We start from the raw sequence: 57,671 nt of genomic DNA, 5'->3' as shown, positions 1-57,671 counted from the left end.
TTAGCCAGCACGGCTTGTTTTATGAGTGGACTACGTAAGATCGAAACCCATGTTGATGGCATCCAACAAGAAGCATGGCGACCGAAGTTTGTCTATCATTACATACAGAATAATTTCATTGAACCTGACTTTGTGATGGATATTACCCCATTTTGGAAAACCAAAATTGACAGCATTTTGGCGTTCCAATCGCAGTTCTATGACCCTGACAGTAAGGAGCCTGCCAGCTTTATTTCCGATCCTGATTTTTTGCCTTTCATCGAAGCCAGGGCCCGGGAGTTTGGACATAAGATACTGGTCAAATATGGGGAAGGATTTACGGTAGAGCGGATGATTGGAACGGACAATTTATTTGATCTAATGTGATCAGGGTGCTAACCTACTTATTTCCCATTGCCCGTTTACAAGTTCATATTTGATTCTATCATGTAGCCTGCTAGGTCTTCCCTGCCAGAATTCCAGGGTATGAGGAACCAATCTATATCCGCCCCAATGGGGTGGCCGGGTGATGGGGGTGGAAGTAAACTCTTTTTCCAATTCAATCTTTTTAAGATTCAGTTCTTCACGGGATTTGATTTTTTGGCTCTGTGCAGATACCCAAGCCCCGATCTGGGAACCTAACGGTCTGGAGAAAAAGTAAGTGTCAGACTCTTCGTCTGTTACTAGTTCCACACTTCCTCTCACCCGTACCTGGCGTTCCAGTTCTGGCCAGAAAAAAGTAAGCGATGCTTTATTGTTGTTTGCGAGTTCATTGCCTTTTTCACTTTCGTAATTGGTAAAAAAAACAAATCCGTTATCTACTCCCTTGAGTAGTATGATTCTGGCATTTGGGCTGCCATCCATCCCAACTGTCGATAGGGTCATGGCATTCACTTCCAAAACCTCCCCTGTCAATGCCTCGCTGAACCATACCTCAAATTGGGCAAGGGGATCAGGCTTTACATCACTGATATCCAGTGTCTTAATGGTGTAGTCTTTACGTATGGCTGAGATATCCATAGGTGGTTTGTAAATGAAATTATCTTTTAGATAAAATTACCATTGGCATTGCATTTAAAAAATTATAATCTATATTTTTCAATAATTTAGAATTGAGAGAAGAATGAGTATTAAAGCACAACGTAATCCTAAACCCGGCGATCTTTTAATTTCCGAGCCATTTCTCCAAGACGAGAATTTTGTGCGTTCGGTGGTATTGCTCTGCGAGCATTCTGAAGAAGGTAGCTTTGGTTTGATTATCAACAAACCCTCTATCCTTAAACTTGGGGAACTTGTAGAGGCATTGGATTTTCTGGATAAAGAAGTGTTTGTGGGGGGGCCAGTGGAGCAGAATACGTTACACTTTATATATTTTGGTCAAAAATCCCTGGAAGGAAGCATTCCACTTGGCAAAAACATTTGGTGGGGGGGAGATTTCAATTCGCTGGTGTCGAAGCTTAAACTAGGGCTTTTTGACCCGGATTCAATCAGGTTTTTCCTTGGGTACAGTGGCTGGGGAACTGATCAACTGGACGATGAATTATCTGATGAGATATGGATCATATGTAAAGATCACCTGGGGGAGAAAACCTTTGATTTTTCACCGGAACAACTCTGGAAAGACCTGCTGAAGAATATGGGAGGAGAATTTAAAGTGATAGCAAATTATCCGCTAGATCCAAGATTAAATTAGGCAAAATCCCTACTTTTGCTCATATTGCCTCTTAATAGTAGTGTTTTTATGACTGAGAAAAGTAATGATCCGTCCGAAAAGGACAAGGTGACCCAAGCCTCAAATTCTGAAAAGGTAAAGGGTATAGACAAAAAAGAAAATTCTGAAGCACAGGATGAATCCTCGAAAGTTCAACCTGATGATTCCGTGCATGTCAAAGATTCTGGGGAAGATCAAAATCTCCCTCCTGACGAGAAGGCAGACCCTGTCGATCCAAATAAGCTTACTGATGAATCTGATGATGAAAGCAGTGCCGTAGAGGAAGCCACAGCATCGAAAATTCCAGAATCGCCGACAAATAAGGATGAGGATACACGGAAAAAAACCGATGAGGAAGAATTGACTGAAGTCCATGATAGGTCTTCAGACGATTCTGATGCGGATGAATCAGAAGGAGAAGAAGATGACCATGATCATGAGGAAACAATTGACACCAGCTCTCTTTCCAAGATCGAACTCCTCACCCTGCTTAAAAGTAAAGTCAAGCAAGGGAATTTAAGCCGGATTGACAAACTGGTGCATGAAATTAAGGCTGCTTTTGATGAATACACCAAAAAGGAAAAAGAGGAGGCACTGGATCGGTTTAAAGCGGAAGGGGGAGTAGAGGACGATTTTGATTTTAGGCCTAGTGATGAAGAAAAGGAATTCAATACCTATTATTACGAATATAGAAACCAGCTCAGCTCACTCCGCAAGGAGGCTGAAAGAAAAAAAGAGGCCAATCTAGCGGCTAAAACAGAACTGCTCAATAAACTACGTGAGTTGGTTGATGGTGAGGAGACCACGCTTAGTATGGCTACGATCAAGTCGCTACAGGAAGAGTGGAAAAGCATAGGTCAGGTACCTTCATCTCAAAACAGAAGTCTTTGGGCTAGCTATAATGCGCTGATGGATCGCTTTTATGACAATAGAAGTATCTATTTTGAGCTTAAAGAGCTTGATAGAAAGAAAAATCTTGAAAGCAAATTAGAGTTGGTGGAAAAGGCCAAAGCACTGAAGGATGTCAAGGACCTCAAAGATGCCATCAAATCCTTAAATGAACTTCATGAAGAATTCAAGCATATAGGGCCTGTTCCCAGAGAAGAACAAGAGGAACTATGGCAAAAATTCAAAGGAGCTTCTGATGCTGTATATGAGCGTAGAAAGGACTTCTATGATGGCCAAAAGGAGGTGTTCAAAGAAAACCAAAAACAGAAAGAAGCACTGATTGAAGTCTTAAAGCCGTTTTCTGAATTTTCAGCTGACAGAATCCGGGATTGGAACACCAAAACAAAAGAAATCCTCGAAATTCAGAAAAGCTGGGAAAAGATAGGCCCCGTACCTAGGGAATCCGGTAAGGAAATCAATAAGACATTCTGGGCATCATTCAAGCAATTTTTCCATAATAAGAATTTATTCTTCAAGGAACTGGATGAAGTCAGATTACAGAACCAGGCCAAAGCTGAGGAATTGATCACCAAAGCGGAAGAGTTAAAAGACAGTACTGATTGGCAGAACACCAGCAATGCTCTGGTAAGACTCCAGCAAGATTGGAAAAAACTGGGACCAACTCCGGAGAAGAGCAGAGACAGTCTTTATAAGCGCTTTAAGCTTGCTTGCGATACTTTCTTTGATAATAGAAGAGAGTCTAACAAAACTTCAAACGCGGAGTTTGAAGATAACCTAAAGAGAAAACAGACGGTTTGCCAGCAGATCGCAAAGGCTGCTTCCGATGGGGAAGTTTCAGAAGAGGAATTGAGCAAGTTGGTAGGAGAGTTCAACGATATAGGTTTTGTACCTAGAAAAGCGATGAAGGAAATCCAGGTTCAATTCAAGACAGTAGTGGACCAATATCTGGAAAAATTAGATCCGGAAGGTTCTGGAAGGGAAGACTTCCTTTTTAGACTAAACTTGAACAGACTCCAGTCGGATCCCAATGCAGTAAAGACCTTAAATAAGAAAGAACACGGTATCAGAAAGCAGATTTCCGATTTGGAGAACAATATTACCCTTTGGAAAAATAACCTGGAGTTCTTCGCTGCATCCAGAACAGCGGATAAATTGAAAGACCAGTTTGATCTGAAGATCCAAAAAGCAGAAGAGGAGATCGAAAAGCTGAAGAGTAAGCTGTCTATTTTGAGAGAATTTTAAATTTTTCTCACTCAGAATTAGAGAGATAGAATTTTTCTTTTCCGGGGGTTTGGAGCAAATAAAGTGAACGGCTATATTTGCATCACAATAACGAAATAAGCCTCCTTAGCTCAGCTGGTAGAGCAACTGACTTGTAATCAGTAGGTCATTGGTTCGATCCCGATAGGAGGCTCATAGTTATTAAGCACTTAGCGTAAATATTCGCTAAGTGCTTTTTTCATTTGCACACAAAATGAGATCAGTCTGAATCCATGGATTCTCATGGATCAGTCCTAAAAGTTGGGGGAATTGACTGAATCGATTTTCTTTGTTGAAAAAAAGAATTGGAAGAAAAGGATTACCTCAGCTTGCTTTTGCCGCATGGCCTGCTTGAATTTTTCAAGGTTACTTCAGCAGTACTTAAAGACAATGCCTACCACATTTATCTTGAAGAGCTCAACATTCATCCCGAGCATCTTCAGGGATCAAAACTGACCTCAAAAGGTTTTTATGAAGAGGTGTGCGTCCAGGACTTTCCGCTACGTGGGAAAGCCTGTTTTCTTAACATAAAAAGAAGGAAGTGGCTCAATGAAGAGACTGGCAAAAATGTAAGCAGGGATTGGGGCTTGGTAGCAAACGGCACGCGGATGACAGAGGAATTCGCACTTTTTTTAAAAAGGAACGACTGGATTCATCGCCGGTAAGCTGTAAAAGTCTGGCGGAGAACTTTCATGTAAACGGAAAAAACCTAGAGCATCAATACGTTTTCCATCTGAGCAACTTCCTGGACTGGCCACAACGCCCACATGCCAAAGACTGGATTCTCTTTCCCGAAAACCTGGGAACCCATCTCAGTATTGATGAAACAGCCCTTTCCCAAGGAGAGCTGTATACCATCCTGACCAATAAAGCAGCCAAAGGAAAGAAGGGTGCTCTGGGGATTTGGTTCTTCAGATCCTCAAAAACTGGACAGTGCTTCTGTTGACTCTCTGCTAAAGTTCACGGATTTCTCAGCAATTATTGATAATGACAGTATGTTAACTACTTCAAAAGATGGAGTCACGCTGGATCTTAATTTCTTGGGAGAAGGATATGGAATTGATATGATTGGTGATTTCTTGGAAAACGAAGGAATCTACGATTTCAAAGTGGAAATAGGAGGCGAGGTTCTTTGCAAAGGATTAAGCCCCAGAGGGAGTTCTTGGAGAATAGGAATAGAAAATCCAATTTCCGAAAAAGGTGCTGATGATCACCTCTATGCAATCATCTCTTTGGAAGATGAAGCTCTGGGAAGCTCTGGCAGCTACCGTCATTTTATAGTGGATAGCTTGGGACGTAGGCAGTCGCATCTATTGGATCCCCGAACTGGCTATCCCATTCAGCATCACCTGACCAGCGCAACGGTAAAAGCACAAGATTGCATCACAGCTGATGCCTTGGCCACAGCCTGCATGATCATGGGTGAGAAGGAGGGAAAGCGTATGGTTGAAAGCTTGGAGGGTGTAGAGGCTTTATTCGTTTATCTGGATGACGGAGTTACCTCCTATTGGCAATCCAGGGGATTCAATGCCGAAGTACTTAATCCCTAACTGTATTTAGCATTACAAATATCCGGAGCAGCCTTATAGAACGGTTTTACTTACACGGGCAATTTTAAATAGGGCATGCTGAAAAAATCAATATAGGTCAAAAGTTATCTTTTTGAATGATTAGCCTATTTTTCCTGCGAGCGGTTTTTCAGTTAGTGCAAGATGATAGATGACAATAGATTTTTATCCATGTATAAGAAAATCCTAAAATCGGGTTTTTCAAACTATCCTCAGCCATACCACCTTCTACTTTGGTCTCATTTGAGGTATAAGCATACATCTTCATTTGGCCGCCTTGAACCTGCCTTGCCTGTAGGCAAGTCTGGTATACCTGAGACTTTTTCAATAAGCCCTAGTTCAAATAAATTATGATAGATATTGTCATCGCACCGCTTTATTAAGCCTGTAATCAAATACGTACCAACTGATGAAAACGATGATGCCAAGTATCAGGGTTACGGCAACTAATGCCGTCCAAGTGACAGAGTAGGTGGAAATCATAAAAAAGTACATAAAGCCTACTATAATCGATGAAATTGCCCAATTGATGTATTTCCAAATGCCCATCGCCGGAGCATTTCCTGCTAATCTTTGTTTTGCTTGGCGTTTTAATGCTATCCACAGACCTGTGAGCACCAGACCAGAAATGGATACTCCGCCAAGAAACCATATGATTTTGGTGATCAATCCTCCCCAACTTCCGAAATGAAGAGGATCGGCTATATCGTTAATATACATCACCGTTGGGATTTTTTCTGCTTTCTGAATACCCACCACCCGGTAGTCTCCAGGAGAAACATATACTCTGTTGGCTCTTTTACGTACGAGCGGCACGTGGCTTTTTCCCCGGATATAAATAGCCTCGTTAGGTTTTCTTGGCGGAACTACTCCGCCGATCTTCAATCCAGGGATTTCTGCAAAAGCTAGTTTGGCCGCTTTGTCATAATCCAGCTGATAAGAAAATGCTACCGTGTCTATAGTTATATCCCCATTTTGAACATTTTCAAATGAGGGGGGCTGCGGGTTGGATATCCCGGATACGTTTCCTATGTTGGTGCGTTCAATGAAATACCATATGCCTGTAAGTGTGACCACCATTGCAAAGGGGATGGACCATATGCCGACTACACGGTGCAAACTGCGGAAAAAGACCAAGGCCCCTTTGTTGGATTTAAGCTCCAGGAATTTCTGCCACCATTTTTTATAGAAAAATAATGCGGTCAGGAAGGCAGTAAGTAGGAAAAATGCAAATACCAAGACGATAAAATAACCGATCTGATAAAAAGGCATAAAGAGGTAATAATGAAAATCCCGGAAAAACCGCTGGAAAGTAACCGGAGTACTTCCTGTGACTTTCCCCTTGTAGGGATCCACAAACACATACCTTCTATGCCCATTTTCTTCCACATAGGCTATGTCGTTAAGGTAAGGTTCATCCGGTATCACCCAATAGGTTAATGTTCCGGTGGGGAACTCTCTTTGGATTTCGCGTACAAGTGAATTATAGGAGACCCGTTCTCCCTGGCCAGTTGCACGCAGTCCGGGATAGTACAGCCAGTCCATTTCGTTGCTCAGGGTCGCCAGGGTACCGGAAAAGCATACTATAAAAAACAGTATGCCCAGTTTGATTCCGATCCAGCTATGGATTTTGAACAGTGTCTTTTTTTTCAGCTTCACAGCGGGTTTCAAGTGTGTTAAAAGATGTAAGAAACAGTAGCCATGACACTTCTGGGGCTTCCGGGAAAAGCCCGAAGCACATCATAACCTCCTACCCAATGGGTTTTATTGAAAAGGTTATTCACATTGACTTGGAACTGCACCTTGTCAAGCTGATAGTACAAGGCGGCGTCTATTATCCCGTAAGCTGGAAATATATCTGGTTCGTCAGCAGACACAATGGATCCGAACCGGTCTGAAACATAATTATATCCCAACCCTAACCCCAATCCAGCCCATGAACCTCGGTCAAAAATATATTTCGACCAGAAATTTGCTGAGTTGCGGGGGGCATTCGGTTTTTGTCTGTCGATAACCTCCTCTATGTCTGCCTGTGTGATCTTTGCGTCATTGAATGCGTATCCCGCTACTATGGACCAGTTGGGAAGTATATTACCGGTAAGGTTTACTTCCACGCCTTTTGACTGTTCCTCGCCAAGCTGTAACAGCAATTCTGGGTTTTCAGGATTGTTTGCATTGTAAAGGCCGCCCCGTTCTATGATTTGATATAGTGATATCGTCGCGCTGAGCCTTTTCTGGAACCATTCGGTTTTGGATCCAAATTCAAACATCTCACTGGTGAGGGGATCAAATGGTCCTCCCGCATCAGGATTGATAATGCCTGCGGCATCCTGTGGCTGATATCCCTGAACCCAAGTACCATACAGGTTGATATTGGGGGTGATGGTGTAAACCAATCCAATCCTCGGCAATAATGCATCTTGTTTTACCTCTTCTTCACTTGGGCTGTTGTAATCAAGTAAATCTTGGAAATACTCCTGCCGCAGGCCTAATAGTACCTTGAGAGGACCTATTTCTGATTGGTTCTGTATATAGATTCCATGCGTTTGCTGTAAGTATTGGTTGTACGTCACCTGGTTATAGATGTACTTGCTCATATCCTGGATACCATTTGAAATAGGGGAGGTGAGGTCAAAGTGCGTAACGTTTGTTTTTGGGTTTCCATCAACATCCAGGATATAGTTGTCTTTGTTGTTGACATTGAAACTATTGGCTGTTCCTCCGTTTTTCAGAAGATAGGTTCGGGCCTCTAACTGGGATCCACCGGGAAGTTGTTCCTGACGGAAGTAATCGTAACCGAAGAGGATGTTGTTTTTCACTTTACCGAGCTGGTATGCCGCATTGATGTAGTTGTTGAAAGCACTGTTGCTCCAGGAACGCTTGCGTTCAAATACACGCATGGCCACCTTTGTTTCGTCAAATGTGCCATCACCAAGGGCGGCAAACTGATTGGAGGTCCTGTGTTCCAATAAATCCTCTGTATAGCTTGATAATTGGTAGGTTCCGTTAAAACTGATTCGCTCAGAGAAATTGTGGCGAAGCGAAACCGTTGTATTGATGGTGGTTTCATTTAGGTAATCATTGACGGCACTAAGGGAAGTAGTGATGGGAGTAGTGTACAGGTCCCTGTTTCCGAATGCTGCCTGCCCCCTGTCCAGCCTTCCTTTTGAATCCTGATAGACTATGTCAAAATTCAGGCTTGTATTGGTAGTGGGCAAAAATGCGAAGGAGGGAGCGACCACCAGGTTTCTGCTAAACTGTAAATCTCGGAACCCATCGGAATTTTCAAAGCCAAGATTGAGCCTGTAGAGCAGTTTTTTGTCGTCAGTCATAGCACCGGTAAAATCAGCCAGTGCCCTTACCGTATTGAAGTTTCCCACAGAGGTAGAAATGGATTTTCGAGATTCCGCAAGCGGTTTTTTTGTTACCCTGTTGATGGATCCACCGGGAGATGCGTTTCCGAAAAGTGCCGAAGCTGGCCCCTTGATGATCTCTACACGTTCAATATGGGGGACTAATTGGGGCTTCCAAAAGCTTGTAAAGGTTCTCATGCCGTTTAGAAGTGTTCCAGAATTGCGTTGTCCCTGGATCCTAAAGCCCCTTATGGATATATCGTTGTAAAAGGAGAATTGATTGACTCCCGGTACATTTTTCACCACATCGTTAACTGTGAATGCTACCTGGTCGAGCATGAGCTCCTTGGTCACAAAATTAATTGTGGCCGGGACATCCTTTATCAAAGAAGCGGTTTTGGTAGCTGAAAAGGTCTCTTTATTGTCGTAGCCTACTTCTCTTCTTCCTGTTATTTCTACTGTCTGAAGTCCTAATTGGAGTTCTGAAAGTTGAAAATCAACTTCCAAAAGCTGTCCTTCTTGTATAGCTACTTCCTTGGGGTCTGCAGTGTATCCAATATAGGATGCCAAAAGGGTGTAGGTACCAGGATTCACATCTTGGATGGTGAACTCCCCTCTGGAATTGGTGATTGCCCCCTTACCATGGTTTTTTATACTGATGTTCACAAATTCCAACGGACTTCCATCTCTATTTGAGACTTTTCCTTTGATGATGCCACTTTGTGCCAATAGGCCGTTCAAAATGAGAAAAAAACATGAGGTAAGGATGAGGTGTAGGCATTTATTCATAGCTGGTGTTTTATTTAGACTAATATTAAATAATTGTAAAAATAGAACAGCCTCCAGTCACTTGTCAAGTTTTATTTAGATTATTTCTAAACAAAAGTCATAAATGGTTTATATTGTGCTTTTTACCATATCATTGGAGCTGACAGTTTAATCGTGGAAATGATTGGGAGTTATTCCTAGCCAGCGTGGAATACTACGGTAAATCCGCCTGTTCAGGATTGTCTGAAATCGCCTTGGATTGTAGCATTTGGAATTTATATTTCGTATTGGGTAAGATTCTGGTTCTCTTTTGTTTAAATTCAAATTTCTTTCTCATAAATCATATTTACCATGAAGGCAAAACTATCAACACTGATTGCTTTTGGATTGCTTCTTTTTGGTTGCAATACCGATAATGAAATCAATCCAGAGGTATTGACTCAAAGTCAATGGCGGAATGTAATTGAGGATACAGCTTCAGGTCAACCGTATGATTACGTGTCTTCTATAAGATTCGAGGCCGATGGAAAAGTATATTCAGAAGTTTTCTTAAGAGACTTGGAGACCGAAGATGTAATTGGTTTTCGGGAATATTTTACGGGAAGCTTTCAAATCACCAATGGAAAAATTGAGGTTGCCATACAAGAACTTTACACCATTCAGGGAAGTGATGAGTTTTATCTGGACAAAGAGGAACTGAGTTTAGACGACCGTACTACGCTTACCAGAGAGTTTCAGCTTAGAAATAAGAATTCGGAGCTTCATACTGTCATGCCACCATTGGCTAGTTCATTGGGTATTATTTATTATAGAGTTGATTAGCAAGTTGCGTATTAAAAAAAGGGTTGTTTTCGAATAAAGAACACAACCCTTATTAGCTGGTTTAATCTTCAAAACTCAAGTCAATTCTCCTGCGGGATATTGAAGAGTAGAACTATCAAATCCTTAGGTGTATGTACGGTGCCGAGTTTTTCCTCCTGGAAAATAACCTGCAAATGGTATTCAAGTTCGAAAATAAGACCGTTTACAAAAACAGGATCCATGCGCAATTGCTCAATAAAGTCAGCGTTTTTATGCTGGCCAATCAGCGTGATGCCATAGGAGTGGAAGACTTCAATGGCCTTTTTTAGCTGTGTAAATTGTTGGTTCATAGTAGGTGCTTTTTGAAATGAAAAAGAATAGATGATTATGTGTTCGGACGGTCAGTGGAAACATCAAAACAAATATTTAGTTCCAAAATACTAGATTAAGACGTTATTACTCAGTGATTCGCTACAGGAAAACCTATAATTAACAATAAATAGGAATGTTAATTATACATACTAATTACCTGACAGCTAGATAAGTTTGAGGTTTTTGGGATACGTGCTATCTGGGACTTGATAGTGGGCTGCTGCATTGGTTTCATGTGAGGAAGGCTCCGGTGGTATTATTGTACTGCGGATTGCTGAGCTTGGGATCCTATTTTTGGTGGCAGTAGTTTGTACATGACTGGAGTGACAATCCTTGAAAGAAGTGTGGAGCTTATTAATCCGCCAATCAACACTATTGCCAGAGGGGAGATGAGCGGGTTTGTGGAAATCGCTATCGGGATCAATCCACCTATTGCGGTGACTGTGGTAAGCACGATAGGTAAGAAGCGTACTTCTCCCGCCTCGCGAATAGCTTCATTGAGTGCTTTTCCTTCCAAGCGTAGTTGATTTGTAAAATCCACTAATAATATTGAGGTTTTCACTTCTATCCCTGCGAGTGCGATCAGACCGATTATTGCAACAAAGGATAAAGAGTTTCCCGTCACCCAAAGAGCCACTAGTGCCCCGACCATTCCCAGCGGAATGACTGACAGTACGATGATGGTGCTCTTAAACGTTTTGAAAAGCAAAATCAATACGGCGATAAATAGAAAAACTGTGACAATTATCACGGTATTGAATCCAGCAAAGGATTCTTGTCTTGTTTCATATTCGCCTCCCATAGTATAACTATAGCCTTCTGGTAGATCCATGACCTCCATTTTGGCGATGACCTCATTGATGACACGATCATTCAAGTAGTTAGGATCTACAAAAGCCGATAGAGAGACTGATCTGATTTTATTGAAATGGTCTATGGAGAGGTTGCTGCTTTCTAATTTAAGATCAGCTACCTGGGAAAGGGGGATCCCTGCTCCCTGTTGATTATTGATATGTAAACCATCGAAATTTGCCAAGGTTGCTTTTGCTGCCCGTGGGCTAGTGATGAGTATATCCCGCTCATCTCCAAATTCGTCAGTAAACGAGCCCAAGTTCAATCCAGCAATAGCCAATCTCACTGTTCGGTCTATATCCGCGATGTTTATTCCCAGTTGTCTCGCTTTATCCTTTTGGATATCTACCTTAATATCTGTTTTAAGATTGGAAATAGGATTGTTGATGTAGAGTGTGCCTTCGGTGTCTTTTAGCATGGCCTCAACTTGAGTGGCCAAGCGACGGAGCGTATCGAGATTGCCCCCGCTAATTCTTACTTCCACAGGAGCCGTTACAGGAGGTCCCTGTTCAAAGTTTTTCACTTCTATTTTTGCGCCTGCATAGTCGATGAATTTACTTTTCAACTCTTCGATTAAAGCCATCTTTTGGGGAGGAGTGGTTGCCGGATCCAACTGTACAAAGATCTGTGCATAATCTGTTCGCTCGTTTTCCGGGATTTCATTATAGTAAATCCTGGGATTCCCCTTTCCTACATTGGTGGAGAAATTCATCAATTGCGGTATCTGGCTGAGTTCAGCTTCCACTTCTCTTGCAACCAGATCTGTTGTTGAGAGATTGGATTGCAAAGGGGTGGTGATGTTGATAAGAAATTGTGGTTTCTCCGATGGAGGAAAAAGACTAAAACCGATAATGGGAAATAGAACCAGTGAGGCCACGAAAATGCCACCTGCAATCATTAATGTGCGGACAGGCATCTTCAAGGCCATTTCTAAAATAGGGGCATAGCTTTTATGTATGGCCTTTTGCACAAATGCGAGAATGCGATTTTCGGTGCCGCCATGCTCTTTGAGAATCCTGGATGCCAGAAATGGGATAATTGTGAGAGATACCAGCATAGATGCCAGCACGCTCATAATGACCGCCAGCGGAAGGCTCCTGATAAAGTCACCGGAACCTTCGGGTAAAAACACCAATGGCATAAAAGCTATAATCAAAGTAACAGTACAGCCGACTACTGATACAGAGATCTGTTTGGTGGCCAAAAGTGCAGCATCCATTCTGGAATGGCCTTCGCGTATCCATCGTTCAATATTTTCCACTACCACAATACTGTCATCTACTAAAAGTCCCAGGGCAACTACCAAGCCTACGATACTTAGCTGGTTGAGACCGAATCCGAAGGCATTCAGAAGAACAAGACCAATGGCAAGGGAAAGCGGGATTGAGATCATTACAATCAGTGATGCCCGGTTTCCCAGCGGCAAAAGAGTGATAAATACCAATCCTATGGCGATCAGAAAATCCGTCCCCAATCCGCTTAGACGCCTGTTAACATAATCTGCCTGATCAAAAGCGGTCACCAAAGCGATGTTTTCCGGAAGTTCAGATCTGAAGGATTCCAATACAGCAAGATACTTTTTCTGCAGGGAGGATATATTGTTCCCCTCTTTCATCGCAGCAGTGATGAACAGCGAACGATAGCCATTTAGCCTTGTAAGATGAGTTTGATCCTCAAAGTCATAATGAACAGTCGCCACATCCTTAAGCGCAATGTTTTTGCCTTGGTAAGAGAATATGATAGTCTCTTCGACTTCGGATGCGGAGGTGTAATTTCCACTTGTCTTTACGTTGAAAGTCTTGGTACCAGCTTCTACTGATCCCCCCGGAATATTCGCCAGTTCACTTTGAATACTTCCAATGATAGCATTTAAAGGGATATTCATTTCTGAGATTTTATCCAAACTTAGTTCGATACGGACGATCTGAGCCGGAATCCCATGGATCTCTACTTTCTTCAACTCGTTGATTTTCTCCAACACATCCTGAAGCCTATCGGCGTAGTGTTTCATTTGTTCCTTAGAAGCATTTTCTGAGATCATAGCTAGCTGTAAGATATTCACATCGGATGGTCTTACTTTTCTGATCTCTATGCTATAAATATCCTGCGGGAGCTCTGGACGAAGAGAATTGACTTCCCGTACCAATTCCTGATACTTCTCATTGACATCTTTATTATAATTGTATTCCACGAAGATCACCGCTACTCCGTCTTGTATCTCCGTCTTTATCCTTTTAATGTCTTCCAGCCCGTAAATAACCTTTTCCAATGGATCTACTACCAACTCCTCCATATCTTCTGGACTAGCCCCCGGATATACCACCACTACAGGGAATTGTGGAGCCTCTATCACGGGATCCTCGCTGCGGGGCATATTGAAAAACGTAGTCGAGCCGATTGCTATTGCCATCAGGAAAATGATCAGTGTAAACTGATAATTTTTAACGGCAAAATCTGAAATTTTCATGTGTTTATAATTGTTTTTCAATGGTCACATGGAATCTCGCACGGGGAATAATCATCCCTTTGTGTGTCGCCTTCGACATGCTCGATTTCATGTGTTTATAATTTGTCTTTTAAAGGCCACACCTGCCTGCCGGCAGGCAGGTGGAATCTCGCATGCATTATTATCCTCCAATTGTGACTCTTGAGTCATGCTCGATTTCATCTTAATTCTGGATTTTGATTTGGGACTGGTCTGTGAGATAGGCAGAGCCCGAAATGATCAAATGTGGATATCCCGCAAGTCCTTCGGTTACCTGGACTGATTTAGGAGAGATCTTCCCCAACTTTACGGATACTTTTTCAGCCGTTTTTTGGTCTTTCGATACAAAGACATAGCCCTGATCCCCTTGAGCATCGAGAAGAGATTCGTAGGGGATTTCCCAGGCCTCTATTTGATTACTTGGGAAAACAGTAGCTCTGCCAAACATGCCGGAAGCGAATTTTGTCTCCCCTGGATTGTCTGGGGCTATCTCTATCCAGAAAGAGCCGGTGACCGGGTCAGCGGCTTGGCTCTTACGAACAATTTTTCCCGAAAAACCCCTGCTCTCTTCTGTGTCTGTACGCAGACTGGCGGAGTCTCCTAGAGTGATGTAAGACCAGTTTTGATCGTTAACATTGGTCCGAAAGACCCAAGCATTAGCGTTGTTGCCGTTGATCTGCAAAACCGGCGCTCCGGAAGCGACTTGCTGCCCTTCATTGGCAAATTTTGCCAAGACGAACCCGCTTTGATTTGCTCTGATCTGTGAATATTCCAGGTTAAATGCCGCCGTTTTGAATTGTTGCTCCGCTATCTCCAATGCTGTTTCGGCATTTTGCTTTTGCTCCAGCGTGGCCACACTATCCGTATAAAGTCGAGTTACTCTTTCAAAATCTCTTTTTGCTTTCTCCAGTCCTATTTTTGACTGATTTAAACCTGACTGGATCTCGGTCAAATTCAAGGTCGCAAGCAGCTGTCCTTGCTTTACTTTTTCTCCTTCCTGCACATAAATTCTGGAAACGATCCCCCCAACTTTAAATGACAGGATGGTTTCATTTTTAGTGGTAAAATTACCACTGGTGGAAATCGGGTTGGAGTGGCTGCCTTTTTCGAGGATTTGTACTTTTACCGGGATTACTTCTCCTTTGGAGGGCAGGGGACGTGTGGTCTCTGCTTGTCCGCAGCCGAAAGCTATTCCTGTCAGCAAAAGGATAGAGTAGAGGTTTGTTAAACTTTTCATGGTTAAATGGTTAATATGTATCTACGAGCAGTTGTCTTTCAAGCGTGGCTTGAGCCTTTAGGAGGGCGTAAGCAGTAATCGTTTTTTGTAATTCAGCTTGTGTATGTTGATTTCTGGCATCTATAAATTCTATAAGGGAATTGGTGCCTTCTTTAAATCCACGATTGACTAACCTGAGGTAAGTACTTGAGGATTCGGTCTTCTTCTCAGCCGAGCGATAAGTGGCTTCACTTGTCTTCAATTGATTTTTTGCAAGTTTTAAATCGAGGGTTAGCTTGTTTTCAGTGAGGTTTTGTTGTATTGCAATGTTCTCCAATCCAAGCCGGGAACGCTGTATTTGGGTTCTATTCCTGTTTCCCTGGAATATGGGAATGGAAAGATTCAACCCAAAGAAAAGATATGCGGTCTTTTGACCGCTAAACTCAAAATTGAACGCCTGGCTTCCAAGATCAGCAAACGTATTAAGTCTGGGGATCCAATAATTTTTGCTCGATTTCAATTGGGTTTCCTGAATAGAATTGAGGGAGGAAAACTGTAAAAGTTCAGGTCTGAATGAGAGATTTTCTTCCTGTGCGAGATTTCTGATCAATTCCCAATCAAGTGGTTGCTCTTCAAAAACAAGCTCGGTTTCCAATGGTCTGTTGAGGAGGAAATTAAGATAATAGCTTGCGTTCTTCTCTCTATTCTCAGCTTCAATCAGGAGCGCATTTATATTTTCAACTTCACTCTCAGCTCGCAATACAGCTGCATGAAGTCCCTTTCCATTTTGGAGAAGTGATTGGTTGTCTCTAAGGTTCTGATAAACAAGTTCTTTGGAACTCTTGATTACGTCTATGGCCGCATGTGCAGTGCAATAGTCGAAATAGGCAAGCTTGATGTCCTGGATAAGTGTGGCTTTGTAGATCGCCAGATCGTATTCCGAGACTTGTACCTGTTTTTCGCGAATGTTTTTTTGATAGGATAGATCCGGATTGATAAGTGGCATGCTTACTCTGATTCTGGTATCGTAAAAGTTGTTGGGTAGGAAGTTTTCGCTGACGTTTTCCAACTGTGGAAATTGCTGGGATTGGGTCAGCTCATTCAAAGTGCTGTAAACATTGTTGAGCAGATCCCCGACTGGGAAGTTAATCGTGCGTCCACCTGTTGCTAGATTGTAGGTTGCCCCAAAATCTATCACTGGCAAGAAATGGCTTTTGGCATCTTTTAGCGCTAGGAGGCTATGCCCAATCGAAATATTCTTCTCCTTCAGAACCAGGTTATTCTCAATCCCTAGTTGGATATATTTCTTCAAAATGCCCTGGGCAGGGACGGTATGGCCAAGTAACAGGCAAAGTGGGATCAGTAAAATATAAGCCTTAATCGTCATTTTTATACATCGTCTATTTTATGAACATTGTTTAATTGCAAGACAAAAAAAATGGGAGTTATCCCAAGAGTTTAAAGAAAGCATCTAAGCCATCGCTAACTATATTTTCCCTTCTTGCGGCCTCAATCACATCACAACGTTTCCGGATATTTAGAGAAACCATTCCGTGGACTGTGGACCATACCATATAGGCCAAGGATTCAGACTCATGGTCAGGGAAGTATCCGTTGGCTAGTGCTTCATTGATAGTCATACGAAGTCTATTAAATGCACCTCCTCCTTCTACCCATTCTTCCTTTTCTGAATCAAATACATGACAGAGTGGAGCTTCCTTGATAAACATAAGATCATACATATCAGGGTTTTCTGTGGCAAATCGTATGTATATTTTACCCATTGCTTTTAATCTTTCCAAAGGATCCTGGATCACGGAAAGCACTTCCATTTTTTCACTTAATGCTTTAAACCCTTCTTGATGCAGGGCATGGAAAATCTCGTTTTTATCCTTAAAATAATGATAGATTATTCCAGGACTGTACTCAATTCTATCTGCTATGTTTCTCATGGAGGTCTTTTCCACGCCTTTTTCCAAAAACAAACTTTTTGCAGCTTTCAGTATTGTCTCCTTCAGCTCTTCTTTCTCACGTTCTTTGCGATCTGTAATACCCATTATGATTTTTGAATGGTCAAAATTAATTAAACAGTGTTTAATAAGTCAAGTTTATTCTGATTTATTTTCAGATTTTTCAGCCTCTTTGATAGAATCACTATCCCAGGTTTGGTCATTTACAGCAAATTTCCGCATCAACTCGCCGGAGAGAAGGTTTTCCTGCATTTCGATTTGCTGTTTGTTTTTTGAAATGTACTCGTCCTGATTGTCTTTGTATTTTACAAGTACCTTCAAAGCGTCTTCGTCATAAGCCCGGAATTGTTTGGCCAGCCTATGTACCGTATGTGCCCGGAATCCCAGTTTCTTGAGGACATCTTCCCCCATACGAATGGAAGTATCCAGATGTTCTCTATAGATGTTTTTCACACCCATTTCCATAAGTTCAAATGCATCGTATCTGTTCTTTGCCCGAATCATTACATCCAGATGCGGAAATTCCTCTTTACACAGTTCCACTATTTTAATACTGTACGGGGTACTATCAATAGCAGAAATCAGGATAGAAGCCTCACTTGCTCCGGCAGCATGTAGTAACTCTGCACGTGTCCCATCACCGAAATATACTTTGAATCCCATTTTTCTCAGGTACTCTACCCGGTCTGGATCTGAATCTAAGATAGTGGCCTCTACGCCGTTGGCTCTTAAAAATCTGCCCAGAGTAGATCCAAAATGACCAAACCCAATTAGTATTACTTTGTTGTGCTCATCTATATTGTCCATTTCTTTTTCGATGTCCTTATGTGTCCTATCGATCGCCGGAAGGACAAATTTGTCCAAGATTACCAATAGGAGAGGGGTGATAGTCATGCTCAAGGCAGTCACCGCCATGAGGGTATCTGAAAGTGCTTGGTCAAAAATCCCTAATTGAAGTGCAAAAGCATACGTCACGAAAGAAAACTCGCCTACCTGGGAAAGTCCAATGGCAAAACTGAGATTGGATGAAATCCGTAAATTTTTGCTTTTGCCGATGAGGAGTAAAATGATGGTTTTTAGAGCGATAACCCCAAGTGTGAGAGATATTATTACTGAGGCGTCGGTATAGATTAGATTAAAATTGATGGTAGAACCTACAGCCATGAAAAACAGTCCTAAAAGCAAGCCCTTAAAAGGTTCCAAATCAGATTCTAACGCATGCTTATAGGGAGAATTGGCTAAAATCACTCCGGCCAAAAAGGATCCCAGTGCAGGACTGAGGCCGACCAGCTCCATCAGGAATGCTATCGCGACTACAATCAATAGAGCTGAGGCAGTGAACAATTCCCTTAACCTGGTTTTAGCCACCCAGTTGAGCAGTGGGCCAAAACCAAACTGTCCTAAAAGCACCACTATGCCTATGGCGCCAACGAGTGCCAGGGTTTGTCCCCATCCCGGCAACTTATCTATAAATCCATGCATACCTGAAGTAGCCTCCACTGCCGTACCTTGTCCAAAAACCAAAAGGGGCAACAAGGCCAGAATAGGTATCACTGCTATATCCTGCATGAGTAAAACCCCAAAAGACATTTTGCCCGTGGGGGTATTCATTTCATTTTTTTCCTTTAATGATTGCAAGACAATAGCAGTAGATGACAATGCCATAGATAAACCTATAGCCAGTGAAATTTGCCACTGTACACCTAGAAAAATCCCGATTCCTAGTAGGAACAATGCGGTAAGGAGAACTTGAGTTAAGCCTACTTTGAGAATCAGCTGACGCATTTTCCATAGGTTTTTAGGTTCTAGCTCCAGTCCTATCAAAAACAACATCATTACCACTCCGAACTCAGTGGCATGCATGATATCCTGCCCTTCCACTTCGTTTGTGATGAATCCCAGCAAATAGGGGCCGATAAGAATACCGGCAAACAAATAGCCTAAAACAGACCCCATTCCCAGTCGTTTGGCAATAGGGACGCAGATAATTGCCGCGAGTATATAAAGGATGGCATTTGCCAAAAATCCATTCATGAGACCAATAGTTAACTATGCTGAAAAGTTGAGATATCTTCTCTGTCTCGAAGTCCGAGGAGTAATTTTTTATAAGATTGGGTTTTTAGGGCAAGTTGGGAATCCGTGATTTTGTGGGTTCCAGCTATATGAAAAGGAGTTAGGTATTCCATCTGGCACAACCTTGCGGTCTGCTCAAAAGGACGTAGATATTCATTGATGCCATATCTGTTTTTTCCTTCATGGTGATATGCTTCCTGCGATCCTCCTGTAGTGATTGCGTTGAGCACATATTTACCTTTCAGGTATATCCCTCTTGGTCCATATGCCCATGAAAACTCCAATACTAAATCCATCCACTGTTTCATTAAGGGAGGGCAGGAGTACCAATAGACTGGGAATTGCCATATGATTACCTCAGCTTCGAAAAGAGCTTCCTGCTCTGCCTGGATAGATATATTGAAATCTGGGTATAACTCATATAAATCCCTGATCTCTATATTATCCAAACCTGATATGGCCTGAATCAGAGATTGGTTGACTTCAGAATGTTCGAACTTTGGATGTGCGAATAGCACGAGTACTTTACGCATGGGAATAGACTTTACCCTTGGAAATTTATTTTTTTGTGTGTGCCGTCACAAAAGGGCTTGTTTTGGCTGGAACCACATCTACAGAATGCAGAAACCTTACTTTGGTTTATGATGTGATCGTTGGGAAGTTTGACTTGGAGGTTGCCATAGACCATCAGTGGCCCGTTAGGCATTACCTCCACCACCTGTTCTGATTTCACATTTCCTGTCTTTTCTTCTTTGTGCTCCGCAAAATAATACCCAAGCGCGCCGCTTGGACAAGTATTTATTTGTTTGACAATTGCTTCTGTACTTGCACCTTCAGAATTGACCCACGGCCTTTTTTCAAAATCAAAGACTGAGGGTAATCCCGAAACGCACTTCTTGGAATGGATGCATTTATGGGGCTCCCAGGTGATAGTAACTTCTCCATTGGTATATTCCTTATGAATAGGGGTGTCTGACATGGTGTTTGTGTGTTTTGACCTTTAAAGTAATAGATGTGTGTCCGAATAAATACAAGTAATAGAATTTATAACGTGTACTACTGGTGGAAATCCCTCAATCCCTCTAAGGGAGAGGTATCAATTTGAATTTCCATAGTTTCTGCAAAACCCATACGCGTAGTTACAAGGGGACACATCAAATAACAGTACAAAATAATCAACTTTCAATTGGGTTATAGGGTAAGGGGCAAAAAAAAAGACTCAGTTACCAAACTGAGCCTTTTGCTACCGATCAAACCATTTTAGTACATAAGCAGGTTTAATCTTTCAGGTGCTTCTCCAGAATTTTTTGCCATTTTTCAGCTATTCCACGTTCGCCTGCCCTATCGGTAAAGAGCTCTCCATCATAGATTTCAATTGTTTTGGGAGAATGGGAGGCATCCTTGAAATGGAACTGTAATGCCAAAAAGTCCAATATATAGCGCTTCTCATTTCCGACCAGTACCCTGCGGATTTTCTCTTGAATGCTGACTTTGGCCACTTCGCCCAAGTCAATCAGACTTTGCTCAGGATAGCTGCCGAACCGGTGGTAGATCAGCTTTTTGGATTGGTCATCCAAACCTAAATGATAGTGGTTTCTCCAACGCTCCTGCTGGGTGGGAATGACATTATTTGCAGAAGAAAACTCTTCAAATGTCGCAAGGTTTTCACTGCTTATTTTTCTGAGTTTGTAACTGTAGTATACAAACGGTGATGCAGAAGCAAGTATGGCAAAAGATGTCACTGTAAGGGTGACAGAATCAATTGATATCATAGGAATAAGGATAAAATGAATAGATTTTGTGCGATTTAAGGTCGCTAGGAAAGGTTCTATTCTATTTTACCAAGGGTAAAAAAAATGTATAAAAATGTCCTTTATATCGAAAAGCGAAATCGACTTTTTGAAAAACGAGGGAGGTAAACAGACTTGATAAGTGCTAAGAAAGTCAAAATACCAATTAGGATTAAGTTTGGCATTTAGGCTCCAATCAACTTTGAATTCCGGGATTTCCAGCAATTCTGGTGGAGCATTAAACTGGATTTTAGTAAGCTGGGTGAGATTCGAAACCGAATTATGTGAGTAGTCATTACCGGATGAATCTATAGTGACCGGAAATGAAAAAACAGACACAAACCATAGCGCCCAGCTCAGGGAAATCATAAGGATTGAAAACTGTTTTTTCATTTTTTTATGGCTAATTATACTAATTTATGTCAAAATATTATGAGAAGTCAATAGCAAACCAACCTTATTTTTTCAAATTATAAATTTTCAATGAATTGAGGTGCTCTGAAAAAGCCACACTTTTCCAGGGGCTGCTCGGAAATAGGATGGAAGTTATCACTAATTCTCCATCATTTACGAATAGTTCTATGGATGAGGCGTCTAAAAAGATCCTGATATCTTTTGCCTCCCAACTCATAGGTGCGGAATGAATTGCCGCAAAATCCCGATTAAAGCCATTTTTGCCGGAATTTCTGCGATCTACACTTATCAAGCCGTTTTCTTTCGAGAGTATCAGGGTTTCACCTAGCTCATTTGAAAAGGTTATCGAGAAGGAATCTGAAGTCAAATCTGAAATGATTTCTACAGCTTCTGATGGCAATGCGGAAGTTTCCTGGTTCATTTCATATTCTTCAGACCTAAGTTTCTTCAGTTCTGTTGCGGGAGCGGATTTTAACAGCAGGGTACCATCCACATCAAACAGACTTAATTCTCTAGGGACAGTCATTGCTGATCTCCAGACTTTGGTAGGAACTACGTTTGCATAGAGCCAGTTACTCATCCAGCCTATAAACAGCGTTCTGGTTTGTTCTGCGGGAAGATTGTTCCAGGTGACTCCGGCGTAATTATCAGGCCCATAGTCCAGCCATCTGATCATGGTGTCGTCGGGCGTGAATTGCCCATTTTCGAAGTCACCGATAAAATACTGGGTTGCAGATCCATTTTGAGGCCCCCCAGGATTAATACTGACCAAAAGAACCCATTTTTCCTCACCAGAAGGAGTTTTGAAGGGTAGTAGATCCGGGCATTCCCATACTCCTCCATGGGCACCCTGGTTTTTTCCAAATTCACTCAACAACGTCCAGTTCTTCAGATCCGTTGAGCTGTAGAAATTTATATGATCGAGTACGGCCAAGGTCATGATCCAGGTTTTGGAGCCATCAGTATTTGTGATTTGCGAGACTTTTGGGTCACGGAAGTCCCGGATGCCTGGGTTGGGGACTACTGGATTACCTGTGTATTTTTCCCAAGTCCTGCCTTTGTCCAAAGAAAAGGCAATTGCCTGATTCTGGAAGATATCTGAGGTCGTGTTTGCCAATTCAGCATCATGATAGGTGAAAACGGCAATCATTGGAGGACTTCCCTTTTTGCCTAATCCAGAACTGTTTTCTGTGTCCAAGACAGCACTTCCGGAGAAAATATAACCCAAGCTATCCGGATACAGAGCGATGGGAAGAGATTCCCAATTCACCAAATCAGTAGAAACAGCATGTCCCCAATGCATAGGCCCCCATACTGTACTGTCAGGATAATGCTGATAAAAAAGATGATATTCTCCATCCACGTAGATCAGCCCGTTAGGGTCATTCATCCATCCCGACTCGGGAGTGAAATGATAAACCGGTCTATATTCTTCCGAAACAACTGATTCAAATCTGATTTCGGGATTTGACTGACAACTGACAATCAATAGTACCATGAAGAACTGAAGAAAATAATTTTGCTTCATAATGTTAGGTTTGCGGGTTTAAGACGAGTTGAAGTACTGTCTTCTTTTTAGCTTCTGTTTTTATTTGGCGGTAAGGCTTTTTGCATTTTCAGGATTTGACCAAAAATCAACCAAGGCTTTTTCAAATTTGTCTGTGTCCAAATTATGAATAGAGGTGCTAAGAGCGCCTACTTTTCGTTGTTCAATAATTCAAATCCAATAATTGGAGAAATCCTTTGTCAAAAGCGACGAATTCGTACCCAAGTTGGGTCAGGTTTTCTCTAAACTGATCTGGGAAAAGACATATAATTTCGTGTCCAGCTTCAGCGAAGATCTCTGCCTGCGCTAAAAATGGCTCAATATCTCCCCGGGTTCCTATAGCGGCAAAGAGAGTTTTCATTACTTATTTTTTTAATATTTCCTCTTTCATTAGCTTTAAACCATAATCTACGTCAAATTTTCATCACTTCCTCCAACTTTGCATGAAGTGTTTTGCATCGAATTGGTGGACTTTAGCATCTAAGTATATGAAAAATGGATTTATTTTTGGGAATAATGTGGAGCTATAAGCAACTAAACTAACGTACCATATGAAGGGAATTATTTTGGCCGGAGGATCCGGTACACGTCTTTACCCGCTGACTATTTCTGTAAGCAAGCAGCTGATGCCGGTGTATGACAAGCCTATGATCTATTACCCTCTTTCGGTTTTGATGATGGCTGGCATCACTGAGGTTTTGATCATTACTACCCCAGAGGATAGTGAGGCCTTTCAGCGACTTTTAGGTAATGGGTCACAGGTAGGATGTTCATTTGAATATGCCGTACAGCCTAGTCCTGATGGATTGGCCCAGGCATTTATCATCGGGGAGAAATTCATCGGTGGGGATAAAGTGGCACTTATACTGGGGGATAATATTTTCTACGGATCTGGACTGCATAAAACCCTACAGGAGCATACCGATACTAACGGGGGAGTTGTATTTGCCTATCACGTGAATGACCCAGAGCGGTATGGAGTGGTTGAGTTTGATAAGGATCAAAAAGCCATAACTATAGAGGAAAAGCCTGCCAATCCTAAATCCAATTTTGCGGTACCCGGACTCTACTTCTATGATAATAGGGTGGTAGAAATAGCCAAGAAAATCAAGCCAAGCCCAAGAGGGGAACTGGAAATTACAGATATTAACAATGAATACCTCAAATTGGGTGAACTCCAGGTCGCTATTCTTAACAGAGGGACAGCATGGTTGGATACCGGAACCCATCAGTCCCTTTTGCAGGCCGCACAATTTGTAGAAGTAATAGAAGAGCGTCAGGGACTGAAAATCGGCTGTATTGAAGAGATAGCCTATAGGGCCGGCTTCATCGGAGAAGAAAAACTACTACAGGCTGCGGATAAACTAGGAAAAAGTGGATATGGTAGTTACCTGAGAAAGCTAGTGAAATAATAATCCCTTATTTCTTGATCAGCAGTTCAAGGCTTATTCTCATAATTTGCCCCATGTTGTCGCATTCCAGAAACTTATCATTTCGATAATGCCTTGCGAGTTCAGTCTTAAGGGAGACGATATTTTCCGGTAGGGATATGGTGTCATGTTCCATGGAGCGCAATATGTCCAGTATTCCTTGCCGGGAAGATTTAAGGCGGGTAGCGATCAATGCCCGCTCTTCCTTTTGATATTGGACCATTGACTCAGGGGTGATGTACTTCATTCCTAGCTGTATCAGGGCATTGTTTTCTTTGAAATATTGAGGAAGGTAGATTGATTTTTTTCCCTCGTATGACTGCTGGTCAAAATCAATGGCCCGGATCCTATAGTGTGTTTCTTCGAAATCAGGTGTGACGTCTATCACAAAATTGGAAGAGTGCATATCTCCCAAGAGCCGCACGAAACAGCGTTCGTTAAATTTGACAAACTCTTTCGCCAATCGGATGGGGTTCAGATGTGGGTCCTGCATATGTGATCTCATGAATTTATCCCCTGGGATACCTGCGATATGTTCTTCTATCAGGGTGTTTTGATGGACCAGATAAGATATTCTGTTGGGTGAGAGCAAGTGTTCAAATTCTAACCCATAAACTCTTGAGGCATCTGCGTTTTTAACATAGAAATAGTCGAAATTGTCATTGATCCGATTTACTATTCTTACCCGGAATGGCTGGGTGTTGCCATAGACACAGAGGTCAATCCTATCCACATAGAGATGCTCCATCACGGACATGTCTCCACCAGCCTTGAGCAGCGCATAGATTTTCTTGACATTTAGATGTATTTCCTCTCTGTCAGACTCATCATAGAAGACAGTTTCCCAAAGTGTATCTTGCTCTTTGGAATCGTAAAGCGCAATGGAATTGGAATAGCGCAACAGTTCATGGTAGTGGATAGGGATGTCCACTTCCCGTGAATATTTAATCAGGTAGCGTCTCAGTCCGGGACTGATGGGGTATATAAGCTTTTTTTTGCTGATTAATGCCATAGGTTATAATTCCACCTTCTGACTTTTTTTCAGATTTCTGTCGAAAATGAACGGGCCAAAGGGAAGCACTGACGCAATAAGTGCAAAAAAGGTCCTGGAAAACTTCCATTTCAATTTATGGGCAGTCGGGAATACGGTATAAACATAAACGATGAATAATAAACCATGTGCCCAACCGACATATTTTACCGCCAAAGGATAGTCCCACATATATTTGAGGGGCATGGCGATAAGTAGTAGAACTAAGAAGGAGATGCCTTCAAGAAGTGAGATCCAACGGAACCGTTTTGCCCAAGTATGCTGCTGTGGAGTGAGACTCATTGTTTTTTACCTATGTTAAACAGTATTTTTAAAGTATTCCAAAGTTTTCCCTTGAGGACTTTGTCTTCCGCTATGGTGCTGAGTGCATCGGCGAAAAGATATTCGGTTTCCTTTTCCATATAAATCTGATAATCAGAAGCAGGAAGCGCATTGATCTGATGCTTTACACGGCCAAATTTTAAGACAATATGCGCATTTAGATCATATAGTTCAGCGAGACTCCTTCCTTCAAGCTCATCTGATGAAAGCAATCCTACTTCATTCATCGAATGGCCTACGGCGTTGATCATTTTCACCAACATGTCCATGACTTCGGACCCTAGTTCGATTTCTTCATGCAGCACGAGTATGCCTTTTTCGAAGCTCCCGCGGACTTTGATCGGTTCGGGTTTCAATTCTTCTTTAGGTGGAGTAACTGCTATGGGCACCGTTTTTGGAAGAGTCTTTCGTTTTTCAGTTTCACCAGAAGTATTTGCCTTGGCTAGAGCTCCTTCATAGGTAGGTTCTTTTTCAAAGAAAAAAAGTTCTTCTGTGATGATATGCTGGAGCTCGTGGATGCTCATATTTTCCATGTCGGAAAATTGCTTAAAAATCGCCTTATCACAAAAAAAGAGGGATAATATCTCTAACATCCCCGTTGTTTTCCTGTTTTTTTCTATCAGTCCAGATTGAAAATTGATTTAAGTTCTACTGCGTCTTCAGGTTTCATCCGCTTGGCCAGTACCAGCCTCAGCTGTCTTCTTCTCAATGCCCCTTGGAAGTTCTCGATTTCTTCGGGGGTTTCTGGGATCAACTCAGGGATCCTGCTGGGTTTGTTGTTTTCATCCACGGCTACAAAAGTGAAAAATGCCCTATGAGTTGTGACTTTTTTATTGGCGGGAATATCCTCTGCGGTCACTTCTATGAACACCTCCATGGAAGAGTTGAAGGCGCGGGTTACCTGAGCTTTCAAAGTCACCACATTTCCCAACGCAATGGGCTCTTGAAAAGAAATATTATCAGCGGAGGCTGTTACGACTATACTGTTGGAGTGTTTCTGGGCAGCTATTGCAGCTACCACATCCATCCAATGCATTAGTTTACCACCCATGAGGTTGTTAAGCGTATTGGTATCATTGGGTAAGACCATTTCGGTCATGATCACAGCGGACTCTCTTGCAAATTTTTTAGCACTCATACATCTAAAATTTAACAAAAATAGAAATAAAATTTGGTATGTGTATTTAAATTATTGCTAATCAAAATATTATTCCGAATAATACGCTGGTTTGCACGTGGCTATACATTGTTTACTGCTTTATTTCCAGCCATCCTTGCCCAACAAAGGAACAAAGGCAAAGCCTTCGTATTCTTCCCGATCTACTTTTGTGTTTGATTTTTTGGTTATTTTAAGCATGGTCTGCCGACGCTTGTCGCCCACAGGGATAACCAGTATTCCCCCAACCTTTAACTGCTTAACCAAAGCTTCAGGCACCACCGGCGCACCGGCGGTAACAATGATTTTATCATAAGGAGCATAGGCAGGAAGCCCCCCCGTGCCGTCCCCATAGAAGAGGCGCATTTCTATTCCCAGTCTGGTCAGAAACCGTTTGGTTCCTTCAAATAGTTTTTTCTGATACTCTATCGTAAAGACTTCCGCTCCAAGTAGATGAAGGATGCTTCCCTGATATCCCGATCCGGTGCCGATTTCTAAGATCCTATCACCTTCCTTTACATCTAAAAGTTCTGTCTGAAAAGCAACTGTATAAGGTTGGGAAATGGTTTGTCCTTCGCCGATGGGGAAAGCTTTATCCTCATAGGCATGGGAAATCAATGCCGAATCAAAGAAAAAATGTCTTGGCAAGGTGTTGATAGCCTGTAAGACACGTTCATTTTTAATACCTTTTTCTCGAAGTAAAGTCACCAGAGCTCTACGTTTTCCTTTGTGCAAATATGTGTCTTCCAGTTTGAGTAAGGGCATGTTTTTTATTGTTCTGCGGTCGAAGATAAAAGAATATTTGGCTTAATTTGAACTTGAATCGGGCATTTATTGCTTAGTCATTGAAACTTTGAAAGTTAAATCTACCTATATGTTCACAGGAATTATAGAAGCATCCGGCACCATTCGTCATATTACCCATGAGGGAACCAATGTACATTTCGATATAGATTCTTCGCTCTCCCCGGAATTGAAAATAGACCAGTCCTTAGCACATGACGGAGTGTGTTTGACCGTTGTTCAAACCACGCCGGAGTCTTATCGTGTGACCGCGATCGATGAGACGATGCAGAAGACAAATCTATCACAGTGGGGGATAGGGAAGAAGGTTAACCTGGAACGTTGCATGCCTGCCAATGGCCGTTTTGATGGACATATTGTACAGGGGCATGTGGATCAGGTGGGAATGGTCAAAAACATTTCTGATCAAAACGGATCCTGGGTTTTTGATCTGGAATTTGACCATGAATTAGGAAACGTGACCGTGGAAAAAGGTTCAATATCCGTGAATGGTACAAGCTTGACCTGTTTCAATTCCGGCCCGGGAAGATTCTCTGTGGCAATAATTCCTTATACTTATGAACACACCAATTTTCACCAGTTACAGCCTGGGGATTTGGTCAATCTGGAATTTGATATTCTTGGAAAGTATATACAGAGAATCACAAAAGGCTACGATTTGACCTAGTCTTTTTTAACCGAATAGTAAACAATTGGTTGGTAAAAGAAATGTTAATGTAAAGTTCAACGGCTTCACGAGCAGGATTAGTGTTATCTCAAACTGATTGTCTTCTCTTCAGCGTCTTTTACCAATCTGAAACCTACATTCGAAGTGCCGCTATCGAATGCCTGGCCCTGACGGGCAGAGGGGCGATAATTGACACAGTAATTATCAGCACATAAGAAGGAACCGCCTTTGATCACACGTTCCATGGCATAGGGATTATCAGGATTATAACATTGGTTCATGTCGGCGTCCAGTTTAGGAGCTTGGCCTGCTAGTCTTGAGTATTTCAAAGCATCGTACCAATCGTCCGTCAATTCCCACACATTTCCAATCATATCATACAACCCGAAGGTGTTGGGGGCAAAGGATTTTACCGGTGAGGTGCCTTCAAACCCATCCAGGTTTTTATTGTCATTGGGAAAATTTCCCTGAAAGGTGTTTGCCAGATATTGACCGTTTGGAGCCAATTCATCCCCCCAGGCGAATCGTTTGCCCTTGGCTCCACCGCGTGCGGCAAATTCCCATTCCATCTCTGTAGGAAGCCTCTTTCCTGCCCAGTCGGCATAAGCTTTGGCATCTTCATAAGCGATGTGGACTACCGGATGGTTTTCCCTATCCTCAAGGTCTGATTCTGGGCCTTCCGGATGCTTCCAGCTGGCACCTTCCATCCATACCCACCATAGAGAAATATCCTGGGTGGGTACAGCATACGGTGGAGGGCTAAATACCATAGATCCCGCGACTAACATGGCGTCATCAGGTTTGGGGGTTCCGGGGGGCAATTGTTGCTTGAGGTCTTCCCATTCTGGTTTTTTCTCGGCCAGGGTTACGTATCCGGTTTCCTCGACAAATTTCTTGAATTGAGCGTTCGTCACTTCGTGCGTGTCCATCCAAAAGCCGTTTACTTTGAGGTTCACGGCAGGTCTTTCGGCCGGATAGGCTTCCTCCTCATTTGTACCCATGGTGAATTCCCCTCCCGGGATCCATACCATGCCTTTTTCTTTGTTATTGGGTGCAGGCTTATCAGCCAGGATCATTTTTCCTTCGTCCATTATTGTGTCAGTGGCTTTTTCCTGGCATGCTAAAAAAGATGTGCCGATAAGCACAATGCTTGCTAAACTGTATTTAATGGTTTTGATCATAATTGGGTCGTTGAGAGTAAAAGTAGCAGAGTATTTTTGGGATGAAAAGAATTTACCGCAATATAATAGGAATCACCAGCCTATGACCATGGTGTTGTGCCTGAGTGAAAGGATCGGTCAGTGGAGAGAGAACTCGTTCATTAACCCTCAGGAGTTTTCTGACCAAATGCCTAGAACGAAAGTAAATCCCCTTATGCTGACAGCTTCATTCTTCCTCGACCGGAATGGCATGGATTCTTTCTGCTACTTTTTTGCGGAGTTTGTTGAAGAATTGTTTGCGTTCTTTTTCGCAGACAACACTGATTTGAGTGGACTTTTTAATGAGGTTTTCGAGGTTCCTGAACATTGCATTATTGAAAGAAGGATCAGACGTTCCATGAAAATAGATGACACTATGATTTAAATAGGTCATCTTTTTCTCATCCATAGTGGCAAAGAAAGTATTGTCACCTATGACAAATTCATTCACGAAAAAATTGTAATCGGCTCCTTCAATTTCAGGATGCGAGGGTAAGAGTTTTCTGCCTCGCTCGGCCATATTTTCTAGATTGTCAATCACTTCCAGCATACAATTGTATAAGAATAACGTGTCTTCAGTGGAAGTCATGATGCCCATTTCATGATACAGCTCTATTTGACGTAGTGTGACATTGATCCCTTCAATATTCCAGATTTCTGTGGTTGGTATCTTATGATATGCCTTGAGGATGTTCTGGGTTATTTCGGCAAACTGGTCATAGCTGTTGTCTTTGATAGAGAACTTGGTGTCTTTCAGGCTGTCGTTGAACAGTATCGACTTTCTCCAGAAAAAGAATTTAAAAGCAGCTAGTTCTTTGTGGTAGTAATGATGAAAAGGGGGCATGTCTTTTACCAGCCAATAGATGTGTTTTTTGGAAAAACTATTGACAAGGTTTAATTGGGCATAGACATCTTCCATCCATTTCATAAAACTGTTTTCTTGGTAATCATGCTGATTGCCCTGAAAAAGTATATTGTTGGATTGTAGATTGATAAAGGTATCAACAGAAATATTGAACCGGCTGCACAAGACTTCCAGTTCACTGAAATCCAGTAGTTTTTCACCTCTTATTCTCCTGTATGCACTATCAATGCTGATTTCTAAAAGCTCGGCAATTTCGTCCACCAAAGAAGTATAGCTCGGCAGGGACAATTTTATTGCCTGGAAAAAAGCCGCCTGGCTCTTATTGAAACTCATCGCATGTTGGGTGTTTGGGGATTGGGAAATAAATTCCCCATTAAGATAGAGTAAAGAACACTAAGAAAAAATCTATTTTAGAAGAAAAATTGCTGTTTATAGACCAAAAAACCACCTACATGTTTAAAGGGATGCGGTTTTTCTGAAAAAACCATAAAAAAAAGCGGCCTGAAAGCCGCTTTTAAATTATGCCTGTGGATGGGCTGCGGCATGCAGCTTGCCCAGTTCCTGATCGATGGTCCAAAGGCCAACTCCCTCCTCACCGATTATGTCAAAAAGTTCCAATGCCCGTCTGGACATAGTTTCTTCTTCCCGTTGCTCTGTCACATACCATTGCATGAAACTGAACGTCGCAAAGTCCTTTTTGGAAAAAGCATGATCCACAATATTGTTGATGGATTTGGTCACGTTGATCTCATGTTCCAGAATCAGTTCAAACACTTCCCGTAGTGAATTGAAGTTATGTCTGATTCCCGTGATTTCCGGCTGGATAGCATGTCCACCTGCCTCATTGATGTATTGGAAAATCTTCATCATATGCATTCTCTCTTCGTCTGCATGTGTGTAAAGGTATTTTGCGGAATTTTCATAGCCCATCATATGACACCAGGATGCCATAGAGAGGTAGTATGCAGATGATGTCCCTTCCATTTCTACCTGTTTGTTGAGTAGTTTCTCCGTATCGACAAGTAATGAACGCTGTAGCGTCACGATTTCTTTGGCTTTCATAATTTTAGTATTTGGAATAGTAAACTAAATATAATCATTCAGGTTCCACATTTCACGTCGTTACGGTGAATTTGGAATTGATTTAATTAAGTTTAAACAGGGGGGTAGGCATTACGGGTAAACTTTCTGCTCCTGATTCTGAGACAGCTTGTACAGCAAAGAAGTAATTGTCTTTGGAATATGGCAGGGTTAATCCAGTGTCTGTAGTCCAGAACTTGCGCTCCCACATAGAAGAAGAAGTTTCTCTCATCAATACAAAATAACCTTGGACGGTGCCAGTCTCAGGGGGACTCCATAGTAAAGTCGTTTGATTGCTTAGATTGCGAACGTCTATTTTTACCTCTAGGGGCTGATCAGGGGAATTCGCCAAGGAAGCGAGAGAGGCCAGGTTCACTGCGGTAACTTTCCGTAAGTACTCATAGTCCATAAAATCTGGAAGGTCTCCATATTGGACACCATCTTCTACCCGTACATTCTCGTGTTGATGAAGGAAGTTTTCGTTCATTTCCGACATTCTTATGGCGGTCATCCCGTTTTTGGCAAAAGGTGTCTGGTCACCTCCTCTTAAAAACCTGTCAGCACGGTAAATTAATTTCACCTCAAAATGATCGACATAGCGCTCCCCTTGTTCTTTGATATATCGGGCCAACTGCCGGGATTTACTATCATTATCAGCGTTGATATAGCGTCGGATAGCGGCTTCTTGTTCGGTTTCGGCCACGGGAATTGTTTCAGAGAACACCCTCATTTTCAGATTGTCTTTGATCATGGTTTCGGAAGAGCTGCTATTGCCTATGATGTCGTTGTTCAAAACAGCCCCTATGTTCCAACCTTCTTTTTTTGCTTTATCAGCTAGGTAAGTTGCACCTTTCAATCCTTGTTCTTCTCCTGTAAAGGCCACAAATAGGATAGTTGCCGGGAATTCATGGGAAGCCATTATTCTGGCCAGTTCTATCACCGCCGCTGTACCGCTTCCATTGTCATTGGAACCGGGTGCGGCACCTTTTTCATCCATCACATCTTTATTGCGGGAGTCCATATGTGCCGAAATGATAAAGATCCTATCGTCAGCGGGATCGGTGCCTTTAAGGGTGGCCATGACATTGGCAGCCGGTGAATCGGTGGGGATCCGACGTTCGTCTCCAGGAATTATGAATTTTTCAATTTCCGCAGTCATTCTCCCACCTGACTTCTTTGCAAAGTGCTGGAACTTGGATAATACATACTGCTGTGCTGCAGGCATCCCATTTTCTTCATTGGTGCTTAAGGTATGCCTGGAGTTGAATGAGGCTAAGGTCCGCACATGATGCTCAAGAGAATCTGAGGAAATCTCGGTAATCATCTGGGCTATTTCACTATTACGGATAACTGTAGTCTGAGCTACGGCAATTTGGCCAACGAACACCAAAAAGACGGTGAATAAATTTTTGTACATGAGCAAGGTGGGTTTATACTTAAGGCCTAAATTTATCCCATAAATATCATAGCAAAAGCTTTTTTACATGAATACTCTTGAACAACCGAAAAATGGCAGTTATCCTGCATTTTATTCCACCTACATTAAACTGGTCTCCGGCAATGACTACGAAAGGCAACTTATAGATCAGATCGATTCTCTGGTAAAACTATTTCAGGAAAAAGAGAAGGGCTGGGCAGAAAAGCCTTATGCAGAAGGAAAATGGACTCCCAAGGAAGTGCTTGGACATGTCATCGATACAGAAAGAATTATGACTTTCAGGGCTTTATGTTTTGCCCGCGGAGAAAAGTCATCCCTGCCAGGCTTTGATCAGGATCCTTATGTACTGAATGCCAGGTTTGGGAATGTGCCCATTGAATATCTACTGGATGATTTTCAGTCTCAGCGCAAAGCACTATTGTCCATGATCAGGATATTGCCCGCGGAGTCCTTGGACTTGACAGGTACAGCAAATGGGGCTCCGATCACCCCAAGAGCCCTGTTCTGGATCATTCCTGGGCATTTTGCGCATCACATGAATATATTTAAAGAACGTTATTGACTCACGCAAGTTTTGCTGTGTGGTTTCTAGTCACCCTATTGTCCACCTATGTAATTTTTTCTGGTATTTGGCTTTCAATTAGTAGTTTCAAAGTCGAATGAAAATCCCCTAGACTTTATGAGAAAATTCACTTTTACATTACTATTGACCGTCTGTCTTTCGGCTGTACAGGCTCAAACTGAGAGGCAAATCGAAGTAGAATCCGCCGTAGTGACTCAGCATGAGACTACTATTAAAGGAAAAAAAGTGGCCTATAGAGCCACTGCCGGAACACAACCAGTATGGGATGAAAAAGGCAAGCCCATAGCATCCTTGTTCTATACCTATTACGAGCGCACAGATATTTCGGATAAGGCAAATCGACCTTTAGTAGTATCTTTCAATGGTGGCCCGGGCTCTGCTTCTATCTGGATGCATATTGCTTACACAGGGCCGGTTGTGCTTAATATAGATGAAGAAGGCTATCCTTTGCAGCCTTATGGAGTAAAATCAAATCCTCATTCTATCTTAGATGTAGCTGATATCGTCTATGTGGATCCTGTGAATACGGGTTATTCCAGAATTGTGGATGAGGAAGTTGACAGAGCAACCTTTTTTGGCATCAATTCAGATATCAAATACCTGGCAGATTGGGTGAATACTTTTGTGACCCGTCAGGAAAGATGGGCATCTCCCAAATATCTTATTGGCGAAAGCTATGGTACTACCCGTGTGGCAGGATTGGTGGCGCAGCTTCAAAATTCGCACTGGATGTATTTTAACGGAGTAATACTGGTCTCGCCCACTGAAATGGGAATAGATCGTGGAGCTCCTATCCATACTTCCAATTACCTGCCTTATTATGCCGCCACAGCATGGTATCATAAGGTCTTGGATCCATCCTTACAGAATAGGGATCTGGAGGATTTCCTGCCCGAAGTGGAGGCATTTACTATCAATGAACTGATACCTGCTGTGGTGAAAGGAGGTATGCTATCGGCTGCGGAGCGCAATGCTGTTGCTACAAGATATGCGTTGTATTCGGGGCTACGCAAAGAAGCAATCCTTGAGCATAATTTGCTAGTCCCTACCAATTTTTTCTGGAAAGAACTGTTGAGAGAAAAAGGTATGACCATTGGAAGACTGGACAGTAGGTACAAGGGATTTGACAACGCAGGGACTGGTTCCAGACCTGATTTTGATCCTGCGTTATCTTCATGGAACCACGCATTTGCGCCATCCTTTCAGGTATATGTAAGAGAGAACCTTAACTTTAAAACTGACCTTACTTATAACTTATTCGGCCCGGTTCATCCTTGGAACCGATCTAACGAGACCACAGGATATGATCTCGGCGATGCCATGCGCCAAAATCCCTATTTGCACCTGATGGTACAGTCGGGCTATTATGATGGGGGTACTGACTTCTTCAATGCAAAATACAACCTTTGGCAAATTGATGCCACAGGTAGAATGGCCGAACGTATATCATGGAAAGGGTACAGAAGTGGTCATATGATGTACCTTCGCGCTGAGGATCTTGAGACTTCCAATGAAGATATCCGCGAGTTTATCAAAAACTCCATGGTGGCGCCTGATATGCCTGCTAAGTACAATTGAGTTACAGTACCGAAATTTGTAAGAGCCGGGGAATTTCTCCGGCTTTCAACATATTGAAGCTATAGCTCCAGGTGTTTTTTGAAGGATTCAAAATTTGTTATTTTCTCCTTCTCACCGAGCATTTCCCCCAGAATTAAATAGATATCCTCAATTTTTTTTCCTTCCTTCCTTAGAAATTGTATAGAGGTTGAGCCTTCTGATTTGGAAAGTTTTTTATTCTTTTCCCCCTTTAAAAGCTGATGGTGATGAAAGGTGGCATCCCGAAATTTGTGTAGTCCCAGTTCCCCGGCTAGGAATTGCTGGGCTAAGGTGGAACCCAGTAAATCCTGCCCTCGGACTATCAGATCTACTCCGTAATACACATCGTCAATGACAGAGGTCAGCTGATAAGCAGGAAGTTTGTCTTTTTTCCTAACCATAAAAAAAGCTGATTCTTCTGGAAGTGTATGGGATTTTTTACCTTGGGTATAAGTGTTGACTTGGATGAATTCACTGGCAAAAGTATCCATGCGCCAGCATGTCCCATTTCGTTCAAGCGGGATATTCCTCGTCTGGCAGTGTCCTAGATAATACCCTGAGGGATTCATTTGCTGGATTTTTTTGCGTGAGCAATCACAGGAAAAAACCAATTTCTTTTCTTTTAAAGTATCCGATCCCTTTGAGTATTCATCCATACGATGGATCTGGGACCATTCCTGTTCTAATTCCTTGACGTTTTTTGGACCTAAGTCAAAACCTATCTCCATGAAATCGAGCGTATCAAAAATATCCTGTACATACTCAGGTCTATACCTTTCCCGATCCAGATCATCTATTCTGAGCAGTATCTTGGCATCACATTGTTCAGACAAGGCTTTGGTAACTAAAAAAGAATAAAGGTTTCCCAAGTGAAGAAATCCACTGGGAGTAGGGGCTAAGCGGGTAAGTTTGAAATCCATTTGACGAAATTAGCTAGTTTCAGTGGAATTGGAGTGATCAGAAGTCATTTCATGGCTTATTGAAAAAAGGCTCCAGACCTACAGCAGTTTACAACCTTCCTTGTGTCATTTGAATCCAAGCAATGGGGGTGCAAAACATTATCAGTAAGCAATCAGGTACAATAATAGCTATAGCTATTCTCAATTAAGCATCTTTAACGGCCACCTACCTAAAATCTATGGAATGATAAGTATTTTTGAACTTCATGAAATTTGGGATTCTAGTCTTATTTTATTTCGCTTTTTTGCCTGGTCTTTTGGCCCAGAAGTCCTATTCTGGGAATATACTTGATGCCACGGACAAAACTTACCTGGAAGGTGTAAGTGTAGAAATAATAGGTTCGGAAAGTGTTGATACCACCAATGTCCGGGGTTACTTTTCTGTCAAAGGTCATGTGGGAGATACTTTGAGGGTGTCTTTTCCTGGGTTTATAGAGCAAAAGATTCCTCTTGGTGAGGAGACATTTTTGATCCTTCAGATTCAGGATAAAGCAAGACTTCTCCCCACTTTTGAGGTTAAGTCAGAACCCTACGCATTCCGGTTCAAGGATGGCAAATTGATATTGGTTGATCCGGATGAAGAGAAAGGCCCATCCACAAAAGGAGGGATAAGTGCAGGCTACCGAGAATCTCCCGATCTTACCGGTGGGGTAGCCATAGCCGGAGTATTGTCTTCCTTGACCAAACGATCGAGGCAAGAGCGTGAGTATCAGAAGAAACTAGAATGGATGCGTAGGAGAGCAGGATACTATGAAGTGGTGGAGTCTGATTCAATACGTCAAAACCTGATGATAAAATACCAGTTACAGCGGTCGGATTGGGATAAAATCATTATCCGCTTTAATGAAGGCAATGCATACCATGAATTTTTAGACTGGAGTAAAGACCGAGTGTACAATACACTTAATGAGTTTATTGAAAGAGAACGCCGCTGGATTAATTAGGCTTTTCTTTTAAAAGACCAGGTCACATATAACCGAGCCACTTCTTCCTCTTGGCGGTTTCTTCCGGTGGAAACCATCGTCAGCTTTCCGGTTTCGCCCACAGGGATAGACCGTAGCAGTTGGAAAAGTTCTTGGCCTTGTACACAAGTAAAGTTGATGGACTGATTGGCTTTTTTGAAATATTCCGCACGGAAATCCACCACCAACATTGAGAATTTCCCAATATCACTTATAACTAACTGGCAAAGCGCCCCTGTGCTGAGTTCTCCTGCCCCGGCCATAGCGGCAAAGTAAATAGACTTGAATGGGTTTTGCGTTCTCCAGCTGTAGGGTAGGGTTACCACGCATTTTTCAGCATCTAAGGCTTTCAGACGAAGCCCCCAAAAAACCGCGGAAGGAAGCTTAATGAGCATGCCAAACCAAAAATAAAATGGGTTGCGCATTTTTTTTTGATAGGCTAAGGCTCCTGATTTTAAAGTGGTTTGGGTTTCATGCTGATCCATATTTCTGATTTTATAATTCTTAAAATACTAAAAATTGCTTTCTGGTATTTAAATTGAACCCATTAAGTATAAAAACAAGCCTTATGAAAAAAACAGCATTTTTATTTTGTGCAGGATTGATTGTTTATTCCTGTGCCAAAGTTCCGCTTACAGGCAGAAATCAACTTGCCCTAGTGTCCAACGAGGAGATTCAACCTTTGGTCAATGAGCAATATAGTGAGGTGATAAAGAAAGAAAAAGTAGTAACCAACACAGCAGACGGGCAAAAAGTCGTCAAGGTGGGGAAACGTATGGCGGAGGCTGTTGAAAGTTATTTAGTTTCTAAAGGTTATCAAGATCTGGCCAAATCCTTCTCGTGGGAGTTTAATCTGATAGAAAGCGACCAAGTGAACGCTTGGTGTATGCCTGGTGGCAAAGTAGCTTTCTATACGGGTATTATGCCGTTGACCCAGACTGAAACAGGTATTGCCGTGGTGATGGGGCATGAGATCGCCCATGCTGTTGCCTCTCACTCGGCTGAACGTATGTCCAATGGAATGGTGAAGGAACTTGGGGTGGGAGTCTTGTCCACGGCTATAGGACAAAACCCAACCATGACCCAGGCTATTTTCCTTCAATCAGTAGGGATTGGCGGAGAGTTGGGAATGTTGAAATTTTCGAGAAAACACGAGTTGGAAGCAGATGAATTAGGGTTGACCTTTATGGCCATTGCCGGGTATGATCCCCGGGAAGCTCCGCTCTTTTGGGAGAGAATGCTGGAGAAGGAAGGCGGTGCCGCTCCACCAGAGTTCCTCTCTACCCACCCCGCATCCCAAACCAGGATTAATAAGTTGAATGAGCTCATGCCAGCCGCGTTGGCTTATTACAAAGAGTGATCAAACAAAAAGACCGGAGCTACCTCCGGTTTTTTTGTTACATGTTAAAGCCTCTGAGTTTAATCTGTGTAAGTTTCCTTTTGGTGTCCAGCGGGAAATCGCCCCGCATCATCCAGTCGTAGTAGCCAGGTTCCTCTTTTAGTACCTGGGTCACTGGCTTGCCTTTTTGCTTTCCGAAGTTGAACACTTCTTCTCCATCGTTGTTGAATACAAATCTCCCTGCGAGGTCAACCATTTTCTCATTGAGCAGCTCGTGGAGTTTCTTCATATCATTTTCGAACACTCCGATTTTATTCCCCTGAAGATCTTCCATTTCCTCCCCTTGATAGCGTTCTACCTGTGCTCTAAAGACATCTAAAGTAGCTAGGGTGTCTGCTTCTGCGCTATGGGCATTCTCCAGATTTTGGCCACAATAAAACTTGTATGCTGCGGTTAGGTTTCTTTTCTCCATCATGAAAAAGATTTTCTGGGCATCCAGTAGATTACGCTTATCCAAGTCAAATTCTATCCCAGCCCGGAGAAATTCCTCAACCAATAAGGGAATATCATATTTGAGTACATTGAAGCCTGCCAAATCAGCTTGGCCGATAAACTGGAAAATTTCTTTTGCCAGTTCCTTAAACGTTTTTTCTTCTCTGATGTCCTTGTCGTAAATGCCGTGAATCAAAGATGATTCCAGGGGAATAGGGATGGTGGGGTTGATTCTTCGGGTATAGATTTCCTGTCCTCCATCAGGTTTTACTTTGACTATGGAAATCTCCACTATTCTATCTGTGGAAATATTGACTCCCGTAGCTTCCAGATCAAAAAATGCAATGGGATTTTTCAAGTTTAACTTCATGGTTATTTGAATTTAGCTTTTACAGGCTCAAGATCCATTTTATCGTAGGATCCGGAGCTCATCAAAAGTAGGTTGGAATTTTTATAATCTTGTGCTAGAAGGTATTCCTTCAGGTCATTACTATCAGTAAATAATTTAAGATCCGGTCTTTGAAATCCATCGCGTAAGGTTTCCTCATCCATCAGTTCCAGTTTTTTCAATGCTGCCGCATGTGGATCAAGGTACACGATTGCCTGATCAGCAGCCTCCATTGACTTTGCATAATTAGGCAAAAATTCCTTATTCAGTGAGGAATAGGTATGTAGTTCCTGCACTGCGATCAGTTTTCTATGGGGAAATTGGTTTTTCACTGCTAAGACAGTGGCTTTTAATTTGGACGGGGCATGTGCGAAGTCTCTGAAAAGGGCGGAGTTTTCAGTTTGAACCAAAAGCTCTTGACGTTTTGCTGCTCCTTTGAACGTTTGGATGCTTTCGTAAAATTGCTGCTTGGACAATCCCAAGGACAGACAAATATCCATGGCTCCTTGGAGATTTTGCAGGTTGTGCTCCCCGAAAATAAAAATCGGGATTAAGCCTTCTTCCGTTTCCAAAAAAGTCTTTCCGTCTTTTATGATAGCAGGATGCGCTTTGTAGGCAGTTTTTGCTGCTTTGATTTTACTTTTTTCCGCTGCGTCTTTCACTAAAGGATCGGCCTCACAGTAAATCAATTCACCCGAATCAGGAGTCAGGTTCATCAATTGCCGAAACTGTTCCTTGTATTCTTCAAAATCCGGAAACACATTATAATGATCCCATGCGATTCCGCTTACCAAGGCAATATCGTGCTTATAGTGGAAGAATTTTGGCGTTCTATCCAATGGAGAAGTCAGATATTCGTCCCCTTCAATAATAATTACTGGAGCATCAGAGAGCTTCACCATCAGGTCAAAACCTTCAATCTGAGCGCCTACCAAATAATCAAAATCGACCTGTTGGTCTTTCAGCACATGTAATATGATAGAAGTGATGGAGGTCTTGCCGTGTGAGCCTGCCACGATCACCCGCTTTTTATTTTGGCTTTGATTGAAAATAAATTCAGGAAAAGAATATAAAGGTATGCCTAGCTGCTGGGCTTTTACAAGTTCAGGATTATCTATTCTCGCATGCATTCCTAAGATTATGCCATCCAGATCATTGGTTATTTTATCCGGAAACCAGCCGTATTCTGCGGGCAAAATCCCGGCTTTTTCCAGCCTGGTCCTGGAAGGCTCATAGATTTCGTCATCCGAACCGGTTACCTGATAGCCTTTTTCTACCAGCGCCAAGGCTAAATTATGCATTACAGCTCCACCGATTGCTATAAAGTGATAGTTGTTCATTGAATTGATTAAGGGGTAGGTATTCTACTCCAAACTTAAAAATAATAATTGGCTGCTGAGGGGGATGACTTGTCTAATTCAAAAGATTTTCAAAATTGAACGCAGATTAGGGTGCCAAGGCGTGATTATTGAGGTTTTGCAATGTTGATAACTTAGGCAAAAATTGTTTAAAACTCTTGCCATATTCCCAATACATTTGTTCTATGTCTGAAAAAAGTAGCAATCCCCGCATCACCAGAAGTAAACCTAATCACCAAAATTCCAATATACTAGGAAAAGTTCCTCCTCAAGCTATTGATCTTGAGGAAGCTGTGCTTGGTGCCCTGATGCTGGAGAAGGATGCGCTGACCAATGTAATCGATATTCTGAAGGTGGAAAGTTTTTACAAGGATTCCCACCAGGTGATTTTTCAGGCTATCCTTGACTTATTTACAGAAAGCCAACCTATAGATTTGCTTACGGTCACTTCCCAGCTTCGCAGAAGCGGAAACCTGGAAATTGCCGGAGGGGCTTTCTATGTGACCGAACTCACCTCCAAAGTAGCTTCTGCTGCCAATATAGAATACCACGCCCGAATTATCACGGAGCAATCCATCAAGAGGGAGATGATCAGGATAGCCTCGGATATCCAAAAAGACGCTTACGAGGAGACTACCGATGTCTTTGAGTTATTGGATAAAATGGAGCAGAATCTCTTTGAGATATCAGAAAAAAACATCCGTAAAAACTACTCTGACATGAAGTCCATCATGCGTGAGGCGATCATTGAACTGGAAGCGAGAAAGGGACAAAAAGACGGACTCACAGGAGTTCCTTCAGGGTTGACGGCATTGGATAGGGTTACTTCGGGATGGCAAAAGTCAGATCTGGTAATTATAGCTGCCCGTCCTGCAATGGGGAAAACAGCCTTCGTACTTTCAGTGCTGAGAAATGCGGCAGTTGATCATTCCAGGCCGGTAGCTATTTTCTCATTGGAAATGTCCTCGGTGCAGTTGGTGAACCGTCTGATTTCCTCGGAAGCAGAGTTGGATTCCGAGAAAATCAAAAAAGGGACACTGGCAGAGCATGAATGGGCCCAGCTGGTACACAAAACCGCCAAACTCTCCAAAGCACCTCTTTTCGTAGATGACACCCCGGCACTATCTATTCTGGAACTAAGGGCCAAATGTAGAAAACTGAAAGCACAGCACGACATTCAGATGATCGTAATCGATTACCTGCAGCTGATGTCGGGAGACTCTAAAAGTGGAGGTGGGGGAAACCGTGAACAGGAAATCGCGAGTATTTCCAGAGCTTTGAAGAAAATAGCAAAGGAGTTGGAAGTCCCTGTCATTGCTCTTTCCCAGCTTTCCAGAGCGGTGGAGACCAGAGGTGGGGATAAGCGGCCACAACTTTCGGATTTGAGGGAATCAGGAGCCATCGAGCAAGATGCTGATATGGTTATGTTCCTTTACCGCCCTGAATACTATGGGATTACCGAAGATGAGGATGGTAATTCTACACAAGGTGTGGGGGAAGTAATCATTGCAAAGCATAGAAATGGTTCATTGGACACGGTAAGGCTTCGCTTCATAGGTAGATATACTAAGTTTCAGGATTTGGATGGTTTCGGAAACATGATGGATCCACAGGGTGGTAATGCAGTGTACCGTCCTACTTTTGCCGCTCAATCAAGTGGAGTTTCAGAGTTTGATTCGGGAAATACTATTAAACTTCAAAGTAAGGCCAACAGTGATGATGGAGAGGATTTATTGAACAGAAACAACTCTGAAGATGTATTCTAATTCTACCATACTATGAAAGCAATCACACTCGATCGATCAAAAACTTCCAAACTTTCTTTGACCCAAGTTCAAGACCGGGCTTTGGATAAAGGGGAGGTCCGGGTTTTGATAAGGGCTGCAGCCTTGAATCATCGGGATGAATGGTGTCGTCAAGGACTTTATCCCAATATTCAGGACGGAGTAATTCTCGGTTCGGATGGTGCAGGGATAGTGACGGAAGTGGGAGAGGGTGTGACTAAGGATTGGCTTCAAAAAGAGGTGATAATCAATCCAGCAATAAATTGGGGAGAAAATCAAAGAGTGCAAAGCACTTCTTTTGAGATTTTGGGCATGCCCAAAAATGGGACTTTTGCAGAGACGGTAATCGTTCCAGCTGACAGACTATATCCAAAGCCTTCGCATCTTAAATGGGAACAGGCTGCTGCGCTGCCACTTGCAGGTCTGACGGCATTCCGTGCGGTCACTTATCAGGGAAATATTCAGCCAGGAGAGAATCTTTTGGTGACAGGTTTCGGTGGAGGGGTGGCTCAGTTTGCGGTTCAGTTTGGGCTTGCATTAGGTGCGAGAGTATCCACAAGCAGCAGCAGTGATGAAAAACTGAAAAAGGCTAAAGAACTGGGTGTTGCCAATACTTATAATTATAAAAATGACAACTGGGGATCCGTAGCTACCGAGGAAATTGCAGGATTTGATTTGATCATAGACGGAGCAGTGGGAGATACCTTGAATCAACTGATACAAGTGACTAGACCTGGTGGTAAAATCGTATTTTATGGAGCTACCTTGGGCAACCCGAGTAAGCTGGAAGCAAGGAAAATCTTTTGGAATCAACTGAAAATCATGGGAACAACGATGGGTTCTGATCAGGATTTTGAGGGTATGGTTTCACTTGTGCGAGAGCATAGGATAAAACCGATCATCGATCAAGTTTTCCCTTTTGAACAAGCCGTGGAAGCCTTTGATAAGATGCGGGATGGTAAGCAAATGGGGAAAATTGTACTGGTTCCTTAGATCGCCACGTAAGTCTCTCCAAATTCCTTTTTGGCAATTCTGTAAATTTCATTTTTCTCCGGTGGAACTACCAGCATATCTCCGCTTTTGACAATCATCGTGTCTCTCCAGGGTGCTTGAAATTCCAGAACTTTGGTAGCTCCTAAGGCTTCCAGATGTGCATCGGTGACTATTATACCGGTTGTTTCACCTTTAGGCTGATAACAGCCCCAGCCTTTCTCCAGAGATTGGACAAGTGTATATTTCTTTTGAAATGTCTCCGCCTTTACCAGATAGAGCTCATTGCTGCTTGTTTGATTTTCTACCAACCAATCACCTTTTTCTGCGGTATTTTGGGTTTCCTGCCCATCTGAGGTCTTTGTCACCACTAGTTGACCTGCCTGGGCTTTTTTTGCCCGGATCATACTTTTCTTTTTGTATCGCTTGCCACTTTTCTCGAGAATAGGGATAAAATGTGCCAGCATTTCTTGTTGGGTGATCATTGAAGCATTGTGTTTAATAAATTAAATGGAGATTAGAAACTTCAAGATAATTGGTTCCCGTAGATTTATGCGCAAAAAGCTGCGGATACCCGTAGATTTTTCAATCTATATTCTTAGTAGTTTGTGAATTCCAGATTTATAAATCTCCCTAATAGAGAAGAAGAATACTCTATTCCAAATCGTTTTCAAAAAGAAAATTCTGATAAGCATTTTGAAGTTCCTGTAACGCTTTGATGTTTTTTTGATCCCGGGCCAACGCTATTCCATTTTCAAAAATCTCTTTTGCAGGTTCTATTTTTCCCATTTCCGCATAAAGATGGGCAGCCGGAAAGTAGGTGGCAAGGTAGGTGGGGTGCTCCACGAGTAGCCTGGCAAATAGACTACAGGCTTTTTCTTGATCCCCTTCACGATATTCAATCGCCAATGCATACCAATTGAATGGATTTGCCGGCTCTTCTTCTGCAAACTGCTTTAGTATCTGTATCCTGTCCAGATTGCTCATCAATAGTTTTTTTAATTAAGTGCTTACTGTTATTTTCACGGGAAATAAATCTAGACTAATCTAATTCTAAACCAATGAAGATTCTTGTTTGTATCACCCACGTGCCCGATACTACCTCAAAGATTCAGTTTACGGACGGCAATACCAAGTTTGATTCTACCGGAGTTCAATATATTATTGGCCCTTATGATGACTATGCCTTGGCCCGTGCTGTAGAGTTGAGGGATCAATCCAGCGGCAAGTTAACTGTTTTGAATGTAGGAGAAGCGGATTCGGATCCTACGCTGAGAAAGGCTTTGGCTATCGGTGCGGATGATGCTATCAGGGTAAATTCTTTTCCGAAGGACTCATATTTTGTAGCCCAGCAGATTGCCCACTATGCGAAAGAAGGTGGGTATGACCTGATATTGATGGGAAGGGAGTCGATTGATTTCAACGGAGGCATGGTTCATGGCATGGTAGGGGAACTGTTGGGCTTACCGTCTTTTTCGCCGGTGATGAAACTTGATATAGAGGGTTCTACCGTGAAAATGGCCAGGGAAATCGAAGGCGGAAAAGAACTCCTGGAAGCGGATCTTCCTTTGATAGCAGGTTGTCAGGAGCCAATTGCTGAATGGAAAATCCCAAATATGCGTGGTATTATGTCCGCCAGAACCAAGCCTCTGAATGTCGTAGAACCTATCTCTCAGGAAACACAGGCTGAGGCAAGCAAATATGAGCTTCCTCCGGCCAAAGGCGCGGTCAAACTAGTGGACAAAGATAATGTGGCCGAGTTGGTGAGACTTTTGAAAAACGAGGCAAAAGTTCTTTAATATAAACCCTATAACTTATTTTAAATTAAGATATTATGTCAATTTTAGTATATATAGAACAGGCTGAAGGGAAAGTAAAAAAGACCAGCCTTGAGGCAGTGTCTTTTGCAAGCGCTTTGGCTACCCAGACTGGAGAAGGAGACGTGGTGGCAGTTGCCCTTGGAACTATTGATGATTCCGAACTAGCTTCAATAGGAAAAGCAGGCGCATCTAAAGTGCTTCACGGGGCAGACAGCCGACTGGACGCAGGTGTGATTCAAGCTCATGCATCTGCAGTAGCTCAGGCTTTTGGGGAGGTGGGTTCTAAAACATTGGTGTTGGCGAAATCATCTTTAGGTGATGCTGTGGCGGCTAGGCTTGCCATTAAGCTAAAAGCTGGACTGGTATCCAATGTAGTAGAGCTGCCTAAGACTGAAGGAGGATATCTTGTTAAGAGAAGTATTTATACAGGCAAAGCGTTTGCGGAAACGACTGTAACAACTGAGAACAAAATTCTGGCGATCAAAAAAAATGCGATCGACCTGAAACAAAACGGGGCTGATGCACAGATAGAAAGCTTTGATGTTTCAATCAGTGATGGGGATTTCGCATCCAAGATCACTTCTACTGAGCGTGCTACCGGTGATGTGCTACTTCCTGAAGCAGATATAGTGGTTTCAGGTGGTAGGGGACTGAAAGGGCCGGAAAACTGGGGTATGCTTGAAGAAATGGCGTCTATTTTAGGAGCTGCTACCGGTTGTTCCAAGCCAGTTTCTGATCTGGGATGGAGGCCTCACCATGAGCACGTAGGCCAAACGGGAATAAAAGTCGCCCCATCTTTGTACTTGGCGATAGGAATTTCAGGAGCTATTCAACATCTTGCAGGAGTCAACTCATCAAAATGCATTGTTGTAATCAATAAAGACCCTGATGCACCTTTCTTCAAAGCTGCTGATTATGGAATTGTAGGAGATGCATTTGAGATAGTGCCGAAACTTAACGAAGCATTTAAAGCTGAATTGTAGATTTTTGTGGAAAAACTCATAGAACTTGAGATCTTAGGACTTTCGTCCAACCATTCCCAATCTGGGTCATTTACCTTGGTGCTAGGCGAGGTGGGGGGAGCGAGGCGGCTGCCGATCGTGATCGGTATGTTTGAGGCGCAGGCGATAGCCTTAGAAATCGAAAAGATAATTCCAAACCGACCCATGACCCATGATTTATTCAGATCATTTGCCACCGGGTTTAATTTTGATATTGAAAGGATTGTAATTACAGACATGAAAGAAGGCGTCTATTATGCCCGGATTCAATGTAAAAGTTCTGACACAGAGGTTAATGTTGATTCCCGTCCATCTGATGCAATTGCTATTGCAATACGGTTTGGATGTCCTGTATATTGTACCGAAAAGGCAATGTCTGAAGGAGCTGTGGAGCATTATGAGGTAGAAAATAAAGAGGAAAAAAGAGAGCCAAAACCTTCGACTCAAAAGTTTACTACTAAAAAAGAGCCCTCATTAAAGGATTACAGTTTGGACAAGCTTAATCAAATGCTGGACAAGGCTATACTCAATGAGGATTATGAACGGGCAGCCAGGATCCGTGATGAAATCAATAAGAGGAACTAATTCAATTTAAAACCCGGGTTAGCTCGGGTTTTTTTTGCTTTTTACCGCAGTGGACACAAGGTTTTTCTCAGAGTACATAGTTGTCCTGATTCCTAATTTAGTTCAAGTCTTCTGACCTGCCTGTAGTCGGGAGGCTGCATTGAGGGTGGTCGAAGTCGTGAGATTTGTGCTGAAATATCATCACAGCTATCACTTTTTACCCTGAATTCTCAATTTATAGCTTAACCTCTTAAACCATGATTGTTTTATGAACCTGCGTTCCTTATTTTTAGGCCGTATTTGCAATAATTACTGAATGGATTATTTAAGAGGTGTCTTTGGTCTGGCCGTCATTGTATTGGTGGCTTTTATTTTTTCAAGCAACAGAAAGAGAATCGACTGGAGATTGGTAGGAATTGGTATTTTACTCCAATTGGTATTTGGATTCCTGATCACCCAGGTGCCTATCGTCGAAAGCGCTTTTGCCATGGTCAGCAGGGGATTTGTAAAGTTTCTAAGTTTCAGTCGTGACGGGGCCGCTTTTATATTCGGGGATTTGGCAGGGGATAGTTATGGTTTCATTTTTGCTTTTCAGGTACTTCCCACGATTATATTTTTCTCCACAGTTTCAGCCGGGTTATACTATTTGGGGATCCTTCAGAAAATAGTTTTTGGCATAGCGTGGGTGATGGCCAGGACGATGAGGCTTTCCGGCCCTGAGAGTTTATCCGCAGCGGGAAATATCTTTTTGGGGCAAACGGAAGCCCCTTTACTTGTCCGTCCCTTTATTCCACAAATGAGTAAATCAGAACTGATGTGCTTGATGACTGGCGGGATGGCCACGATCGCAGGTGGTGTTCTTGCCGGTTATGTAGCATTTTTGGGTGGAGAAAGCCTGGAGGAGCAAAGCAAGTTTGCCGCTTATTTACTTGGAGCCAGTATCATGAATGCTCCGGCGGCGATAGTCATGTCCAAGATATTTATTCCTGAAGTGGAAAAAGAACTGGTTCACGATAAGCTGGAAGTGAATGAGGAAGCAATGGGTGTGAACCTCATCGATGCGATGTCCATAGGAGCTTCTGAAGGTTTGAAACTGGCACTGAACGTAGGGGCGATGTTGTTGGCATTTATAGCTGTCATTGCAGCGGTGAATTATCTATTAATGGGAATCTTAGGAGACGTTACCGGGCTCAACGAGTTTGTGGCCAGAACTACTGATGGTCAGTTTAAGGGGTTTTCATTAGAGTATTTGTTTGGTCAGATTTTCAGGGTTTTTGCCTGGGTGATCGGAGTGGACTGGGTGGATACTCTACAGGTAGGTAGTCTGCTGGGACAGAAAACGGTAATCAATGAGTTTGTAGCCTATCTGAGCCTCTCGGAAATGAAGGAAATAGGGAGTTTAAGTCCCAAATCCATTGTTATAGCGACATATGCCCTATGTGGATTTTCTAACTTCAGTTCTATTGCCATTCAATTGGGCGGTATAGCAATAATTGCTCCAAACCAGCAGGCAAATATTAGCCGCCTTGGTCTTAAATCGTTGCTGGCTGCATCACTTGCCTGCCTCATGACAGCTACCATCGCAGGAATGTTGTTTGGGTGATTTTTTTTCAATGCTTTTTAAGAATATTTCATTTTTACAATTATAAAGTGTAAACTAATTGACTTGTATTCATCTGCCAAGAATCTGTCGCCATTACTTAAAAATGAAGGGGAATTGCTTATATTAATCTTTGTCATTGATTCATACATGTACAGCCGAAAAAGGTGTTTAACTATTCTCCATGCTCAAAGCAGTTTTGATAGCTTTTATAAAAACTACTCATTCCACACATGAAGAGATTTAGAGTCAGAGACAGTTTCAATTTTTTTTTAGAGCGTCAGTTTGTGAAAGGTGCCCACGTGCAGCTGATGTTTGTCGCCGCATTGATCGGGCTGATATCTTTGCTAGGAGGCATATTGGTTCTGCCATCTGGAGACCCGACCGGGACTATCAGTGAAGCTGTTTGGTGGGCTTTTTTACGCTTGTCAGATCCAGGGTATTTGGGAGATGATGAAGGGAATTGGCGAAGGCTGGTTTCAACGATACTCACCGTGTTGGGATATGTGGTTTTTTTAGGTTCCATGGTAGCTATCATTACTACCTGGATGAATTCAAAAATCCGAAACTTGGAGCAAGGTTTGACTCCGGTAACAACCAAGAACCATATCCTTATTTTAGGTTGGAATGCCAAAACTATTCACACAGCTGGTGAAATTTTTCAATCAGTGGGCAGATTGCGGAGATTTTTGAAGTTCTATGGAGCCAGAAGGCTGAATCTTATCATTCTGGCTGAGGACGTAAGTCCACGCCATGTGCAGGAACTACGCGATAACCCCTTGATTGGGAATGGAGCAGATGAAATTGTATTACGCACGGGAATCCCTATTGACCGGGAACATCTCAAAAGGGTGAACAGTTTGAATGCCGCTGCTATCATTATACCCAGTTCATCATATACAGATAGAGAGTTGATAACCCCAGATGTGGAAACCATAAAAACCCTTCTTTCCCTAAATGCTGAGGCTGTGGATTCTCCGGTGAAAGGTAGATTCCCTTATATAGTAGCGGAGATACAGGACCAAAGTAAAATTAAGGCTGCTTACCGTGCATATTCCGGGCCGATGGAAGTCATCGGTAGCAATACAATGATCAGTAGGCTTCTTGCTCAGAATATACGCCACCACGGCTTGTCTGCTGTATATAATGAGCTATTGACCCATAGCGTAAACAACAATATATTTTGCCGCGAATATCCGGAAGCAGTAGGGAAAAGTATCTACGAGCTTAGGAAGGCTTTTCCGAAAGCAATTATATTAGGTATTGTGAGACTTAAGGATGGGGAATTGACCCCCATGCTTAATGTATCTTCCGATTTTAATATAGAAAAAGACGATCGGCTCGTTTTTATTGCCAGGAATTCCTCGCATATTAACTTTAATCCTCTTGACTCTGCTAAACAGCGATCACCAGTTAAAACAAAGCACAAACTCAAAATAGAAGAGCAGGAAGGAGTAGTCAAAATTCTAATATTGGGCTGGAATCATCACATACCAGCTTTGGTACGAGAACTCTGTACCTACGAAGATGAATACTATGAAATCACCATGGTGGCAGTATATCCCAAGGAAAAGAGGATTATACAGCTTCAAAAGATAGAGAACCTTACTGAGCGGGTTAAGCTAGGACATATTGAGGAAGATTACGTAAATGAAAGCGTACTAAAAAACTTAAATCCCTCAGCTTACGACAATGTACTATTGGTGAGTAGTGAACGGGTATTGGAAAAGGAGGAGGCAGATGCCCGAACAATTGTTGGCTATGTGCTGCTTGAGGAGTTATTGGAGAATACAGGTAAAAAACCCAATATACTCCTTGAACTATCTGACCCAGCAAACGAGGCATTGCTCAGAAAATACAAAACCGAGGTAATTATAAGTCCGTTAATCCTGAGTAACCTCCTGGCAGGGGTAGCTCTGCAACGTGGGGTAAACAGCATTTGCAAGGAGCTTTTTACCGCAGGAGGCGCTGAAATTATTTTTAGAAGATATGAGGAATATGGGCTGGATGCAGGAATTATTTCATTTTCTGATCTTGAAAATAAGGCAGCAGAATTTGGGGAAACAGCCCTAGGTATTTACAAAACAAACCTAGTTGACAGAGATGAGAACAACCTCATTTTAAACCCTGCTAAATTCAAAAATATAGAAATCACTTCTGAGGTGCGACTGGTAGTGTTAACCACGGTATATTGAGATTGATTCGTGACTGTGCCCCTTGTCTTTTGATGCGGGGCAGACAAGCCCAGAACTCAATTATGGGTAAATGGTATAGTTGATGTTTTATAAAATTGCCACGGGCTCGATCAGTGGTCGTAGAATGCTTAGGATTCCTTGGTTAGTTAGTAGTTTGAAAATACCAGCCTGGTTTTTCATTCAGGCTGGTATGGTAGATTGCTAGCTTTATGCGAGTGGTTTGTCAGCAAGCCCAAGTTTTTTGATGGCAAGAGGTTTTTATCTGTGCATCAAAAAATACCAGAATCAGGATTTTTTTAAGCTATAGCCTCAGCTATACCATCTTCTGCGTTGGTCTCATTCGAAGTAATAGGAATACATCTTCACTCGGCAGCCTTGAATTTGCCTGACGGGAGGGAGGGGTTGGCATACCTGGGACTTTTTCAATAAGCCTTACTTGTCCCCATAAAGTGCTTTTCCTGCTTCTTCATATTTATCACCGGCAACCCAGATTGGCTGTTCGGCGGAGTTCGCGATATTTTGAGCGGCCAGTATATAGGATTTCCAATACAGTGTCACATAATCCAGATCCAGAGAACCCACTTCATCTCCGGGCTTGTGATAGTACTTGTTGATTTCATCATCGAAGGCAGTGAATCCAAGACTGAAAGTAGGAGCAGGGATGCCTTCTTTGGCGAAATTCACATTATCGGATCTATCGTATAGTCCTTGCTCAGGTGCCGGATCCTCCACTGCTCTCAAACCAAAATCTTCCACAGCTTCTATGACCAAACCGTCACCGCTGGTTCTGCCCAGTCCGATTACTGTTATGATCGAAGTGTCATTATATCCAGCTCCGTCGATATTCAGGTTGTAGATGATCCGATTTAGAGGAATCAGTGGATTCTCTGCAAAGTACCGGCTTCCTAACAGCCCTTTTTCCTCAGCTGTCCAGAGCGCTAGCAGAATAGATCTTTTTGGAGGGTTTTCAGAGAAAAACTTTGCGGCATTCATTACAGCTACTGTGCCTATGCCATTATCCCTTGCGCCATTGTATATGGAATCTCCCTTAGCGTCAGGTTTGCCTATACCCACATGGTCATAATGGGCTGATAGCATCACGAACTCATTTTTCAGAGTTTTGTCAGTGCCTTCTATCCAGGCTAACACATTTTTCCCTTCGATTGGCTTGTTGGTTTTCCCTTCGATTTGAAGAACTACGGATTCCGCATTTCCTTTTGCGATTTTCTTTGGAAGGGCATTTGAGATGTCCTTCACCCAGATGTAGGGCAGCTTGCTGGACTCGCCTTGATCTATTCCCATCTGATCCCGGTTTAAGTAATTGGAAATCAGTTGCCAGGGGATTGAAGGGATGTTGAATCGCTCGATCAGTGCTACAGCCCCTTGTTTCTTTGCATTTGCTGTTTTTTCACTGCCCAGAGAAAACAGTTCCGCAGGACTCATTTTGTCCGGAGCACCCACGCTGCTTACGGCTATCTTACCAGTCAGGTCTTTTCCTTCAAAGTCTTCCGGTGTGCCAAAACCTACATCCACCAGTTCATAGGTACCGCTGAGAGATTCACCGTCAAGTACTAAAAGATTATCGCCCTGACTGTATATTGAATCATCAATTGTAATCTTACCTTTGGATGGTGGCGAAGAAAGGCGGAAAGGGATGTTTTGGAAAAAGCCGTCAGCACCGGGAAGTGGTTTTGCACCTGCGTCTTCCAGATGCATAGCAATATAGTTATAAGCCATGGCCATTTCCGGATAGGAAGGATCTCTGCCTTTCAATTCGTCCGAAGTCAGATAATTGAGGTCAGCAATAGCAGCTATTTCATCAAATTTCTTATCAATTTTCTTCTTTTGCGCTTCGGCCACGAAAGTCACGGAGAATAGTAGGCATAATGCTATCAGTGATTTTTTCATAGGGGGTTTAAATAATGTGTGTTCTAAAGTAATTCAATTTTGGGAAAAGCATCCCATTCTGTACTTGGATATAGTATCCAAAACCTGATAGGTGGCTGTTTCTGAAGATCGGTCAATTATTTATTAACCGGATGTTGAAGTTGAAAACCTGTCGGGTTCATTCGGGAGCCCAAGATCCAAGCATGTTTTTTGGAAATGATAAGGAAGCGGAGCTGATACTTTTAGGATTTCATGTGATATAGGATGTTTTAATTCTAGTTCCCTCGCATGTAATAGTAGGTTTTTTAGTCCAAACTGCTTTTCGAAAAACTGGTTTTGCTTATTGTCCCCATGTTTTTTATCTCCGATAATATAATGCCTTAAATGGGCCAAATGCCTCCGGATCTGATGGGTTCGCCCGGTTTCAGGTTTTAGTTCCAATAAACTGTATCGGCTGCTAGGATATCTCCCTGTGGTATCAAATGGAATTTCAGCCTCATTCAAAACGGAATAATGTGTTAATGCTTCTTGCAATTTTCCGGAGCGTTCGCTTGTCAAGGGGTGATCGATCAGGTTTGATTTGATCGCCGGTATCCCTCTGACGATGGCCAAATAAGTTTTTTGGACTGAACGATTGGAGAACTGCTCCTTCAGTAAGGGTAATATTTGCTCTTGTTTGGAGAAAAGCAATATCCCGCTTGTAGGTCTGTCCAGTCGATGGACGGGGGATACGTGCTGCCCTATCTGGTCACGGAGCATTTGCAAGGCAAAGACCGCTTCATCAGCTGCAATAGAAGTTCGATGAACCAGTAAGCCCGAGGGCTTATTGATGGCTACGAGGTATTCGTCTTCGAAGAGGATTTCTAGCACGGGGCAATTTAGGAATTGGTGGATCAAATTGGTTCAAATCTTCTGACCTGCCTGAAGGGAGACAGGCTTGGATCTTAGTTAATACGGTCTCTTGACTGCTCGCTTTAATGAGTTCGGATAATTTCAGGCAGTCTGAAGACTGCACTGAACTGGGTCTGAGGATTTGCCTAAAAAGGGCTGCATCCACCTCGTAGATCAAAATTCTCAAATTCTAGAATATGGTCCCCGATCCTATACACTCTTCCCCATCATACCAGGCCACAAATTGACCCGAGGCCACACCCTTTTGAGGTTGATCGAAAATGACATAGAGTCCATTCTCTTTCTGAGTCAGAATGGCGCCGCTCAGAGGCTGACGATAGCGGATGCGGGCCTCATATCTTGCTGTTTCTCCTATGCTGAGTTTTAGGTCTTCGCGAATCCAGTGTATGTCTTCATTTTTCACAAAGAGTCCATTTCTCAGCAAACCGGGATGGGTCTCTCCCAGGCCTGTGTAGATCACATTCTCTTGGGTATCGGTGGAAATCACAAACAAGGGCTTTCCTGTCCCGCCTACCTGAAGTCCTTTTCGTTGGCCTACGGTAAAGTAATGGGCTCCATTATGCTCACCAATTACTTTTCCCTGGTCTTGGGAATAGTGTAGCGGCAGAGAAATAGCATTCAAAATCTCCTGATCATATTCTTCTGGTGCGATTCCAGCAGGTATTTGCTGGTTTTGGTAGATTGGAAGCTCTTCGGGAATTTGGATGATTTTTCCCTTTTTTGGTTTTAACTGCTGCTGAAGGAATTCCGGAAGCCGTACTTTCCCTATAAAACAAAGTCCTTGGCTGTCTTTTTTGTCCGCAGTGACCAGATCCATTTCCTTGGCTATTTTTCTTACTTCCGGCTTTTGTAAATGACCAATAGGAAAGAGCGCTTTGCTTAATTGGCTTTGGTTCAATTGACAAAGGAAGTAACTCTGGTCCTTATTGGGGTCAGCTCCTGCTAGCAACTGGTAAGCCGTTTTTCCATCAGCTCCTACAGTTTCACCTTTTTGGCAATAATGCCCGGTAGCCACAAAATCAGCTTTGAGTTTTTCAGCGGCTTTTAGGAAAATATCGAATTTGATTTCACGGTTGCAAAGGATATCCGGGTTGGGCGTGCGTCCTGCTTCGTATTCAGAGAACATGTAATTCACGATTCTTTCCCTATACTCTTCACTCAGATCTATGGCCTGAAAGGGGATCCCTAATTTTTCCGCCACCAACATAGCATCGGTGGAATCCTCCATCCAGGGACATTCATTGGAAATCGTGACGGATTCATCGTGCCAGTTTTTCATAAACATCCCGATGACTTCGTAGCCTTGCTCGATGAGTAAGTGGGCGGCCACGGAACTATCGACCCCTCCTGAGAGGCCGACTACTACTCTTGGTCTAGTCTTCATATGCTGCAATAGTTAATGGATTCAAGGTCCATTAGGTTACAATGTGTGCAGAACAGTATTTCAGATGAAATTGGTTCTGATCAGCGCAAAGTTAATCGAAATCCCGCTCAGTTCTTTTTAGCAGTAGGACAACTATCTCCACCCTTTGACACTTGGATTGGATTTGTCATTTGCAAAGAGTCGAAGGGCTCCAAAATCAAAACCTTTCAGGTTTATCCGCTAGAACATTCAGTCTGCCCCAAACACTAGTTGGTTTCTGCAGGCCGGTACTTTCCATAGACCGCATCTTTAAACTTTTTGTGAAGCTTGATCTGATCATAAGGGAAAAGCTGGACAAAGAGCACTGCGGTGATTTCATTTACAGGATCTACCCAGAAAAGTGTGCTGGCTGCACCGTCCCAGAAGAACTCTCCAACAGTTCCATTGATCTCCTCTGGGCTGGCAGGAGGAGCTGTCCTGACGGCAAAATCAATCCCAAACCCGACATTTCCCTTACTTGGTAGCCAAGATCTTTCTTTCACGGAGTCTGGCAGGTGATTGGTAGCCATTAATTCTACAGTTTCAGGCTGTAAGATTCTTGTTCCGTCCAATTCCCCTTTGTGAACAAGCATTCTAGCAAAAGCCATATAATCATCCAATGTGGAAGTCAGTCCGAATCCTCCCGGAGTCAACGGGTATTCATGGATATTGAAATCATGTGCTTCTTCATTTGGTATTTGTTCCAGCTGCCCTTCCCCGACCCTTTGGTAGGAAGCGGCCATTCTAGATCGGTCAGATTCGGGAACGAAATATCGGGTATTATTCATTTTCAATGGTTCCAGGACATGTGCTTGCACATAGTCCTTGTAAGGGACTCCGGAGATTTTTTCCACCAAAAATGCCTGTACATCGACGGATTGACCATACTCCCATTGGGTACCGGGCTGGAACCATAGTGGTACTTCGGCGATGCGTTTTGCCATTTCACTCAGATCTATTCCATAGCTTCTTGGATCTTTTTCAGCTAAAATCTCACTCAGTCCCGGGATATCTGTCCGATTGGGAAAACCTGCTGTGTGGCGTGTGATATCGCGTATAGTGACAGGGCGGTCAGCATCGACTAGCTTAACATTGCCATTTTCATCCACACCATCATAGACTCTCATATCTGCGAATTCAGGTGCATATTTTGAAAGCGGGTCATCCAACTGGAATTTCCCATCTTCGTATAGCGTCATCAGTGCGGTACCGGTAATAGGCTTGGTCATGGAGTAAATCTGCACAATGGTGTTTCTGTCCATTTTCACATGATTCTCCCGGTCAGCATAGCCGAAAGCATTGAAATATACTTCCTGGTCTTTTTCGAAAATCAATGCCGAGGCTCCGGCTACATTCCCACTTTCTATAAAGCTTGCTAGGGTAGAGTCGATCCGCACGCGAACTGGATCGCTTATCAATAGAGGTTCTGATGTGGATTGTTTGTCTTGACAGGCAGGTAAAAGAATAGTGGCCAGCAGGGCATAGCGTAAGTACTGTTTCATAGGTTTTAGGTTTGGGTATAGGTTGCCAATTGAATTGCATAATGTAAATCAATCCATTACGAAATAAATTAAAAAGTAATGTGCTGAAAAAAGGTGATTATAATTGGAAATCTTCCTCCCAGAATTTAAATCCTCCTTTAAATGCATTTTGGTTGGTTCCAAGACGGCAACCTTCCGGGATTTGGGTCAGCAATTTGGAATTTCCTCCGCCGAGTAAGATATCGTCTGGCTGAAAGGTCGCGCGAAATATATCGATGGTTTTCAGAACATTCTTCTCCCAACGCTTGGAACCACTTTTCGTAAGGTACTCCTTACCTACGTAGTCTTCAAATGTTTTTTTCTTATAGGGAAGATGTCCACCTTCCATAGGTATTATGGTGTTATGGATTACCATGGCTGTTCCCAAGCCTGTGCCAAGCCCCAGAAACAGCAATTTTTTGCCTTCATAGCTGCCAAGCGCCTGCATTGCGGCATCATTTATAAATTTGATAGGGCGGTCGAATGCGGCCTGAAAATCAAAGGTATTCCAGCCTTCGCCAAGATTAACCGGTTCGGTGATGATCCTGTTTTCTTTGACCACACCGGGAAACCCCATAGTGATCATATCATATTCCCAGTGAGAGGCATTTTCTTTGACAAGCTCTACCATTTCCTCCGGCTTAAAATCAGCACCAGAGGGGATCTTTATACGTTCCTCTGCACCTGTTGCCAGGATTTTCACATTGGAACCTCCGATATCTATGACCAGGATTTTCTTTTTGTTTTTTTCCATCCTTTGAAACTAAATAGAAATGTTTGTTTACCGAAGAAGTATTTATGTCAATTCTCTTTTTTTTTGAGAATTTTGAAAAAAGTAAAAACATTGAATTAGCCTGGGGTATAGTATATTTCTTAGGCAAAAAGCTTTGATACAAGCGGACTTACTTTAAATTACAGGTAGTATTAATGCCCAAATAATCCAAATCATGCAGTTGAGCTGCTGATTTAATTCTTTTTCAAACGTGAAACTCCCATTGAACCTATGTCTATTAAAGTTGCTATCCGGCACTATACCAAATATGATTACGAAAAAAACATCAACTTAAGCCCCCAGGTGATCCGTTTGAGACCTGCTCCACATTCTCGTACACATATCAAGGGGTATTCTCTAAATATCAAGCCAGCGAATCACTTTATCAACTGGCAACAAGATCCTTTTGGCAATTATTTGGCTAGGGTGGTATTTCCAGAAAAAGTCAAATTTTTTGAAATTGACGTAG

Annotated in this window: 55 protein-coding genes and 1 tRNA gene (2 of these 56 cut by a window edge); 21 read left to right on the top strand and 35 right to left on the bottom strand. The window is 42.6% G+C overall.

The genetic code is table 11. The features are described from left to right. Window positions 1–366: the 3' portion of a bacillithiol biosynthesis deacetylase BshB1 gene (gene bshB1 / locus LZF95_RS16170; protein WP_233756143.1), read on the top strand. 354 nt of this gene lie to the left of the window's left edge; 366 of the gene's 720 nt are visible here — the last part of the coding sequence; the start codon falls outside the window, past its left edge; it ends in the stop codon at window positions 364–366. On the opposite strand, the gene pdxH is transcribed toward bshB1, so the two are convergent. Beyond that, entirely contained in the window at window positions 367–999 is a 633-nt protein-coding gene (gene pdxH, locus LZF95_RS16165; RefSeq protein ID WP_233756142.1) for a pyridoxamine 5'-phosphate oxidase, read from the bottom strand. Between the two features lie 103 nt (window positions 1,000–1,102). Here pdxH and LZF95_RS16160 point away from each other — a divergent pair, with 103 nt between their 5' ends. The 5 genes from LZF95_RS16160 (at window position 1,103) to LZF95_RS16140 (ending at window position 5,409) form a co-directional block, all read left to right on the top strand. Next, window positions 1,103–1,672, top strand: a complete 570-nt coding sequence (locus LZF95_RS16160; protein WP_233756141.1) for a YqgE/AlgH family protein — start codon at window positions 1,103–1,105, stop codon at window positions 1,670–1,672. A 48-nt stretch (window positions 1,673–1,720) separates the two neighbouring features. Continuing rightward, window positions 1,721–3,841: a DUF349 domain-containing protein gene (locus LZF95_RS16155; protein WP_233756140.1), complete on the top strand. Its 2,121-nt coding sequence runs from the start codon at window positions 1,721–1,723 to the stop codon at window positions 3,839–3,841. 99 nt (window positions 3,842–3,940) lie between these two features. After that, a tRNA-Thr gene (locus LZF95_RS16150) sits at window positions 3,941–4,013 on the top strand. A 151-nt stretch (window positions 4,014–4,164) separates the two neighbouring features. After that, window positions 4,165–4,524: a transposase gene (locus LZF95_RS16145; RefSeq protein ID WP_233756139.1), complete on the top strand. Its 360-nt coding sequence runs from the start codon at window positions 4,165–4,167 to the stop codon at window positions 4,522–4,524. 225 nt (window positions 4,525–4,749) lie between these two features. Next, complete coding sequence (locus LZF95_RS16140; RefSeq protein ID WP_233756138.1) at window positions 4,750–5,409, top strand: FAD:protein FMN transferase; 660 nt, start codon at window positions 4,750–4,752, stop codon at window positions 5,407–5,409. A gap of 381 nt (window positions 5,410–5,790) precedes the next feature. Here the strand turns inward: LZF95_RS16140 and LZF95_RS16135 are convergent, their stop codons facing one another. Both LZF95_RS16135 and LZF95_RS16130 read right to left on the bottom strand, forming a co-directional pair. After that, complete coding sequence (locus LZF95_RS16135; RefSeq protein WP_233756137.1) at window positions 5,791–7,086, bottom strand: PepSY-associated TM helix domain-containing protein; 1,296 nt, start codon at window positions 7,084–7,086, stop codon at window positions 5,791–5,793. Between the two features lie 17 nt (window positions 7,087–7,103). After that, a complete protein-coding gene (locus LZF95_RS16130; RefSeq protein ID WP_233756136.1) occupies window positions 7,104–9,569 on the bottom strand; it encodes a TonB-dependent receptor in 2,466 nt (821 codons plus the stop codon). Window positions 9,570–9,899: 330 nt separating this feature from the next. On the opposite strand from LZF95_RS16130, the gene LZF95_RS16125 reads away from it, so the two are divergent. Then, window positions 9,900–10,370: a hypothetical protein gene (locus LZF95_RS16125; RefSeq protein ID WP_233756135.1), complete on the top strand. Its 471-nt coding sequence runs from the start codon at window positions 9,900–9,902 to the stop codon at window positions 10,368–10,370. Window positions 10,371–10,450: 80 nt separating this feature from the next. On the opposite strand, the gene LZF95_RS16120 is transcribed toward LZF95_RS16125, so the two are convergent. The 12 genes from LZF95_RS16120 to LZF95_RS16065 all read right to left on the bottom strand — a co-directional run bounded on the left by LZF95_RS16120 (window position 10,451) and on the right by LZF95_RS16065 (window position 23,428). Further along, complete coding sequence (locus LZF95_RS16120; protein ID WP_233756134.1) at window positions 10,451–10,699, bottom strand: acyl carrier protein; 249 nt, start codon at window positions 10,697–10,699, stop codon at window positions 10,451–10,453. Between the two features lie 278 nt (window positions 10,700–10,977). Further along, entirely contained in the window at window positions 10,978–14,040 is a 3,063-nt protein-coding gene (locus tag LZF95_RS16115; RefSeq protein WP_233756133.1) for an efflux RND transporter permease subunit, read from the bottom strand. A gap of 202 nt (window positions 14,041–14,242) precedes the next feature. After that, window positions 14,243–15,295 (bottom strand): efflux RND transporter periplasmic adaptor subunit, encoded by a 1,053-nt coding sequence (locus tag LZF95_RS16110; RefSeq protein WP_233756132.1) that lies wholly within the window; start codon window positions 15,293–15,295, stop codon window positions 14,243–14,245. A gap of 10 nt (window positions 15,296–15,305) precedes the next feature. Further along, window positions 15,306–16,661: a TolC family protein gene (locus LZF95_RS16105; protein WP_233756131.1), complete on the bottom strand. Its 1,356-nt coding sequence runs from the start codon at window positions 16,659–16,661 to the stop codon at window positions 15,306–15,308. A gap of 58 nt (window positions 16,662–16,719) precedes the next feature. Beyond that, on the bottom strand, window positions 16,720–17,331 hold the full coding sequence (locus LZF95_RS16100) for a TetR/AcrR family transcriptional regulator (protein WP_233756130.1): 612 nt from the start codon (window positions 17,329–17,331) through the stop codon (window positions 16,720–16,722). A 51-nt stretch (window positions 17,332–17,382) separates the two neighbouring features. Continuing rightward, on the bottom strand, window positions 17,383–19,278 hold the full coding sequence (locus LZF95_RS16095) for a monovalent cation:proton antiporter-2 (CPA2) family protein (RefSeq protein WP_233756129.1): 1,896 nt from the start codon (window positions 19,276–19,278) through the stop codon (window positions 17,383–17,385). Window positions 19,279–19,289: 11 nt separating this feature from the next. After that, complete coding sequence (locus LZF95_RS16090) at window positions 19,290–19,850, bottom strand: NAD(P)H-dependent oxidoreductase (RefSeq protein ID WP_233756128.1); 561 nt, start codon at window positions 19,848–19,850, stop codon at window positions 19,290–19,292. A gap of 11 nt (window positions 19,851–19,861) precedes the next feature. Further along, window positions 19,862–20,296 (bottom strand): (4Fe-4S)-binding protein, encoded by a 435-nt coding sequence (locus LZF95_RS16085; RefSeq protein WP_233756127.1) that lies wholly within the window; start codon window positions 20,294–20,296, stop codon window positions 19,862–19,864. A 298-nt stretch (window positions 20,297–20,594) separates the two neighbouring features. After that, entirely contained in the window at window positions 20,595–21,089 is a 495-nt protein-coding gene (locus tag LZF95_RS16080; protein ID WP_233756126.1) for a hypothetical protein, read from the bottom strand. Between the two features lie 66 nt (window positions 21,090–21,155). Beyond that, the gene (locus LZF95_RS16075) at window positions 21,156–21,500 is read right to left on the bottom strand and encodes a hypothetical protein (protein ID WP_233756125.1); all 345 of its coding nucleotides are present in this window, start codon (window positions 21,498–21,500) and stop codon (window positions 21,156–21,158) included. A gap of 64 nt (window positions 21,501–21,564) precedes the next feature. Next, on the bottom strand, window positions 21,565–23,049 hold the full coding sequence (locus tag LZF95_RS16070; protein ID WP_233756124.1) for a glycoside hydrolase family 32 protein: 1,485 nt from the start codon (window positions 23,047–23,049) through the stop codon (window positions 21,565–21,567). A 181-nt stretch (window positions 23,050–23,230) separates the two neighbouring features. Then, window positions 23,231–23,428, bottom strand: a complete 198-nt coding sequence (locus tag LZF95_RS16065) for a glycosyltransferase (RefSeq protein WP_233756123.1) — start codon at window positions 23,426–23,428, stop codon at window positions 23,231–23,233. Window positions 23,429–23,618: 190 nt separating this feature from the next. On the opposite strand from LZF95_RS16065, the gene rfbA reads away from it, so the two are divergent. Continuing rightward, complete coding sequence (rfbA, locus tag LZF95_RS16060; RefSeq protein ID WP_233756122.1) at window positions 23,619–24,479, top strand: glucose-1-phosphate thymidylyltransferase RfbA; 861 nt, start codon at window positions 23,619–23,621, stop codon at window positions 24,477–24,479. Between the two features lie 7 nt (window positions 24,480–24,486). On the opposite strand, the gene LZF95_RS16055 is transcribed toward rfbA, so the two are convergent. The 5 genes from LZF95_RS16055 to LZF95_RS16035 all read right to left on the bottom strand — a co-directional run bounded on the left by LZF95_RS16055 (window position 24,487) and on the right by LZF95_RS16035 (window position 27,790). Next, the gene (locus LZF95_RS16055; RefSeq protein WP_233756121.1) at window positions 24,487–25,509 is read right to left on the bottom strand and encodes a hypothetical protein; all 1,023 of its coding nucleotides are present in this window, start codon (window positions 25,507–25,509) and stop codon (window positions 24,487–24,489) included. 3 nt (window positions 25,510–25,512) lie between these two features. Next, a complete protein-coding gene (locus LZF95_RS16050) occupies window positions 25,513–25,830 on the bottom strand; it encodes a DUF3817 domain-containing protein (protein ID WP_233756120.1) in 318 nt (105 codons plus the stop codon). Continuing rightward, complete coding sequence (locus LZF95_RS16045; protein WP_233756119.1) at window positions 25,827–26,402, bottom strand: hypothetical protein; 576 nt, start codon at window positions 26,400–26,402, stop codon at window positions 25,827–25,829. Before LZF95_RS16045 ends, LZF95_RS16050 begins: the two co-directional genes overlap by 4 nt. Window positions 26,403–26,488: 86 nt before the next feature. Further along, a complete protein-coding gene (locus tag LZF95_RS16040; RefSeq protein ID WP_233756118.1) occupies window positions 26,489–27,007 on the bottom strand; it encodes an acyl-CoA thioesterase in 519 nt (172 codons plus the stop codon). Between the two features lie 120 nt (window positions 27,008–27,127). Continuing rightward, complete coding sequence (locus tag LZF95_RS16035; protein WP_233756117.1) at window positions 27,128–27,790, bottom strand: protein-L-isoaspartate(D-aspartate) O-methyltransferase; 663 nt, start codon at window positions 27,788–27,790, stop codon at window positions 27,128–27,130. A gap of 109 nt (window positions 27,791–27,899) precedes the next feature. On the opposite strand from LZF95_RS16035, the gene LZF95_RS16030 reads away from it, so the two are divergent. Next, a complete protein-coding gene (locus LZF95_RS16030) occupies window positions 27,900–28,496 on the top strand; it encodes a riboflavin synthase (protein WP_233756116.1) in 597 nt (198 codons plus the stop codon). Window positions 28,497–28,579: 83 nt separating this feature from the next. Here the strand turns inward: LZF95_RS16030 and LZF95_RS16025 are convergent, their stop codons facing one another. From LZF95_RS16025 to LZF95_RS16010, 4 genes are all read right to left on the bottom strand, one after another. Beyond that, complete coding sequence (locus tag LZF95_RS16025; protein WP_233756150.1) at window positions 28,580–29,587, bottom strand: formylglycine-generating enzyme family protein; 1,008 nt, start codon at window positions 29,585–29,587, stop codon at window positions 28,580–28,582. Window positions 29,588–29,882: 295 nt separating this feature from the next. Beyond that, a complete protein-coding gene (locus tag LZF95_RS16020; RefSeq protein ID WP_233756115.1) occupies window positions 29,883–30,893 on the bottom strand; it encodes a hypothetical protein in 1,011 nt (336 codons plus the stop codon). Window positions 30,894–31,079: 186 nt separating this feature from the next. Continuing rightward, window positions 31,080–31,622 (bottom strand): ferritin, encoded by a 543-nt coding sequence (locus LZF95_RS16015; RefSeq protein WP_233756114.1) that lies wholly within the window; start codon window positions 31,620–31,622, stop codon window positions 31,080–31,082. Between the two features lie 82 nt (window positions 31,623–31,704). Further along, a complete protein-coding gene (locus LZF95_RS16010; protein ID WP_233756113.1) occupies window positions 31,705–33,057 on the bottom strand; it encodes a M20/M25/M40 family metallo-hydrolase in 1,353 nt (450 codons plus the stop codon). A gap of 67 nt (window positions 33,058–33,124) precedes the next feature. On the opposite strand from LZF95_RS16010, the gene LZF95_RS16005 reads away from it, so the two are divergent. Beyond that, window positions 33,125–33,640 (top strand): DinB family protein, encoded by a 516-nt coding sequence (locus LZF95_RS16005; protein WP_233756112.1) that lies wholly within the window; start codon window positions 33,125–33,127, stop codon window positions 33,638–33,640. A 117-nt stretch (window positions 33,641–33,757) separates the two neighbouring features. Beyond that, a complete protein-coding gene (locus tag LZF95_RS16000) occupies window positions 33,758–35,239 on the top strand; it encodes a S10 family peptidase (RefSeq protein WP_233756111.1) in 1,482 nt (493 codons plus the stop codon). Between the two features lie 59 nt (window positions 35,240–35,298). On the opposite strand, the gene LZF95_RS15995 is transcribed toward LZF95_RS16000, so the two are convergent. Beyond that, on the bottom strand, window positions 35,299–36,177 hold the full coding sequence (locus LZF95_RS15995; protein WP_233756110.1) for a glutamate--tRNA ligase family protein: 879 nt from the start codon (window positions 36,175–36,177) through the stop codon (window positions 35,299–35,301). 245 nt (window positions 36,178–36,422) lie between these two features. On the opposite strand from LZF95_RS15995, the gene LZF95_RS15990 reads away from it, so the two are divergent. Then, complete coding sequence (locus LZF95_RS15990) at window positions 36,423–37,160, top strand: carboxypeptidase-like regulatory domain-containing protein (protein ID WP_233756109.1); 738 nt, start codon at window positions 36,423–36,425, stop codon at window positions 37,158–37,160. Here the strand turns inward: LZF95_RS15990 and LZF95_RS15985 are convergent. Beyond that, complete coding sequence (locus LZF95_RS15985; RefSeq protein WP_233756108.1) at window positions 37,157–37,663, bottom strand: PaaI family thioesterase; 507 nt, start codon at window positions 37,661–37,663, stop codon at window positions 37,157–37,159. The genes LZF95_RS15990 and LZF95_RS15985 overlap by 4 nt on opposite strands. An 83-nt stretch (window positions 37,664–37,746) precedes the next feature. Here LZF95_RS15985 and LZF95_RS15980 point away from each other — a divergent pair, with 83 nt between their 5' ends. After that, window positions 37,747–38,538, top strand: a complete 792-nt coding sequence (locus LZF95_RS15980) for a M48 family metallopeptidase (protein ID WP_233756107.1) — start codon at window positions 37,747–37,749, stop codon at window positions 38,536–38,538. Window positions 38,539–38,575: 37 nt separating this feature from the next. On the opposite strand, the gene LZF95_RS15975 is transcribed toward LZF95_RS15980, so the two are convergent. Then, window positions 38,576–39,379 (bottom strand): 3'-5' exonuclease, encoded by an 804-nt coding sequence (locus tag LZF95_RS15975; protein ID WP_233756106.1) that lies wholly within the window; start codon window positions 39,377–39,379, stop codon window positions 38,576–38,578. A 2-nt stretch (window positions 39,380–39,381) separates the two neighbouring features. Next, the gene (gene murC / locus LZF95_RS15970) at window positions 39,382–40,737 is read right to left on the bottom strand and encodes a UDP-N-acetylmuramate--L-alanine ligase (RefSeq protein ID WP_233756105.1); all 1,356 of its coding nucleotides are present in this window, start codon (window positions 40,735–40,737) and stop codon (window positions 39,382–39,384) included. A 203-nt stretch (window positions 40,738–40,940) separates the two neighbouring features. Between murC and dnaB the strand changes: the two genes are divergently transcribed. Together dnaB and LZF95_RS15960 are read left to right on the top strand one after the other, a co-directional pair. Next, complete coding sequence (gene dnaB / locus LZF95_RS15965) at window positions 40,941–42,521, top strand: replicative DNA helicase (RefSeq protein WP_233756104.1); 1,581 nt, start codon at window positions 40,941–40,943, stop codon at window positions 42,519–42,521. 12 nt (window positions 42,522–42,533) lie between these two features. Then, the gene (locus tag LZF95_RS15960) at window positions 42,534–43,532 is read left to right on the top strand and encodes a zinc-binding dehydrogenase (RefSeq protein WP_233756103.1); all 999 of its coding nucleotides are present in this window, start codon (window positions 42,534–42,536) and stop codon (window positions 43,530–43,532) included. Here the strand turns inward: LZF95_RS15960 and LZF95_RS15955 are convergent. Together LZF95_RS15955 and LZF95_RS15950 are read right to left on the bottom strand one after the other, a co-directional pair. Then, the gene (locus LZF95_RS15955) at window positions 43,529–44,014 is read right to left on the bottom strand and encodes a hypothetical protein (RefSeq protein WP_233756102.1); all 486 of its coding nucleotides are present in this window, start codon (window positions 44,012–44,014) and stop codon (window positions 43,529–43,531) included. The two genes, LZF95_RS15960 and LZF95_RS15955, sit on opposite strands and share 4 nt — an antisense overlap. A gap of 169 nt (window positions 44,015–44,183) precedes the next feature. Beyond that, window positions 44,184–44,516, bottom strand: coding sequence for a lipopolysaccharide assembly protein LapB (locus LZF95_RS15950; protein ID WP_233756101.1), 333 nt, complete (start codon window positions 44,514–44,516; stop codon window positions 44,184–44,186). A 74-nt stretch (window positions 44,517–44,590) separates the two neighbouring features. Here LZF95_RS15950 and LZF95_RS15945 point away from each other — a divergent pair, with 74 nt between their 5' ends. From LZF95_RS15945 to LZF95_RS15925, 5 genes are all read left to right on the top strand, one after another. After that, window positions 44,591–45,328, top strand: a complete 738-nt coding sequence (locus tag LZF95_RS15945; protein ID WP_233756100.1) for an electron transfer flavoprotein subunit beta/FixA family protein — start codon at window positions 44,591–44,593, stop codon at window positions 45,326–45,328. A gap of 35 nt (window positions 45,329–45,363) precedes the next feature. After that, window positions 45,364–46,332 (top strand): electron transfer flavoprotein subunit alpha/FixB family protein, encoded by a 969-nt coding sequence (locus tag LZF95_RS15940; protein ID WP_233756099.1) that lies wholly within the window; start codon window positions 45,364–45,366, stop codon window positions 46,330–46,332. Window positions 46,333–46,338: 6 nt separating this feature from the next. After that, window positions 46,339–46,935: a bifunctional nuclease family protein gene (locus tag LZF95_RS15935; RefSeq protein ID WP_233756098.1), complete on the top strand. Its 597-nt coding sequence runs from the start codon at window positions 46,339–46,341 to the stop codon at window positions 46,933–46,935. A 295-nt stretch (window positions 46,936–47,230) separates the two neighbouring features. Beyond that, on the top strand, window positions 47,231–48,517 hold the full coding sequence (locus LZF95_RS15930; protein ID WP_233756097.1) for a NupC/NupG family nucleoside CNT transporter: 1,287 nt from the start codon (window positions 47,231–47,233) through the stop codon (window positions 48,515–48,517). Between the two features lie 230 nt (window positions 48,518–48,747). Continuing rightward, entirely contained in the window at window positions 48,748–50,709 is a 1,962-nt protein-coding gene (locus LZF95_RS15925) for a hypothetical protein (protein ID WP_233756096.1), read from the top strand. A 432-nt stretch (window positions 50,710–51,141) separates the two neighbouring features. On the opposite strand, the gene LZF95_RS15920 is transcribed toward LZF95_RS15925, so the two are convergent. From LZF95_RS15920 to LZF95_RS15900, 5 genes are all read right to left on the bottom strand, one after another. Beyond that, complete coding sequence (locus LZF95_RS15920; RefSeq protein ID WP_233756095.1) at window positions 51,142–52,617, bottom strand: M28 family peptidase; 1,476 nt, start codon at window positions 52,615–52,617, stop codon at window positions 51,142–51,144. A 123-nt stretch (window positions 52,618–52,740) separates the two neighbouring features. Next, window positions 52,741–53,466: a pseudouridine synthase gene (locus LZF95_RS15915; RefSeq protein ID WP_233756094.1), complete on the bottom strand. Its 726-nt coding sequence runs from the start codon at window positions 53,464–53,466 to the stop codon at window positions 52,741–52,743. A gap of 211 nt (window positions 53,467–53,677) precedes the next feature. Beyond that, window positions 53,678–54,892, bottom strand: coding sequence for a tRNA 2-thiouridine(34) synthase MnmA (mnmA, locus tag LZF95_RS15910; RefSeq protein ID WP_233756093.1), 1,215 nt, complete (start codon window positions 54,890–54,892; stop codon window positions 53,678–53,680). A gap of 245 nt (window positions 54,893–55,137) precedes the next feature. After that, complete coding sequence (locus LZF95_RS15905) at window positions 55,138–56,412, bottom strand: serine hydrolase (RefSeq protein WP_233756092.1); 1,275 nt, start codon at window positions 56,410–56,412, stop codon at window positions 55,138–55,140. 97 nt (window positions 56,413–56,509) lie between these two features. Continuing rightward, a complete protein-coding gene (locus LZF95_RS15900) occupies window positions 56,510–57,184 on the bottom strand; it encodes an ROK family protein (protein ID WP_233756091.1) in 675 nt (224 codons plus the stop codon). 249 nt (window positions 57,185–57,433) lie between these two features. On the opposite strand from LZF95_RS15900, the gene LZF95_RS15895 reads away from it, so the two are divergent. After that, window positions 57,434–57,671, top strand: the 5' portion of a protein-coding gene (locus LZF95_RS15895) for a DUF2126 domain-containing protein (protein ID WP_233756090.1). It continues 3,095 nt past the right edge of the window; only the first 238 of its 3,333 coding nucleotides appear in the window; its start codon is at window positions 57,434–57,436; its stop codon lies beyond the right edge, outside the window.

The organism is Algoriphagus sp. AGSA1, assembly GCF_021390545.1.
In the GTDB taxonomy this organism is placed as follows: domain Bacteria; phylum Bacteroidota; class Bacteroidia; order Cytophagales; family Cyclobacteriaceae; genus Algoriphagus.
This window is presented reverse-complemented; position numbering and strand designations above follow the sequence as displayed.

What these genes read in the sequence shown, in the direction of transcription:
- pdxH (WP_233756142.1), bottom strand. Translation starts at nt 999, where the DNA reads ATGGATATCTCAGCCATACGTAAAGACTACACCATTAAGACACTGGAT.
- LZF95_RS16160 (WP_233756141.1), top strand. Translation starts at nt 1,103, where the DNA reads ATGAGTATTAAAGCACAACGTAATCCTAAACCCGGCGATCTTTTAATT.
- LZF95_RS16155 (WP_233756140.1), top strand. Translation starts at nt 1,721, where the DNA reads ATGACTGAGAAAAGTAATGATCCGTCCGAAAAGGACAAGGTGACCCAA.
- LZF95_RS16130 (WP_233756136.1), bottom strand. Translation starts at nt 9,569, where the DNA reads ATGAATAAATGCCTACACCTCATCCTTACCTCATGTTTTTTTCTCATT.
- LZF95_RS16125 (WP_233756135.1), top strand. Translation starts at nt 9,900, where the DNA reads ATGAAGGCAAAACTATCAACACTGATTGCTTTTGGATTGCTTCTTTTT.
- LZF95_RS16120 (WP_233756134.1), bottom strand. Translation starts at nt 10,699, where the DNA reads ATGAACCAACAATTTACACAGCTAAAAAAGGCCATTGAAGTCTTCCAC.
- LZF95_RS16115 (WP_233756133.1), bottom strand. Translation starts at nt 14,040, where the DNA reads ATGAAAATTTCAGATTTTGCCGTTAAAAATTATCAGTTTACACTGATC.
- LZF95_RS16110 (WP_233756132.1), bottom strand. Translation starts at nt 15,295, where the DNA reads ATGAAAAGTTTAACAAACCTCTACTCTATCCTTTTGCTGACAGGAATA.
- LZF95_RS16105 (WP_233756131.1), bottom strand. Translation starts at nt 16,661, where the DNA reads ATGACGATTAAGGCTTATATTTTACTGATCCCACTTTGCCTGTTACTT.
- LZF95_RS16100 (WP_233756130.1), bottom strand. Translation starts at nt 17,331, where the DNA reads ATGGGTATTACAGATCGCAAAGAACGTGAGAAAGAAGAGCTGAAGGAG.
- LZF95_RS16095 (WP_233756129.1), bottom strand. Translation starts at nt 19,278, where the DNA reads ATGAATGGATTTTTGGCAAATGCCATCCTTTATATACTCGCGGCAATT.
- LZF95_RS16090 (WP_233756128.1), bottom strand. Translation starts at nt 19,850, where the DNA reads ATGCGTAAAGTACTCGTGCTATTCGCACATCCAAAGTTCGAACATTCT.
- LZF95_RS16085 (WP_233756127.1), bottom strand. Translation starts at nt 20,296, where the DNA reads ATGTCAGACACCCCTATTCATAAGGAATATACCAATGGAGAAGTTACT.
- LZF95_RS16080 (WP_233756126.1), bottom strand. Translation starts at nt 21,089, where the DNA reads ATGATATCAATTGATTCTGTCACCCTTACAGTGACATCTTTTGCCATA.
- LZF95_RS16075 (WP_233756125.1), bottom strand. Translation starts at nt 21,500, where the DNA reads ATGAAAAAACAGTTTTCAATCCTTATGATTTCCCTGAGCTGGGCGCTA.
- LZF95_RS16070 (WP_233756124.1), bottom strand. Translation starts at nt 23,049, where the DNA reads ATGAAGCAAAATTATTTTCTTCAGTTCTTCATGGTACTATTGATTGTC.
- LZF95_RS16065 (WP_233756123.1), bottom strand. Translation starts at nt 23,428, where the DNA reads ATGAAAACTCTCTTTGCCGCTATAGGAACCCGGGGAGATATTGAGCCA.
- rfbA (WP_233756122.1), top strand. Translation starts at nt 23,619, where the DNA reads ATGAAGGGAATTATTTTGGCCGGAGGATCCGGTACACGTCTTTACCCG.
- LZF95_RS16055 (WP_233756121.1), bottom strand. Translation starts at nt 25,509, where the DNA reads ATGGCATTAATCAGCAAAAAAAAGCTTATATACCCCATCAGTCCCGGA.
- LZF95_RS16050 (WP_233756120.1), bottom strand. Translation starts at nt 25,830, where the DNA reads ATGAGTCTCACTCCACAGCAGCATACTTGGGCAAAACGGTTCCGTTGG.
- LZF95_RS16045 (WP_233756119.1), bottom strand. Translation starts at nt 26,402, where the DNA reads ATGGAAAATATGAGCATCCACGAGCTCCAGCATATCATCACAGAAGAA.
- LZF95_RS16040 (WP_233756118.1), bottom strand. Translation starts at nt 27,007, where the DNA reads ATGAGTGCTAAAAAATTTGCAAGAGAGTCCGCTGTGATCATGACCGAA.
- LZF95_RS16035 (WP_233756117.1), bottom strand. Translation starts at nt 27,790, where the DNA reads ATGCCCTTACTCAAACTGGAAGACACATATTTGCACAAAGGAAAACGT.
- LZF95_RS16030 (WP_233756116.1), top strand. Translation starts at nt 27,900, where the DNA reads ATGTTCACAGGAATTATAGAAGCATCCGGCACCATTCGTCATATTACC.
- LZF95_RS16025 (WP_233756150.1), bottom strand. Translation starts at nt 29,587, where the DNA reads ATGGACGAAGGAAAAATGATCCTGGCTGATAAGCCTGCACCCAATAAC.
- LZF95_RS16020 (WP_233756115.1), bottom strand. Translation starts at nt 30,893, where the DNA reads ATGAGTTTCAATAAGAGCCAGGCGGCTTTTTTCCAGGCAATAAAATTG.
- LZF95_RS16015 (WP_233756114.1), bottom strand. Translation starts at nt 31,622, where the DNA reads ATGAAAGCCAAAGAAATCGTGACGCTACAGCGTTCATTACTTGTCGAT.
- LZF95_RS16010 (WP_233756113.1), bottom strand. Translation starts at nt 33,057, where the DNA reads ATGTACAAAAATTTATTCACCGTCTTTTTGGTGTTCGTTGGCCAAATT.
- LZF95_RS16005 (WP_233756112.1), top strand. Translation starts at nt 33,125, where the DNA reads ATGAATACTCTTGAACAACCGAAAAATGGCAGTTATCCTGCATTTTAT.
- LZF95_RS16000 (WP_233756111.1), top strand. Translation starts at nt 33,758, where the DNA reads ATGAGAAAATTCACTTTTACATTACTATTGACCGTCTGTCTTTCGGCT.
- LZF95_RS15995 (WP_233756110.1), bottom strand. Translation starts at nt 36,177, where the DNA reads ATGGATTTCAAACTTACCCGCTTAGCCCCTACTCCCAGTGGATTTCTT.
- LZF95_RS15990 (WP_233756109.1), top strand. Translation starts at nt 36,423, where the DNA reads ATGAAATTTGGGATTCTAGTCTTATTTTATTTCGCTTTTTTGCCTGGT.
- LZF95_RS15985 (WP_233756108.1), bottom strand. Translation starts at nt 37,663, where the DNA reads ATGGATCAGCATGAAACCCAAACCACTTTAAAATCAGGAGCCTTAGCC.
- LZF95_RS15980 (WP_233756107.1), top strand. Translation starts at nt 37,747, where the DNA reads ATGAAAAAAACAGCATTTTTATTTTGTGCAGGATTGATTGTTTATTCC.
- LZF95_RS15975 (WP_233756106.1), bottom strand. Translation starts at nt 39,379, where the DNA reads ATGAAGTTAAACTTGAAAAATCCCATTGCATTTTTTGATCTGGAAGCT.
- murC (WP_233756105.1), bottom strand. Translation starts at nt 40,737, where the DNA reads ATGAACAACTATCACTTTATAGCAATCGGTGGAGCTGTAATGCATAAT.
- dnaB (WP_233756104.1), top strand. Translation starts at nt 40,941, where the DNA reads ATGTCTGAAAAAAGTAGCAATCCCCGCATCACCAGAAGTAAACCTAAT.
- LZF95_RS15960 (WP_233756103.1), top strand. Translation starts at nt 42,534, where the DNA reads ATGAAAGCAATCACACTCGATCGATCAAAAACTTCCAAACTTTCTTTG.
- LZF95_RS15955 (WP_233756102.1), bottom strand. Translation starts at nt 44,014, where the DNA reads ATGATCACCCAACAAGAAATGCTGGCACATTTTATCCCTATTCTCGAG.
- LZF95_RS15950 (WP_233756101.1), bottom strand. Translation starts at nt 44,516, where the DNA reads ATGAGCAATCTGGACAGGATACAGATACTAAAGCAGTTTGCAGAAGAA.
- LZF95_RS15945 (WP_233756100.1), top strand. Translation starts at nt 44,591, where the DNA reads ATGAAGATTCTTGTTTGTATCACCCACGTGCCCGATACTACCTCAAAG.
- LZF95_RS15940 (WP_233756099.1), top strand. Translation starts at nt 45,364, where the DNA reads ATGTCAATTTTAGTATATATAGAACAGGCTGAAGGGAAAGTAAAAAAG.
- LZF95_RS15930 (WP_233756097.1), top strand. Translation starts at nt 47,231, where the DNA reads ATGGATTATTTAAGAGGTGTCTTTGGTCTGGCCGTCATTGTATTGGTG.
- LZF95_RS15925 (WP_233756096.1), top strand. Translation starts at nt 48,748, where the DNA reads ATGAAGAGATTTAGAGTCAGAGACAGTTTCAATTTTTTTTTAGAGCGT.
- LZF95_RS15920 (WP_233756095.1), bottom strand. Translation starts at nt 52,617, where the DNA reads ATGAAAAAATCACTGATAGCATTATGCCTACTATTCTCCGTGACTTTC.
- mnmA (WP_233756093.1), bottom strand. Translation starts at nt 54,892, where the DNA reads ATGAAGACTAGACCAAGAGTAGTAGTCGGCCTCTCAGGAGGGGTCGAT.
- LZF95_RS15905 (WP_233756092.1), bottom strand. Translation starts at nt 56,412, where the DNA reads ATGAAACAGTACTTACGCTATGCCCTGCTGGCCACTATTCTTTTACCT.
- LZF95_RS15900 (WP_233756091.1), bottom strand. Translation starts at nt 57,184, where the DNA reads ATGGAAAAAAACAAAAAGAAAATCCTGGTCATAGATATCGGAGGTTCC.